Origin of the sequence: Bordetella bronchialis (assembly GCF_001676705.1) — a bacterium.
Taxonomy (GTDB): Bacteria; Pseudomonadota; Gammaproteobacteria; order Burkholderiales; family Burkholderiaceae_B; genus Bordetella_C; species Bordetella_C bronchialis.
In genome coordinates this window covers 5419237-5474921 of sequence record NZ_CP016170.1, presented here as the reverse complement: position 1 = coordinate 5474921, position 55685 = coordinate 5419237, and the positions used below count along the sequence as shown (strand labels likewise).

The window sequence follows — 55685 nt, the reverse complement described above, 5'->3', positions numbered from 1 at the left end:
TGATCGAGCTGAACTCCTCGGTTCACGAGCACCCCATGGGGCTGCTCGCGGAAATGCGCGAAATGCGTTCCGCCCTGTGCGAGGCGGCGGACGCCGTCGGCGTGTCCGTCGCTGGCGGCGGGGCCCACCCCTTCATGCGGTGGCAGGAGCGCTCGATCTCCGACACGCCGCGCTTCCAGTACCTGGCCGAGATGTACGGCTACCTGGCCAGGCAGTTCACCGTCTTCGGCCAGCATATCCACGTGGGCGTCAAAAGCGGCGACCAGGCCATCGCGCTGACCCGCCAGCTGTCCGCCTACGTGCCCCATTTCATCGCCTTGTCGGCATCCTCGCCCTATTACGAAGGGGTGGATACCCTGTTTTCGTGCTGCCGGCTGAATGCCGTCAACAGTTTCCCGCTGGCCGGCCATATGCCGCCGGAGGTCTCGGACTGGTACCGCTTCGAGGCCCACCTCGCGCAGCTGCGTACTTTGGGGCTGGCCGAAAGCATCAAGGACCTGTACTGGGACATCCGGCCCAAGCCGGATTTCGGCACCGTCGAAATCCGTGTGTGCGATACCCCGCTGACGGTGGAACGCGCCTGCCAGCTGGCGGCGTTTGCCCAGGCGCTGGCCGTGCTGCTGCAGCGCGAACCGCAACCGGAAGGCGGACTCTGGCTGGCTTACCGCAGCAACCACTTCCAGGCTTGCCGTTTCGGCCTGCAAGGCAGCTACGTCACCGCGGAAGGACAACGCCTGCGGCTGATCGATCACCTGCGGGGCCTGTTCGGCCGCCTGATGCCGGTTGCCGATGAACTGGGCACCACCGATATGCTGGCGGCCCTGCGCGATGACGCCCTGCGGGCGGGCAACGACGCTCGCTGGCTGCGGGCCCAGTTCCACCGCCTGCGCGACCTGCCTTCCGTGGTCGAGTCCATGACCGGCGCTTTCCGGGGCGAAAGCGGCCTGGTGGGCATGGCCGGCACGGATCCGACGTCCGTCTTGCGGCGACGGGTACGGGCCAACTCCGAACCGGTCGGCGGCGTGGCCGTCCAGACCCTGGCGGAATCCGGCACGGGGCCCCGCCGGCTGCACTGACTAGCGCGGCTGCCGCCCGCCTATCGCGCTGATCGACAGGCGGGTTTCGCCCGGTGCGGTACGCCGGGCGGCCGCGCGCCACGCATGGCCGTAGGCGACTTCGATGGTCAACGCGATGGTGCCGTCCGCCCGGCGCTGGGCTTCGAGCGCCTGGCATAGCCGGTCGCGCCATGCCCGCGTGGCCAAAGAGGCCTTGCGCCGCGCGGCCGGATTGCCGCCCAGCGCGCGCACGTCTTCCAGCAGGCGGTCCGGGGTCTGATAGGTCAAGGTCAGGATCTCCTGGTCCATGACCGGGTCGGCGAAGCCATTTTCAACCAGCAAATCGCCGAAATCGTGCATGTCGACGAAGGAGGGCGTCGCCGTCCGCAGCCCCGCGTCCTCCACCGCCTGCCGCAGTTCCTTCAGGGTGCCGGGCCCCATGCAGGAGAACATCGCCAGGCCGTCCACCTTGAGAATGCGGCGCCATTCCGCCAGGGCGGCATGGGGCCGGGGGTGCCAGTGCAGCGCCAGGTTGGACCACACCAGATCCAGGGATTCCGGCGGCAGGCCGCTGTCCGCCATGTCCGCCTGGATGAAACGCGGTGGGGCGCCCTTGTCGCCCCTGTCGCCGCCCCGCACCAGCCCGGCCAGGCGCCCAAGCCCCAGTATGCCGCCGCGGTTCCTGGGCGCATGGCGCTCCCGCGCGATATCGAGCAGGGGTCCGCAGGCATCCAGCCCGATGTAGGCGGCCTCCGGATAACGCTCGCGCAGCAGGGGCAGGTTGGCGCCTGCGCCGCAGCCGGCATCCAGCAACTGGGCCGGCTGCACCCGGATATAGCGCAGGCGTTCCAGCATGCGCCCGGCGATCTCGCCATACAGGAACTGGGCCTCTTGCAGGTCGCCCCGGCGGGCGAACTGGCGCGTCACGTGGGCGCTGACGATGGGCAGATCGGGAATAGCGTGGGACATTTCGGTCGCGCCCCGGCATGGCGTCGGGGGCGGATATGGTGAGATAGGCCTTTCATTATTGCGCATGGCGGCGCCCGGCCCCGTGGTGGACCCTGCCGCCGTGCGGGATTTCGTCAGGGAGATACCCATGCAGGCGTGGCGCGCAGCGGGATACCGGCTGCTTTCCATGATCCCCACGGATTGTCCGCTGTGTGGCGGCCCGTCCGCCGGCGGACGCCCCTGCGCGGGTTGCCTGCGCGACGTGGCGGCGACCATGCATGCCGGCCAGCCGCGCTGCCCCCGCTGCGCACTGCGGCTGCGCGCCGAGCTCAGTCCCTGCCCGGATTGCGCCCGGCGATCCCTGCCCTTGGCCGGTACCTCCGCCGGTTTCGACTACGAGGCGCCTGGCGATATGCTGATCAGCCGCTACAAGGTCGAAAAGCGCCTGGTGCTGGCGGGGCCGCTGGCCGACTTCATCCTGCGCGCGCCGGGCTTTCCGCCGGACGGCGGCGGTGCCCGCGATCTGGCACCCGGCACCGTGCTGGTACCCATTCCGTCGTCGCGCGCGTCGCTGCGGCGGCGCGGGTTCAATCCCGCGGCGGAACTGGCGCGCGCGCTGGCGCGGCGCACGGGCCTGCCTGTCCGCCTGGGCTGGCTGGCGCGCAGCCGGGAAGGCCCCAAGCAAAGCGGCCTTTCCCGCGAAGCCCGGCTGCGCATGGCGCCGGGCGGCTATGCGTGTCCGGCGCAGATTCCCCCATGCCCCATCGCCCTGGTCGACGACGTCATGACCACGGGCAGTACCTTGCATGCGGCCGCGCTCGCGCTGCGGGCCGCCGGAGCAGGGCGCATCGTCGCGCTGGTGGCGGCGCGGGCGCCGGCGGACGCGGCCGGCACGCTGGCACAATATCGCCTGCCGTAGGCCGCGGGGCCGCATGGACCCCCCGTATGGATGCCCGTATGGACGCCCGTACGGGCCCGCGTATGGCGGGCCCGCGCCCGTTCCTGCCGTCATTCCTTCCCGTTCCGCGCCCCGGCGCGCTGCCCAGCCATGTTCCACGTCGTTCTCGTCGAACCCGAAATCCCGCCCAACACCGGCAATGCGATACGCCTGTGCGCCAATACCGGTTCGCAGCTGCATCTCGTGGAACCGCTGGGCTTCGAGCTGGACGACGCCCGCCTGCGCCGCGCCGGCCTGGACTACCACGAATGGCAGCCGGTGCGCGTGCATGCCACCCTGGCCGAGGCCCTGGCCGCCATCGCCGCGCCACCCGGCCGCGTTTTCGCGCTGACCACGCGCACCCGGCACTCCATCGCCGGCACGTCGTTCCAGGCGGGGGATGTGTTCGTTTTCGGACGCGAGACCGCGGGCCTGTCGGAAGCGCAATTGGCCTTGTTCGAGCCCGGCCAGCGCCTGCGTCTACCCATGCGGCCAGGACAGCGCAGTCTCAATCTATCCAATGCCGTGGCGGTGGTCGTGTTCGAGGCGTGGCGGCAGGCCGGCTATTCCGGCGGCGTGTAGCGGGCTTTCCGCGGCCAGTGCCGGCGGTTTCACGCACAGTTCGCGCCGCGCTATCTCCCAGGCTGTAATCGTCGATATCGATTCGCGACCTGCGCGGGCGGTGGGGGCGGGTTCGTGTCCCATTTTCGGGGTGCGTCGAAACCGCGCGCTCCCCCGAGGAACCGGCTGTGCGCCCGGTGTACCCAGTGGATGACCATTGCGATACAGAAGTCCATGGCCACGACCGGTACAGACCGGCCGGAGCTGTCGGCGACCCGCGGTGGCGGCTTTACCTGAATCTCTCTCGCGCACTCCCGATGCGGCCCAGCGCCGGTCAGGGCAGGGGATATTCATACCGCAGCAGAAGGATTCCCTATGAACATTCCTCCAGCCACCTCTTGCACAGGCCTTACCCCGGCCGGGCCGGGTCCGAGCCATGCAGCCGGCCATTCGGCGCAATACGACGCCTCGGCTACCCAGGCGGATTCGCCCACCCTCGTCAAGGCCAGGGCGTCCACGCCGCATCGCCGCGGGGTGCGGGACGTTTGCCGGGCCACCCGCACCGTCGCCAACCGCTGCGTCGCCGTGGTGCGGGGCGCCCAGGGCAGACTCTCCCGCAAGGTCGACAGGGCAACGGTCCGTATGGAACAGGCCTGCATGGACACGGCCGTGCGCGCCATGCACACCATGCGGCCGGTACTCAAGCGGGTGCCCGCGCTGGGCTCCGCCGGCTCGGCGGCGGACAAGGCTCGCGCGCAGACCAAGCAGCGGCTGGATACCGACATCGCCGATGTGCGGCGCTATAAAAAGGCTTTCAAGAAGGGCTTGCCCAGGATCAAGGCCGCGGAACAAAAGTTCGAACGCATGCACGCCGCCGCCCTCCGGTGCCGCAAGGATGCGCGCGACCATCTGGAAAAGCACGGCACGCGGCTCTGCCAGGCGCTGCCGCCGCTGGCGCTGGGGCAGGCCCGCCAGGCACAGGGCGCGGGCCCCAATGTGCTGCAGGCCGCCATCCAGAAAGGCAGGGAGGCCGTCAGGCTGGGCGCCGATGCCACGCCGGACGATGCGGCGAAATCCGTCGACCGGCTCTGGGCCTATGCACGGGAAGAAGCCCTGGCCGCATCCATCGACCGCGCCGTGCAGGCGCTGCAAGCCAGCGCGGCCCGCCGCCCGGCGCTGGAAGAGGCCATCGGCGCATGCCGCACGCTGGTGGAGCGCGGCCAGGCCTTGCGCCGCGAATGCGCCGTCGATTTTTCCGCCTGGGACGATGCGCTGCGCGCCTGCGCCAACGATCACGTCGAACCCTGCCTGGTCATGCTGGAGCAGAAGCACAAAGTGGATGGATTGCCGCATCCGGGTAAACCGGATTGGATGGCGACGCTGGCCGGCAAGCTGGACGTGGCCGAGCCATCCTCCGCGGACGTCAGGCGCTACATCAAGGCACATGCCGGCCGGTCCCTGCGCGCGCTGTCGGACAGCGCCTTCGACGATATGTACCGTACCGTGGCGCCCGGCGGGTATATGGGCACCATAGCCGCCCGCACCGATCGCCTCAGGTCGGCGGATGTCCTGGATGCCTGGCGCGATGCCGCCGACGAAGAGCGCGTACGCCGCTACGAGACCGAGCCGCTGCATGCGCTGGCGGACGTCACCCGGCTCATCGAAGACCGTGCCCTGCAGGGCATGAGCGACCGCGGCGCGGACGCCAGCCAGGTCGCGCTGCCGCAACAGCCCGAGTTCTATGGCCAGGCCCGGGACGCCGTGCACGCATTGCTGCGGGGCCTGTGCCTGTCCATGCGCAATGACGAAGGGCGCGCGGCGTACCTGTCCAAGCTGATTTTCGAACGCGCCGCGGAAGCCGATCGCGTCCAGCTCCTGCAGAACACCGCCTGGCGGGACCCGGCCGTCTTTGCCCGTTTCATTGACGGCGTGCTGCGGGTCACCAACAACGCGGACATCATTGGGCCGCAGTACACACGCCTGCTGCAGGAAGTGCAGGTCATTGTCCAGGGGACCGCGCTGGCCGCGGGCGATGCACGGGCGCAAGCGGGCTGGCGCAATCCGTCCGACTTCGATGGCCTGGACGGTGCGTTGCCCAGGAAGGCCCGCGGGGCGCTGCGCAAGGCGTGGGACAAGATCGCGTTCTGGGGCGGCTACCTGGTGGTCGGCAACAGCGTCAAGCTGGAGGCGGCGCGATTCTCCTATCACCAGGCTCATGTGGAAGAACGCCTGCACCGCTGGATCAAGGAAGCATCCCGCGACACACTCCGCCCCGCCGAAATGCGCCGCGCCTTCCAGGATTTCCTGGTCGTCGGCGACGACCTGCGCGCGGAATTCGACAACGCGGGATTTCGCGATACGGCCTGCGACGGATATCTGCGCATGGCCTTCTCCCTGGCTATCGCGCGCCTGGGGCCAAGACAGCTGAAGAGCCTGTACAGGAATCTGCAGCAGGCATGCCCCGATATGCGCGATCGCCGCGCCAAGCTGCCCGTGCTTTCCACGCTGCAGGCATGGTGGCGCAACAAATTCCTGGATGAAGAACGCGTCACGCCCCGCGATTCCGTGCAGTGGCAGCGTACGGCGCATCGCTGCTGGACGGGCTTGCGCGCGGCGGTGGAACAAGAGCCGGAGGCGCGCGGCTATGCCATGCAGCTCGCACGGCTGGCCAGCAAGTTCGATCGCGATAGCAGCAAGGACTACGAAGGCATCAAGGCCGCCCTGGACGGCATCATCCGGGTCGACGGCGGCACGTGGGCCAGGCCGGATGACGGCGCCTTCACCGCCTACGACGCCGGCTGGGCGCGGCAGGATCCGGGCTACATGGGCAGGCTGATCGGGCGGCTGGCGCGATATGAACACCGCATGGACGACTTCCTCAAGGCCGAGGCGCTCACCCGTACCATCGTCGAGGAAAACCGGTTCATCTACCGCTACTTCCAGCAAGGCTTGCTCTATTCCGGCAGGCGCTTCTTCGACAACAATCCCATGAACCGCTATGCCAGTCGCTTCGAGGACGCTGCCGGTCTGGAAGACGCTGAACCGGATGTGCCACCGCCGTCGGCGGCCGGCCCGTCCGGCGCGCAGCCCGGCGCGCAGGCCTCGACCGCCTCGGCGCAACCGTTGGCCGACTCGGCACAACGGTCGACCCCAACGGCGCAACCGTCCACCAGCATGGCCTAGCAGCATGGGGATGGCCACGATCCGGCCGAAGCCCATGGCGTGGCTCGCCCGGGGCCAGGCGTGAACGGGGGATCGCGGGCATACGCCCGCGATTTCAATCCAGCGACAGGTTCAGCTTTTGGATCACGGCGTCCCAGCGGGCTTTCTCGTCCCGCATGCGCGCCGTCAACTGCTCTGGGGACGACGGTGCGGGGGTGAAGTACTGCACGGCCATTTGCTCGCGGACTTTATCGCTGCTGATGATGCGCGCCAGCTCGCTGTTGAGCCGTTCGACGATGCCGCTGGGCGTGCCCGCCGGCACCAGGATGGCATCCCAGGAGATCGCCTCGAAACCGGGATAACCCTGTTCCGCCATGGTCGGAGTGTCGGGCAAGGTATCCGCCCGTTCCAGGCTGGTGACGGCCAGCACCGTGGCCTTGCCATTGCGCGCCTGCGGCATGGCGATCGCCGGCACCATGAAGGACGACTGGATGTCGCCGGAAATAATGGCGCTGATCACCTGCGGGAAGCCCGGATAGGGGATATGCGCGATATCCAGCCCGGCCTGCTCCTTGAACATCTCCATGGCCAGTTGCGACGCGCTGCCCGGCCCCACCGAGCCATAGTTCAGCGCGCCCGGCTTGTCCTTGGCCAGCTTGACGAACTGTGCCACGGTCTTGATGTTCAGGTTACTGGGCACCACCAGCACATTGGGGCTGGTCGCCACCAGGGTGACCGGCGCCAGGTCGGTGAAGGGATCGTAGCCCAGCGTCTTGCGATATAGCGTGGGCGCTGTCGTCAGCGGGCCGTTGATGGTGAACAGCATGGTGTAGCCGTCCGGCTTGGCCTCGGCCGCCAGGCGGGTGCCGATGTTGCCGCCGGCGCCCGGCTTGTTCTGCACGATGATGGGCTTGCCCAGGGCCTGGGAAAGCGGTTCCGAGACGATGCGCGCCAGCAGGTCCGGGGACGACCCGGCGGGGAAGGGCACGATCAGGTCTATGGGACGCTCGGGCCATTCCGCGCGGGCGGGGCCGCCCACCGCCATGGCGGCGACAAGACTGGCCAGGGCCAGCCACAACCGGGGCGCGCGGGCGCCGCGACGGCCGGGGGTGGATAGAAACATCGATTTCTCCTTTGGCTGGATGCATGGGCCGCGCCGGGCGGCCGCTGTGTTTTGGGGATCGATAGAAGCCTAATCGGGTACGCGCAGGTCGCCGCTCTCCGGGCGGGCATCGCGCGCCAGCAAGGTGGAGACGGCCGTCATGGGGGAGACGCCGTCGAACAGAACGGCGCACACGGCGGCGGTGATGGGCAAATCGACGTCCAGCGCGCGGGCACGGGCCAGCGCGGACCGCGCCGCGCGCACGCCCTCCGCCGTCATGCCGCCGGCCAGGATTTCATCCAGCTTGCGCCCAGCGCCGATTTCCAGGCCCACGCGGCGATTGCGGGAAAGTTCGCCGGTCGCGCTCAACACCAGGTCGCCCAGGCCGGTCAGCCCGGAAAAGGTCTCCGCCCGCCCGCCCAGCGCCACGCCCAGCCGCGTCATTTCGGCCAGGCCGCGGGTAATGAGCGCGGCGCGCGCATTGGTGCCCAGCATCAAGCCGTCGGAAACGCCGCAGGCGATGGATATGATGTTCTTCATTGCCCCGCCGACTTCCACGCCGACGACATCGGCGCCCGCATATACGCGCACGGCGCCGCCGTGCAGGGCCGCCGTGGTGGCCGCGCACAAGCCGGCGTCGCTGCTGGCGACCGTCAGGCCGACCGGCAGGCCTTGCGCGACTTCGCGCGCGAAGCTGGGGCCCGAGAGCACGCCCAGGCTGATGCCAGGCACTTTGCCCAGCGAATCCCGCGCGACTTCGTGCGGCAGGCGTCCCTGCTGTTCGTCGAAGCCTTTGCAGGTCCACACCACATGCCAGCCGGCGGCGCCCAGCGCGGGCAACCGCCGCGCCAGCGCGCCGCACATCGCCTCCAGCCCGGCCACGGGCACGCCCAGGATCAGCAGGGGGATGCCGCCGCCCTCTGCCGTGCGCGACAGAACCTGGTCCAGGTTGTCGCCGATTCCTAGCGCGGCGGGCAAAGAAACGCCCGGAAGATACCGGGCGTTTTCGTGAGTGGCGCGCATGGCCTCGGCCTGGGCCGCCTGCCGCGCCCACAGCAAAGTGGGGCGCCGCCGGGCGGCCACGGCCGCCAGCGCGGTGCCCCAGCTGCCGGCGCCCAGCACGGCGACCCGGGGGGCCGCCTGCGCGGCGTCCTGGCCGGGCGCGTTTCCGGTGCTCTTATTGGCGCGTGGCATTGGGCGGCAGGATGATGCCGGACTCATTGCCCGATTGCTGCGACTGCTGCTGCTGCAATTCGGCGATGCGCTGTTCGTACAAGGCCTGGAAGTTGACCTCCGCCAGGTGCAGGGCCGGCAGCGATGTACGCGTGATGGCGTCGGCCACGTTGGCGCGCAGATACGGGTACACCATGGTGGGGCAGACGATGCCCAGCAGCGGATCCAGCTGTTCCTGCGGGATATTGGCCAGTTCGAAAATCCCGGCCTGCGTGCCTTCCACCAGATAGAGCACCTTGTCGCCGATGCGGGTGGTCACGGTGACGGTGACGGTGGATTCGAACAGCGTTTCGGTCAGCCGCTGGCCGCCCACGTTGATGCTGACCTCGACCTGGGGCGTCTCCTGTTCCAGGAAGATGTGCGGCGCATTGGGCATTTCCAGCGACATGTCCTTCAGGTAAACGCGCTGGAGATTGAACGACGGCGTGTCGTCGCCCGCTTGCTGGTTGTTTTGATCAGCCATGAGAAATTCCGGGTTGGTAAGGGTGGGCCTGGGTCAGGCAAGGGTTGGGCCGTCCACGGGACGGCCCGCCGGGTTCAGCCCAGCATGGGGACCAGCTTCTCCGCGCGGTCGAGCGCGGCAAGATCGTCGTAGCCGCCCACGTGGGTATCGCCGATATAGATTTGCGGCACGGTGCGCCGGCCGGTGCGTTGCATCATCGCGTCGCGCTGGGACGGATCGAGGTCGATGCGGATCTTTTCGATCTCGGTCACGCCGCGCTGTTTCAGCAGGGCTTCGGCGCGCACGCAATACGGACAGACGGCGGTGCTGTACATCAGGACTTTTTTCATCGTGACGATTCTCTGGTCGAAGTGGGGCGAAGGGATATGCGCGGCGGACAGGCGCCGGTACGCCGCGGCGCTCAGGCCTTCTGCGTGACCGGCAGGCCGGCCTGGCTCCAGGCCTTCATGCCGCCTTCCAGCGCGACGACCTCTCCGAAGCCCTGGGCTTTCAGCCGGGCGACGGCGCGGCTGGCGTCGCGTCCTTGCTCGCATACCACCACCAGCGGCTTGTTCTTGGGCAGGCTGGCGGATTTCTTGTCGATATCCGCGGCAGGCACGCTGCGTGCCTGGGCGATGTGCCCCGCCTGGTACTGTTCAGCAGGCCGCACGTCCACCAGGACGGCTTGCCGCTGGTTGACCATCTGGATGGCTTCCGCCGTTCCGACACCGCCGCCCCTGCCGCCCTTGCGCAACGCCGGCAGGGCCAGCATGATGCCGGACACGACGGCGGCGGCGACGATAAAAACGTTGTTCTGGCTAAGCAGAAAATGCAGAAAATCCACGGAACGTCCTGAAATATGACGGTTAACGGAGCGGTAAACCGCCCACCAGGCGCCGCCGGTCCGGGCGCTGGCTTGCCATGGGCCGGAAGGGGCATAACCGTGCAATTATAAAATGATGCCAATCCGGCATCTTTCACCTCCGTTTCAAGCGATCCGCACTATGCACAAACTCGTTCTCATGCGTCATGGCGAAAGCCAGTGGAATCTGGAAAACCGCTTCACGGGCTGGACCGACGTGGACCTGACCGACACGGGCCGGGAACAGGCGCGCGCCGCCGGCGAGCTGCTCAAGCGCGAGGGCTATGCCTTCGACCTGGCCTATACCTCGGTGCTCAAGCGCGCCATCCGCACCCTGTGGATCGCCCTGGACGCCATGGACGCCATGTACACGCCCATCGGCAATAGCTGGCGCCTGAACGAACGCCATTACGGCGACCTCCAGGGCCTGAACAAGGCCGAGACCGCCGCCAAGTTCGGCGAGGAGCAAGTGCTGATCTGGCGCCGGGCCTATGCCATCGCGCCGGACCCCATTCCCCAGGACGACCCGCGCCATCCGCGCTTCGACAGCCGCTATGCGCGCATCCCGGCGGACCAGCTGCCGGCCACCGAATGCCTGAAAGACACCGTGGCGCGCGTGCTGCCGTTCTGGAACGAGTCCATCGCGCCCGCCATCCGGTCCGGCCGCCGCGTGCTGATCTCGGCGCACGGCAATAGCCTGCGCGCCCTGATCAAGCATCTGGACAATATCTCCGACGACGACATCGTCGGCCTGAATATTCCCACCGGGCAGCCGCTGGTGTACGAACTGGACGACGATCTGCGCCCGCTGCGCCACTACTATCTGGGCGATCCCGCCGAGATCGAGGCGGCCATGGCGGCCGTGGCCGCCCAGGGCAAGGCGAAAAAGGCCTGATCGATGCGGCTTGCGGCGAGGGGATGGACGGCGGCCACGCTGGTGCTGGCCTTGGCCGCCGGCGGCGTGCGTGCGGCGCCGCCGGATCTTGCTGAAAAGCAATCCGAAGCGCAGCGCCAGCAGTCGGCGCTGCGCGAGCGCATCCAGTCGCTGCAGAAGACCATCGACGAACGCGAGTCGGCGCGCAAGGAAGCCGCCGACGCGTTGCGCCAGTCCGAGACCGCCATCTCGCAGATCAACCGCCGGCTGGCGGAACTGGCCGCCCAGAGCAAACAGGCGGAGGCCGACCTGGCCGGGCTGGAACGCCAGATGACGGCGCAGCAGGCCGTGCTGGCCCAGCGGCGCGAGGAACTTGCCCGGCAACTGCGGGCGCAATACACCAGCGGCCTGTCGCCCTGGACCGCCTTGCTTTCCGGCGACGATCCCCAGCAGCTGGGACGCAATCTGGCCTATCTGGGCTATGTGTCCCAGGCGCGCGCCGAAGCCGTGCAGGCGCTGCGCCGCGACCTGGACGAACTGGCCCGCCTGCAAGGCCGGGCCGATGCGCGGCGCCAGGAAATCGCCCAGGTCGTCAAGGACACCGCCGACCAGAAATCGCAGCTGCTGGCGCAACAGAAAGAGCGGGCCAGCGTATTGGCGCGCCTGGAAGGGCAGATCACGGCCCAGCGCGAGGAAGCCGTCAAGCTCGGTCGCGACGACCAGCGCATGTCGCGCCTGATCGACGATCTGCAGGCGGCCATCGAAAAGCAGGCCGAGGAAGCGCGCAAGGCCGAGGAAGCGCGCCGCAAGGCCGAAGAGGCTCGCCGCAAGGCGGAAGCGGAAGCGGCGCGCAAGGCCGAGGAAGCCAGGCGCCAGGCGCTGGAAGAGGCCCGGCGCAAGGCGGAAGAAGCGCGCAAGCGGGCCGACGATGCCCGCAAGGCGGCGGACGCCGCGCGCCGTGCCCAGGAGGCTCGCGAAGCCACGCAGGCGCGCGAGCAAGTGGAAGCCGCCGCCCGTCGCGATGCCGAGGCTGCCGCCGCCGCGGACAGGCAGGCCGCCGCCGCCGCCAAGCAGGCCGAGGACGCCGAGGCCGAGGCCCGCCGCGCCGCGCAGGCGGGGCTGCCCGTCGCGCGCGGCAGCATAGACGGCTTAAAACCGGCTGAACCGGCGCCGGCCACCCAGGCGCCGCCGGCGCGGCCGCAGCCCGCCGTCGGGCGCGGCTTGCGGCCAGGACTCCCCATGCCGGTGCAGGGTGCAACCATGCAGGGCCGTTTCGGTCTAAGCCGTCCAGACGGCGGCGTGTGGCGCGGCATCGTCCTGCGCGTGCCGGAAGGCACGCCGGTGCACGCCGTCGCTCCCGGTACCGTGGTTTACGCCAATTGGCTGCGGGGCTTCGGCAACCTCATCATCGTGGATCACGGCCAGCAGTACATGACGGTGTATGCCTACAACCAGGCACTGCTCAAGCAGGTGGGCGATCGGGTCGCGGCGGGGGACACCATCGCCTCGGCCGGCGCGACGGGCGGGCAGGTGGAATCGGGCCTATACTTTGAAATTCGTCATGGTGGCGCGCCGGTGGACCCAGCCCAGTGGTTGGCCCAGTAGAAGCGTTTGGCTAAACCAATTCAGGAAGTGTGCATGAGCACTCGCAAGTTTCGTAGTTTCGGCCTGGTGTCGCTGGGCGTGGTCGCCGGGGTCATGCTCAGTGTCGGCGTAAGCGCGGTGGCGCAGCGCGGCGGCAGCCCCTTGCCCCTGGAGGAACTGCGCCAGTTCACCAACGTCTTCGGCGCCATCAAGAATAACTACGTCGAGCCCGTCGACGACAAGACGCTGATCGACAATGCGATTTCCGGCATGGTGTCGGGCCTGGATCCGCACTCCGCCTATCTGGACGCCGATGCCTACCGCGACATGCAGACCGCCACGCAGGGCGAGTTCGGCGGGTTGGGTATCGAAGTCGGCGCGGAAGACGGCTACGTCAAGGTCATCTCGCCCATCGAAGACACGCCTGCCGCGCGCGCTGGCGTCATGGCGGGCGACCTGATCACCAAGATCAACGACACGCCCACCAAGGGCATGTCCTTGAACGATGCCGTCAAGCTGATGCGCGGCGCGCCCAAGACGCCCATCACGCTGACCATCATGCGCGCCGACCATCCGCAGCCCATCGTGCTGCGCATCGTGCGCGACGTCATCAAGGTGCGCAGCGTGCGCAGCAAGATGCTCGATGGCAACGTCGCCTATGTGCGCATCGCCCAGTTCCAGGAAAAGACCGGCGCCGACATGGCGCGCCAGCTGGCCGAACTCGGCGCAAAGCAAGCGCCGCGCGCTTTGATCCTGGACCTGCGCAACGACCCGGGCGGGCTGCTGACCAGCGCCATCGGCGTGGCCTCGGCCTTCCTGCCGCCGGATTCGCTGGTGGTGTCCACCGATGGCCGCACGCCCGACTCGCGTCATAAGTACCTTGCCACGCCGGCGGAATACGCCCGCGGCGAAGGCAATTACCTGTCCGGCCTGCCGGGCTGGGTCAAGACCGTGCCCATGGTCGTGCTGGTCAACGTGGGCTCGGCGTCCGCCTCCGAGATCGTCGCCGGCGCCCTGCAGGATCACAAGCGCGCCAAGGTGATGGGCAACCGGACCTTCGGCAAGGGCTCGGTGCAGGTCATCCTGCCGCTCAGCGAAGACACCGCCATCAAGCTGACCACGTCACGGTATTTCACGCCCAGCGGCCGTTCCATCCAGGCCACCGGCATCGAACCCGATTACGTCGTGGCGGATACGGCCACGGGCGACCTGTTCCGCCTGCCGCGCGAAGCCGACCTGCAGCGTCACCTGGCCAACCAGCAAGCGCCCAACGGCGAAATCAGGTCCAGCAACGACCCGGCCAATATCGAACTGCCCAAGACGTTCGAGTTCGGCGGCAAGGACGATTTCCAGCTGAAGCAGGCGCTGAATCTGCTGGATAACAAACCCATCCAGAAGGCGGTGCCGAAGACGGCCGCGACCGACAAGGCCGGTGGCCAGCAAGCCGCCGGCGCGTCCGCCCCGCCGACCGAACGCATGATCATCACGCCGTCCGGAGTCGAGCCCGCCAAGGCAAAATGAACGACCGGCAGTTGCTGCGCTACGCCCGCCACATCCTGCTCGACGAACTGGGTATCGAAGGGCAGGAGAAATTCCTGGCGGCGCGTGCGCTGATCATCGGCGCGGGGGGGTTGGGCTCCCCAGCCGCCATGTATTTGGCCAGCGCCGGCGTGGGCCACATCACGCTGGTGGACGACGATGTGGTCGAACTCAGCAATCTGCAGCGGCAGCTGCTGCACACCACCGAAAGCCTGGGCCAGCCCAAGGTCGAGTCAGGCCGCCGCGCCTTGCATGCCTTCAATCCCGAGATCGTTGTCGAAACCATTGCACAACGCCTGCAGGGCCAGGCGCTGGAAGCCGCGGTCGCGCGCGCGGATGTGGTGCTGGATTGCTCGGACAACTTCACGACGCGGCACCAGATCAATCGCGCCTGCGTCCATCACCGCAAGCCGCTGATATCCGGCGCGGCCATCCGCTTCGACGGTCAGGTCAGTGTGTTCGACCTGCGCGGCCAGGCATCGCCGTGCTACCACTGCCTGTTTCCCGAGGCCGACGATGTGGAAGAGGCCAACTGCGCCACCATGGGCGTGCTGGCGCCGCTGGTCGGCATCATCGGCAGCGTGCAGGCGGCGGAAACCCTGAAGCTGCTGGCCGGCATAGGGGAAACGCTCTCCGGGCGCCTGCTATGCCTGGATGGGCTGTCCATGCAGTGGCGCAGCCTGAACGTGCCGCGCGACCATGAATGCGCCGTGTGCGCCCATCGCTGAGCGCGTCGGTCCGGCCATCACCCCAAGGCAAGCCGCAATTGTTCGTCCAGGTGGGCCGTGGGCGCTACCCGCCAGCCGCTTTGCGCATAGCGCAGCCAGCGTCCCAGCACGAAATGCGTCAACAGGCTGGCATGCGCGCTGACGTCGGCGTTGTTGGGCAGGCCGCCATCGTGGACGGCCGTGCGCAGCGCCTGGCGGAACGAAGCCTCGATGCGATCGTTGATGTGGTTGATGCGTTCCTGCAGGCGGTTGTCTTCGGTGACCAGCGCGTCGCCGGTCAGCACGCGCGTCATGCCCTTGTTGCGCTCCGAGAAGGTCAGCAGCATGTTGACCATGCGCCGCGCCTGTCCGATGCCCTGGGGTTCCGCTGACGCGATCTGGTTGACCAGCGTGAATATGGTCTGTTCGATGAATTCGATCAGGCCTTCGAACATCTGCGCCTTGCTGGCGAAGTGCCGGTACAGCGCGGCTTCGGAAACCTGCATGCGTGCCGCCAGGGCCGCCGTGGTGATTCTTGCCGCGTGAGGCTGCTCCAGCATTTCCGCCAGGGTCTGCAGGATCTGCGTTTTCTTTTCGCCGGGTCTGCTTGCCATGGGTAAGGCCGTCCGCGTAGCGTCCGGTAGTGGAAAGTCCAGGAATAAAAACTGAAGGAAGATTTCTAGCGCCGCAGGGGCCGCCGTTGCAGGAGCAGCTCGCTGACCGAGTTTACCCGCAAGTCCACGTAGCCCGGCCGGTTGCGGCCCCCCTTGCTGAAGGGTGTGCCGGGGTGGTTGATGTGGACCGTGCGCAGCCCCACGCGCCGCGCGCCGCGCAGGTTTTCCAGCGTGTCCTCGACCAGCACCGTATGGGCGGCCGCCACGCCTTCGCGTGCCAGGACGCGCCGCAGCAGGGTGGCCGAGGGCTTGGGCCGGAAGCTGCCGTGCCAGTTCATATGCTCGATGGCCCACAGGCTGTCGAATTGGCCCAGCAGCCCCAGGTGGCGCAGTACCGCGCGGGCGTAGTGCAGCGGCGCGTTGGTCAGCAGCACCTTGCGCCCGGGCAGGCGGCGCAGCTTGGCGGGCAGGCCTGTTTCCGCCTTGATCAGCGGGCGGACGTCGAAGTCGTGGCTCATGCGCAGGAAGGTCTCGGCATTGACGCCATGATGGCGCACCATGCCGATCACGGTGGCGCCGTAGCGCTTCCAGTAGGTCCTGCGCAGGGTATTGGCGGTGTCCAGGTCCACGCCCAGGGTCTCGGCCACCGCGCGCGTCATGCCGGCATCGATGCGCGGGAAGATGGCGTGCGAGGTGTTGTGCAGCGTGTTGTCCAGGTCGAACAGCCACAGCCGGGCGGGAACCGCGCTGGCGATCCGGCGGGAGCGGCGCAGCCGCGCCGCGGGCCGCAACAGATGCCGATGGATATGCATTACCGCGACGTGATCATGGTGCCCACGCCCTGGTCCGTCAGCAGTTCAAGCAGCAGGCAGTGCGGTACGCGGCCATCGATGATGTGCACGGAATTGACGCCGCTGCGGGCCGCGTCCAGCGAAGACGAAATCTTGGGCAGCATGCCGCCGGAGATGGTGCCGTCGGCGAACAGTTCGTCGATGGCGCGCGCGGACAGGCTGCGCAGCAACTGGCCGTTCTTGTCCAGCACGCCCGGCGTGTTCGTCATCATGAGCAGCTTTTCGGCGCCCAGTACTTCGGCCATCTTGCCGGCGACCACATCGGCGTTGATGTTGTAGGCCTTGCCATCCTGGCCATAGCCGATGGGCGAGATCACCGGAATGAACTGGTCGTCCTGCAGCGCCTTGACGACCGCCGGATCCACCTGCGTGATGTCGCCCACGAAACCGATGTCCAGCGGCTGGCCGGGGTTTTCCTTGTTGTCCATCAGCTTCTTGCGGGCGCGGATCAGGCCACCGTCCTTGCCCGTCAGGCCGACCGCCTTGCCGCCGGCCTCGTTGATCATCATGACGATGTCCTGCTGGACCTGGCCGCCCAGCACCCATTCCACGACTTCCATGGTTTCCGCGTCGGTGACGCGCATGCCCTGCACGAACGTGCCGCTTTTGCCCACGCGCCGCAGGGCATCGTCGATCTGCGGGCCGCCGCCGTGCACCACGACGGGATTCAGGCCCACCAGCTTGAGCAGGACGACGTCGTGGGCGAAGCTTTGCTGCAGGCGCTCTTCCGTCATGGCGTTGCCGCCGTACTTCACGACGATGGTCTTGCCGTGGAAGCGCCGCAGATAGGGCAGTGCCTCGGAAAGCACGCTGGCCTTCAGCGCGGGGGACAGGGCGGCGGTCTGGGAGGTATCGGTCATGGCGGTGCAACGCGATGATGATGGACAAAGGGCGCGGCACCCGGTGCCGCTGACCGGCATTGTATTACCCGTTGAGGCTTATGCCAGCGCGTAATAAAGAGATGGAGTACAAAAAAGCCCCGTTCATGTAGATTTGATCCCTTTCGTTTTAAACGGTCCATGCGGGAACCCCCATGAGGAGGAACAAAATGACTCGATCGATACGGCGCGCGGGCGCCGCGGGCGCGCCGGCGCCTTCCGAAGCAACCCACGCGCCCGCCGGTTTCGGCCGGCGCTTGCTGGCCGCCTGGGCGGCCGTTGCCGCGCTCGCGGCGCTGCTGTGGGCCGCCCCGTCCGGCGCGGCGGACAAACTCGTCGTGGCGGCCACGCAGGTCCCGCACGCCGAGATCCTGGCCTTCGTGAAGCCGGCCCTGGCCAAGGAAGGCGTGGACCTGGAGGTGAAAGTCTTCAGCGACTATGTCCAGCCCAATCTGCAGCTCGTGGACAAGCAGGTCGACCTGAACTTCTTCCAGCACCAGCCTTACCTGGATACCTTCAACCAGGACCGCAAGGCGAATCTGGTGGCGATCGCCAAGGTGCACGTCGAGCCTTTCGGCGCGTACTCGCGCAAGATCAAGAACGTGTCCGAATTGAAGAGCGGCGCCACGGTGGCGATCCCCAACGACCCGACCAATGGCGGTCGCGCGCTGCTGCTGTTGCAGAAGCAGGGCTTGATCAAGCTGAAGGACGCCAGGAACATCCGCGCGACGCCGCTGGACGTGGTCGAAAACCCGAAGAAGCTGAAGTTCCAGGAGCTGGAGGCCGCGATGCTGCCCCGTTCGCTGGATGACGTCGACCTGGCGCTGATCAACACCAACTACGCCCTGGAGGCGGGACTGGTGCCCACCAAGGATGCGCTGTTCATCGAGGGTTCGGATTCGCCGTATGCCAACGTGCTGGTGGCGCGGCCGGACAACCGCGACCAGCCGGCGGTGCAGAAGCTGGTCGCGGCCCTGCACACGCCCGAAGTCAAGCAGTTCATCCTGGAGAAGTACAAGGGCGCCGTCGTGCCGGCGTTCTGATATTCAGCGGCCCATCGGCGGCAGGCGGCGGCGCAGGGATTCGAAGAACAAGGTGGACTGCAGCCGCTCGCCCTGCACCTGTACGGCCACATGCCGCGCCACGGCCTCGGAGACCGGTTCCAGCGCCTGGCCGGTGGACAAGGCCAGCACTTCGGCCTGGCAGGCCCGTTCCAGGAAATACAGGTCGTCGTAGGCGTAGTCGATCCGTTCGCCGCAGACGACCACCCCATGGTTGCCCAGGAACAGCACATCGGCCCTGCCCATGGCGCGCGCGATGCGTTCGCCTTCGGCGGTATCCAGGGCCAGGCCGTCATAGCGCGCATCGATGGCGACCCGGCCGTGGAAACGCATCGCGTTCTGCGACAGCCGCGTGTCCAGGCCGCGGCGCGCGGTCAGCGTCAGCGCCGTCGCATAAGGCATATGCGTATGCAGCACGCATGCCTTGCGCGCGATGCGGTGGATCGCCGCGTGGATGAACATGGCCGTGGCTTCCACGTCGTGGGGGCCGGCCAGCTTGATGCCGCGGGCATCCACCAGAACGATGTCCTCGGCATCGACCTCGCTCCAGTGCAGGCCGCGGGGATTGATCAGGAAGCGGTCGCTGCCGTCGGGCAGGGCGACGCTGAAGTGATTGCAGACGCCTTCTTCAAACCCATGATGCGCCGCCGCCCGCAGGGCCAGGGCCAGGTCGACCCGCAGGGCCAGGGTATCGCGGGAATGGGAAAGGCTATCGGGGTGCGCGGACATGGTGGCGGGGAAACAGGGGAGGGCCCGTGGCCGGAACGCCGATTTAACCCGAAACGCGCCGTGCCGCCCAGGGGGATTCCGTCCGGGTTGACCCGCGTTCAGTGCGGTGTCAGTGCCGTGGGCCATATAATAACGTACGTTATCAGTTTCGCCGGTATGCGATGTCCCAGTCTTCCTTCGAGCCCTTCGAGCAGGCCATGTCCGACCTGGCGATGCGTCTTTCGTCTCGGCTGCAATTGCGCGAGTCCGTGCTCAGCCGCCTGTTCACGCACGTCGCCACGCGGCTGGGCGAACACATGGACGCCCCCCTGCGCGAGCACGGGCTGAATTCTACTTTGTGGACGTCCCTGGTCGTGATCTATGCCAGCGAACAGCATCGCCTGAAGCCGTCGGAGCTCAGCGTTTTCATGAATTCCTCGCGCACCAACAGCACGCGCGTGGCGCGCGAGCTGGAACGCCAGGGCTATGTGGATCGCCAGGCCGGCGAAAGCGATCGCCGCCAGGTCTTCCTGCAGCTCACGCCCAAGGCCTTGGCCTTTGTGCGGCAATACCTGCCCAAGCGGCGGGCGCAACTGAAATCCCTGTTTTCCAACTTCGAGGCATCGGAAATCGACGAGCTGGAGCGACTGCTGCGCAAGCTGCTGCCGCACGTCGAGTAGGGCGCGGCGCCGCGGCGCCCCCTTTTTTTGCGCAGATAGTAACGTAGGTTATTAAATCCATGTCACCAGCCGGCCATCCGGGCGCGGTCCCGCACAAGTCCATGATCACGGTCTCCATCATGTTGGCGACCATCATGCAGACCCTGGACAGCACCATCGCCAACGTCGCCCTACCGCACATGGCGGGCGGCTTGTCGGCATCCCAGGACCAGATCACCTGGGTGCTGACTTCCTATATCGTCGCCGCCGCCATTGCGACCCCGGTCACGGGATGGCTGACGGGGCGCTACGGCCTCAAGTCGGTGTTCCTCGTGTCCATCGCCGGTTTCACCGTCATGTCGCTGGCCTGCGGCGCCGCCGCGAACCTGGCGCAGATCGTCCTGGCTCGCTTGCTGCAGGGCGCCTTTGGCGCCGCCCTGGTGCCCTTGTCGCAGGCGGTGATGCTGGACGTGAACGAACCCAAGGATCACGCCAAGGCCATGGCGGTGTGGGGGATGGGGGTGATGCTCGGGCCTATCCTGGGGCCGACGCTGGGGGGATGGCTGACGGAAAACATGAACTGGCGCTGGGTGTTCCTGATCAACCTGCCGGTCGGCATATTGTCCTTCTATGGCGTGGGCCGATACATCCGCGACGACGGCACGCGCCGGGATTCGCGCTTCGACGTGTTCGGCTTCGCAACGCTGGCGCTGGCCCTCGGCCTGTTGCAGCTACTGCTGGATCGCGGCGAGCAGGCGGACTGGTTCGACTCGAGAGAAATCCGTATCTATGCCGTGTGCGCATTCATATCGTTCACGTTCTTCCTGCTGCACACGGCCACCAGCGGCGAGCACTCCTTCTTCAAGGTGGCCCTGCTGCGGGACCGCAATTTCGCCATGGGCCTGGCTTTCTACTTCCTGCTGGGCCTGCTGCTTTATGCGACGCGGGCCCTGCTGCCGCCGCTGCTCCAGACGATATTGGGCTATCCCGTGGTGACCACGGGCGTGGTTACCGCCCCCAGCGGCCTTGGCACCATGCTGTCCATGCTGGTGGCCGGGCGCATGGTGGGCAAGATGGACGGCCGCCTGATCATCGCCCTGGGTTTTGGCCTGACGACATTGTCGCTGTGGCAGATGTCGGGCTACACCCCGCAGATTACCGAGTGGGATGTGGTGGTGCCCGGCTTCATCCAGGGGCTGGGGCTGGGCTTTACCTCGGTGCCGCTGACCACGATGACCTTTTCCACGCTGGACCGCTCGCTGCGTTCCGATGGCACCGCGATCTACAGCCTGTCGCGCAACATCGGCAGCAGTATCGGGATCTCGGCGATGCAGACGCTGCTGGTGCGCAATAGCGCCATCCTGCACGCGTCCCTGGGCAGCTATGTGTCGGCGGCCTCGCTGGCGATGCATCCGGACGCGCTGTCGCGCATGTTCGACATGAGCACGCCCGGCGGGCTTGCCGGCATGAACCAGGTCCTGACCAACCAGGCTTCCTTCATCGCCTATCTGGACGACTTCCGCTTCATGATGTGGCTGACCCTGGCGGCCATTCCCTGCCTGGTCTTCATGCGTACGCGGCGAACGGCGCCGGCCGATCGGCGGCCTGAGGAAACCGACTTGCCCCATGTCGCGGCGGACTAGCTGCCTTGCGAGGCCCCTGGATCGCCTGTCCGGACCGTGGGTGTGACGCCGGCGGCCGCCGCGGACTGCTCCGGCGATGCGACGGTGTCGCGCGCGGCGACGCGATCCGCCGATGCCGGTTCGCCGTGCGGCGCGTTGCCGTGATGGGCATCCGGTCCGTTCCCGGCACCCGAGCCGTTATGCGCGCCGGAGCCGTTATGGGGGGCCGCGCTGCGCGAACGTTGCCGCGCCGGACCCTGGGCCTGCAGCAGGTTGTAGGCGCTATTGATCAGCCCGATGTGGGAAAAGGCCTGCGGGAAGTTGCCCACCATCCGCTGGCGGACCGGATCGTATTCTTCGGCCAGCAGGCCCAGGTCGTTGCGCAGCGACAGCAGCCTTTCGAACAGCGCGGCCGCGTCGTCCAGCCGGCCCTGCATGACATAGGCGTCCACCAGCCAGAAGCTGCATGCCAGGAAGACGCCTTCGTCCTGCGCCAGGCCATCGTCCGACTCCTCGGGCACGTAGCGCATGACCAGCCCGTCGCGCAGGAGGCCCCGCTCGATGGCGTGCACGGTGCCGGTCACGCGCGGATCGTCGATCGGCAGGAAGCCGACCTGCGGAATCAGCAGCAGGCTGGCATCCAGGGACTTGCCCCCGTAGTACTGCACGAAGCTGTTCATGCCGGGGTCGAAGCCGTGGCTGAGGATGTCGGCGCGTATGGCGTCGCGCGCGCGGCGCCAGCGGTCCACCGGTCCCTGCAGGTGGAACCGTTCCGCCGATTTGACGGCCCGGTCGAAGCCCACCCAGCACATCAGGCGGGAATGCGTGAAGGCGCGGCGCGCGCCGCGCACTTCCCAGATGCCGTGGTCCTCGGTGTTCCAGCCCTGCTCCAGCGGCGCGAGCAATATGCGCTGCAGCCGCCAGGCCTGTTCCAGCGGGGCCAGTTCGGCCTCGCGCGCGGCATGCAGGGTGTCGATGAGCTCCCCGTAGATGTCCATCTGGACCTGCGCCGAGGCGGCATTGCCGATGCGGACCGGCGCGCTGTTCTCATACCCCGGCAGCCACGGGATTTCCATCTCGGGCAGGCTGCGCTCGCCGGCGATGCCGTACATGATCTGCAGCTGGTTGGGATGTCCCGCCGACGCGCGCATCAGCCACATGCGCCAGGCTTCGGCTTCTTCGCGATACCCGGCGTTCAGCAGGGCGTACAGGGTCAGCGCGGAATCGCGCAGCCAGCAATAGCGGTAGTCCCAGTTGCGCGAGCCGCCCAGGTTCTCCGGCAAGGAAGTGGTCGGCGCGGCGACGATGCCGCCCGTGGGGCGGAAGGTCAGCAGCTTCAGCGTAATCAGGGAGCGGACGATGGCTTCGTGCCATTCGGGAAAGCGGCGGTCCGTGCGGCAGCGCTTGGACCATTCCTTCCACCATGCCACCGTGCGGTCCAGGCTTTCCAGCCGGTCCGGCACGAAGTGCGGCACCTTGTGCGAGGGGTGGTAGGAGAGCGTGAAGGGCACGTGCTCGCCGGCCCGCACGGTAAAGCGCGACACGGTGCGCAGGTCCTTGCCCTCCAGCGGAGCCTGGGTGTGCAGCTCGACGGCGTCCGGCCCCGCGATGGCGCTGATGCCGTAGTCGCGCCGGCGCACCCAGGGAACGGCCTGGCCGTAGTTGAATCGCAGTACCAGGTCCATGTCGAAGTCGACCTGGCCGCGCTCGCCGCGCACGATGCGCACGACGTCCACGCGCTCTTCGTCGTCGCTCAGGGGCATGAAGTCGAACAGCGTGGCCGTGCCGCCGGGCGTCTCGAAATGGGTTTCCAGCACGGCCGTGCCGCTGATGTAGCGGCGCCGCGTCTTGAAGGCGCCGCGCGGCCGCAGGTGCCAGCAGCCGTGCTCTTCATTGCCCAGCAGGGCCGCGAAGCAGGCCGCCGAATTGAAGTGCGGCAGGCACAGCCAATCGATGGAGCCGTCGCGCGACACGAGCGCGGTTGACAGCATGTTGCCGATGATTCCGTAGTCTTCGAGCGGTTTGGACATGAAGCGTGTCTTCCTGGCGATTGCCGGACCGGCACAGGCCTGCGCGCGGCGGCAGGGCCGGCCGTGTGGCACGGCACGAAGCCCGTCATGGATGAGGCCAAGCCTATCATGGCCGGCGCGGGCGGGCCGCCCCCGCCATCGGCGGCCTGAGAAAATATCGCGCACCCGCTGCAACACGGAGTAACAACGCCGCGCGCGTCCAAGCTGCTGTAATGGGCTCTCACGGCAAACAGGGAGGCCCGGTGGACAAGGCCACGCACGTATTGATTCTGGCGCCGCACGGCGACGACGCACAGGTCATACGAAATGTGCTCGGGGCGACAAGCGAACAGGCGATAGCCTGCGACGACGCGGCGCAACTGCGGGCCGCGCTGCAGCGCGGCGCGGGGTGCGCCATCCTGTCGGCAGAAGCCATCGATCCCGCGGCGCTGGCCGGCTTGGCGGACTGGGTGCGCCTGCAGGAGTCATGGTCGGATTTTCCTTTCCTGGTGATCGAGCCCCCCGAGCAGGACGGCGCGGAAGCGCGCCCCGCCGATGCCTACGATCCGCTGGGGAATGTGATCCTGTTGCCGCGTCCCTTGCGCGAGGACATTGTGCGCCGCGCCATCGCCACCGCCTTGCGGGCGCGGTCCCGGCAATACGACGCGCGCGCGGTGCTGCAGCGCCAGGCGGAAACCGGCGAGACGCTGCGCACATTCAACGAGACGCTGGAGACCCGCATCTCCGAACGCACCCATGCGCTGGCACGGGCCAACGACCGGCTGATGAAGGAGATCCGCGAGCGCGAGCGGACGCAGAGCGCGCTGGTGCAATCGCAGAAGATGGAAGCGATCGGCCAACTGACCGGCGGGCTGGCCCATGATTTCAATAATCTGCTGAACGTGATCATGGGTAGCGTGGACCTGATCCACCGCATCTCCTCCGATGAACGCATGCGGCGGCTGGCCCTGAACGCCCGGCACGCGGTGGAGCGCGGCGCCAAGCTGACGTCGCAGTTGCTGGCGTTCTCGCGCAGCCAGAACCTGGATCTGCGCCCGACCGACGTCAACGCCCTGTTGGCCGCCATGCGCGAGCTGCTGGGCCTGTCGCTGGGCCCCACGGTACGCGTCCTGACCGAATTCGCGCCCGATCTGCCGCTGGCCACGGCGGACGCCAACCAGCTGGAGCTGGCGGTCCTGAATCTGTGCTTGAACGCGCGCGACGCCATGCCGGCGGGCGGCGAGGTTACGCTGTCGACGGCCTTGCGGCAAAGCGGCGAGGGGGACCTGCCCGCTGGACGTTATGTCGTCATATCCGTGAGGGACACCGGTACGGGCATTCCCGCGCAGACCTTGAGCAAGGTCTTCGATCCGTTCTTCACCACCAAGCCCGTGGGCAAGGGTACGGGGCTGGGCTTGAGCCAGGTCTACGGCATCGCCCGCCAGTCGGGCGGCACCGCGCACATCGCCAGCGAAGAAGGCCGCGGCACGGTGGTGGAGATCTGGCTGGCGCCCGCCGATCCGGCCGCGCTGGACGATCTGGCGGCCCAGGGTCCCGACGACGTCGGCCAGGCGCGCGCCGCGAACGTGCTGGTGATCGACGACGACGCATCCGTACGCCACCTGATCGTCGAATGCCTGGAGATCCTCGGCTACGAGGTCCGGCAGGCCGCCGACGGCGAGGAAGGCCTGGCGCTGCTGCGCGAGGAGCCGCCAGACCTTTTGATGGTGGACTTCATCATGCCCAAGCTCAATGGGGCGGAAGTCATCGAACAGGCCCGCAAGCTGGTGCCGGATTTGCCGGTCATTTTGGCCACGGGCTATGCCGACGCGCAGGTCAGCGGCACCGTGCTCGAGCACGAAAGGGTGTTACAAAAACCGTTCAACCTGGACCAGCTCGCGGCCATGGTGACCGAAGCGCTGCAGCACTGACCGTACGGAATGCAGCCCCGGACCCGCTTCGCATTGCCGCGTGGCGCCGTGTCACGCGGCGCTGTCCGCCACGTTGCGCTTGATGGCGTCGTGGCGCCGCTGCATTTCCTGGCGCAGGGCGCGGCGCTGGTCCGCGGCCTCGAAGCGCTGGCGCTCTTCTTCGTTGCGCGGCTGCAGCGGGGGCACGGGCGTGGGGTTGCCCAGCTCATCCACGGCCACCATGGTGAAGTAGCAGCTATTGGTATGGCGCACCAGCTTCTGGCGGATGTCCTCGGTGATCACCTTGATGCCGATCTCCATGGACGTGCGGCCGGTGTAGTTGACGGACGCCAGGAAGGTCACCAGTTCTCCCACATGGATGGGCTCGCGGAAAACCACCTGGTCCACCGAAAGCGTGACCACATACTGGCCGGCATAGCGGCTGGCGCAGGCATAGGCGACCTGGTCCAGGTACTTGAGAATATGTCCGCCATGCACATTGCCGGAAAAATTGGCCATGTCCGGCGTCATCAGGATGGTCATCGACAACTGGTGGCTGAAAGCTTCATCCATGGCGGGGGCGTCCTGTGTGGGTGTCCTCGAATAAGCGTCGGGCGCGGGGCATGGGCCACGGCATGTGGCTCCGGCATGGCGCGATCTTAGCAACGCGCGCCACGGTGGAAAGGGACGATGAATACCGTCGAAGGGGGCCTATTCGCCCCGGACGGCCCGGTCGGGCGCGCCCGTGCGCGGGGCGGCGGCCTGTCCGGCTTCAGGCGATCAGGCGGGCCAGTTCCGCCCCGGGATCCGCGGCGCGCATGAAGGCCTCGCCAACCAGGAAGGCATCCACCTTGTTGGCGCGCATCATGCGTACGTCTTCCGGGCGCAGGATGCCGCTTTCCGTCACGATGCGACGGCCGGCGGGGACGCGCGGCAGCAGGTCCAGGGTGGTCTGCAGGGTGGTTTCGAAGGTGCGCAGATTGCGGTTGTTGATGCCGATCAGCGGCGTGCGCAATTGCGACGCCACTTCCAGTTCGGCGGCATCGTGGACTTCCACCAGCACGTCCATGCCCAGGTCCATGGCGCAGGCTTCCAGCTCCTTCAGCTGCGCCGGCGACAGGGCCGCCGCGATCAGCAGGACGCAGTCGGCGCCCAGCGCGCGCGAGAACACCACCTGGTAAGGATCGATGATGAAGTCCTTGCGCAGCACGGGCAGCGGGCAGGCGGCGCGCGCCTGGCGCAGGTGGTCGTGCGAGCCCTGGAAGAACTGCACGTCAGTCAGCACCGAAAGGCAGGCCGCGCCATGCACCGCATACGAGGCGGCGATCTCGGCGGGGCTGAAGTTCTCGCGCAGCACGCCGCGCGAGGGCGACGCTTTCTTGATCTCGGCGATGACGCCGGGCTTGCCGGCGGCGATCTTGTCCTCGATGGCCTGGGCGAAGCCGCGTACGTCCTGCCGGGCTTGTGCCTCGCGCAGCAGTTCGGCCTCGCTGCGCATCTGGCGGGCGGTGGCGACTTCCTCGGCCTTGACGGCAAGGATCTTCGCAAGAATGTCGTTCATCTCAAAACTTCCGGGTGTAAGCGCAAAATTCTTCAAGCTTGCCGCGAGCGGCACCTGAGGCAATCGTATCAGCCGCCAGTTTCAGGCCGGCTTCTATCGTTGGGGCGACGTTACCCGCATAGATGGCCAGTCCGGCATTCAGGGCGACGATATCGCGTGCCGGGCCCGGCTTGTCGTTCAGCGCTTCCAGGATGAGGTCGCGCGATTCCTCCCGATTGGACACCTTGATGCCGCGGTTGGACATCATGGATAGCCCGTAGTCCTCCGGGTGGATTTCATATTCCCGGATTTCGCCATCCTTGAGTTCGCCGATCATGGTGGCCGCGCCCAGCGAGGCCTCGTCCATGCCGTCGCGCCCATGCACGACCAGGACGTGGTTGGAGCCGAGCCGCTCCAGGACGCGTACCTGGATACCCACCAGGTCCGGATGGAATACGCCCATGAGCTGGTTGCGCGCGCCCGCGGGATTGGTCAGCGGGCCCAGGATGTTGAAAATCGTGCGCACGCCCATTTCCTTGCGCACGGCGGCCACGTTCTTCATGGCCCCGTGGTGGGCCGGCGCGAACATGAAGCCGATGCCGCATTGGGCGATGCATTCGGCCACCTGCTCGGGGTTCAGCTGCAGATTGGCGCCCAGGGCTTCCAATACGTCGGCACTGCCCGAGGACGACGACGCGCTGCGCCCGCCGTGCTTGGCGACCTTGGCGCCCGCGGCGGCGGCGACGAACATCGCGGCGGTGGAGATATTGAACGTGCGGCTGCCGTCGCCGCCCGTGCCGCACATATCCAGCAGTTGCTCGGGGTAGGGCGTCGTCACGGGCGTGGCGAACTCGCGCATGACCTGCGCGGCCGCGGTGATCTCGCCTATGGTTTCCTTTTTGACGCGCAGGCCCATCAGCAGGGCCGTGGCGATTTGCGGCGACATCTCGCCGCTCATCAGCATGCGCATCAGGTGCAGCATCTCGTCGTGGAAGATTTCTCGGTGTTCGATGCAGCGCGTCAGCGCCTCGGTCGCCGTGATGGTCATGATGGAGTCCCTCTCGATTTGGTTTTTTATCCGATGTTCAGGAAGTTGCGCATCAAGGCATGGCCGTGTTCGCTCAACACCGATTCGGGGTGGAACTGTACCCCGTATATGGGCAGCGTTTTATGACGCACGCCCATGATGTCCCCGTCTTCCGCGGTGGCGGTCGCTTCCAGGCAGTCGGGCAGGGTGGCCGGGTCGATGGTCAGCGAGTTGTAGCGGATGACGGTGTGGGGCGTGGGCAGGCCGGCGAAGATGTCGGTGCCCGTATGCGAAATGCGCACGGTCTTGCCATGCATGATGCGCGGCGCGCGCACGATATCGCCGCCGAAGGCGGTGCCGATGGCCTGGTGGCCCAGGCAAACGCCCAGGATGGGAACCTTGCCAGCGAATTCCTGTATCAGCGCGACGGAAATCCCTGCTTCGGTGGGCGAGCAGGGGCCCGGCGACACGCAAATGCGGTCCGGCTTCATGGCGGCGATTTCTTCCAGCGTGATCTGGTCGTTGCGCGCCACGCGCACGTCTTCGCCGAGTTCGCCGAAATACTGCACCAGGTTGTAGGTGAAGGAATCGTAGTTGTCGATCATCAAGAGGCTCATGGATGCCACCCTTGGTTTCTGTTCGGGGAAATGTCCGGACGCCTATCGTCGTGTCCGCCCGTCGGGGCGCGGCGCCGGAGCCGTATGCGGGAACGGAGCCGGCATCAGATAGGCTGGTCCAGCCCGTTCTGCACCTGCTCCGCGGCCCGCAGGACCGCGCGCGCCTTGGCCTCGGTTTCGGCCCATTCCGCTTCCGGATTGGAGTCGGCGACGATACCGGCGGCTGCCTGCACGTATAGCGTGCCGTCCTTGATGACGCCGGTACGGATCGCGATGGCCACGTCCATTTCGCCGCCATAGCTCAGGTAGCCCGCCGCGCCGCCATAGATGCCGCGCCGCACGGGTTCCAGTTCGTCGATGATCTCCATGGCGCGCACCTTGGGGGCGCCCGTCAGCGTGCCGGCCGGGAAGGCCGCCCGCAGTACGTCCATGCTGGTCATCCGGGGATCCAGGTCGCCCGTCACATTGGACACCAGGTGCATGACATGGGAATAGCGTTCGATCGCCATGGTGTCGGTGACCTTCACCGACCCCGTCTCCGCGACGCGGCCCACGTCGTTGCGCGCCAGGTCGATCAGCATGACGTGCTCGGCGATTTCCTTGGGATCGGCCTGCAGCTCGCGGGCCAGCGCGGCGTCTTCCTCCGGCGTGCCGCCGCGCTTGCGCGTGCCCGCCAGCGGGCGGATGGTGACGCGGGACTTGGGCTGGCCGTCCTCGGCGACGATGCGTTCCTGCCGCACCAGGATCTCGGGCGAGGACCCGACGACGTGGAAATCGCCGAAGTTCCAGAAGTACATGTACGGCGAAGGGTTCAGCGAGCGCAGCGACCGGTACAGCGACAGCGGCGAGTCGCGGAAGGGCTTGGTGATCACCTGGCCCACCTGCACCTGCATCAGGTCGCCCGCGGCGATGTATTCCTTGGCGCGCAGGACCGCGGCCAGGTAGTCCTCTTTCTTGAAGTCGCGCCGTTCTTCGGTCTGCATGCTGGCGTGGCTGTAGGGGATCTCCACGGGTTTGCGCAGTTTCTGGCGCAGTTCGCGCAAGCGTTGCTGGGCGCGGGCGTAGGCTTCGGGTTGCGCCGGGTCGGCGTAGACCATCAGGTATATGCGGCCCGCCAGGTTGTCGACGATGACCAGCTCGTCGACATGCAGCAGCATGATGTCCGGCGTGCCTTCGTCCATGCCGGCCGGGAAGGGCTTGACCGCCGGGCCCAGCCGGGGCTCGATGTGGCGCACGGTGTCATAGCCGAAGTAGCCGGCCAGGCCGCCGGCGAAGCGCGGCATGCCGGGGCGCAGGGCCACTTTGAAGCGCGCCTGGTACGACTCGATGAATTCCAGCGGATCGCCGCGATGCGTTTCCACCACCTTGCCGTCGCGGACCACTTCGGTGACGGTGCCGCGCGACCGAATCAGGGTGTGCGCCGGCAGGCCGATGAAGGAATAGCGGCCGAAGCGCTCGCCCCCGACCACGGACTCCAGCAGGCAGGTCATGCGGCCGTTCTCCGGCCCCGAATGCGCCAGTTTCAGGTAGATGCCCAAGGGCGTGTCCAGGTCTGCATACGTATCGGCGACCAGCGGGATGCGGTTGTAGCCTTGGTTGGCCAGTGCTTTGAATTCCAGTTCGGTCATGGCGGTCTCGTGAGGTTTTTTTTGCGATCGAGCCGGGCGAAAAGCAAAAAGCCCGGCCAGTGTTCTGGTTCCGGGCTAGTGATTTTTGCTGAATGCGGCGCCTGCTCAGGTGAACGTCGACGCCGGGAAGTGCTTTATCGCCACCCGGAAGACAAACGCCACCAGCGCCACGAGGCGCCAGGCATTTGCGTCAGGATGGATGCGATCATTTTGCGGTTTGCGTACGGGACACGGTGGGTCACTGTGCCGCGCTGGCGGGAAGAAGGCTGTCGCCCCGGGAGCTACCCTGGGCAATCCACTGCGCGGCTTCGACAAGCGACGACACTATACCATCGACGTCCAGCGAGCGCACATCCACCCCTTCGTTGTAGCCGTAGGGGACCACCAGCACATACGTGCCGGCGTCGCGCCCCGCCTGGGCGTCGTTGATGGAATCGCCGATGGTCACGGTGCGGGCCGGCTGCACGCCGAGCAAGGTGCAGGCGTGCAGCACCGGCTGGGGATCGGGCTTTTTGCGCGCGCAGGTATCGCCGCACACCACGGCCGCGAAAAAGCCCGCCAGGCCCGTACGTTCCAGCAGCGGCATCGTGAATTCCGTGGGCTTGTTGGTGACGACGGCCAGCTTCAGGCCCTGGTCGCGCATGGCCTTGAGCCCGTCCAGCACGCCGTCGAATATCACCGCCTTGTCGCCGTTCACCAGGTGATAGTGCCGGTAGAACGACGCGCGCGCGCGGGCGTATAGCGCCGGGTCCAGCTCGCCGTGCTCCTGCGCGCCGGCCAGCGTGCGCTGCACCAGCCGGTCCACCCCCTTGCCCACGAAAGTGGCGATCACCGCTTCGCGCAGGGGTGGCATGCCGAGTTCCATGCGCATGGCGTTCGCGGCGGTGGCCAGGTCGGGCACGGAATCCAGCAGGGTGCCGTCCAGGTCCAGCAGCGCGGCGTGAAAGGGCTTCATGAGGGTTCCTTCAGGCCGACAGCGTGCCGGCCCGGGCGATCTGTTCGCGCATCGCGCCGATGATGGCGGCATAGTCGGGATGGCCGAAGATCGCCGAGCCCGCCACGAAAGTGTCGGCGCCGGCCGCACGGATTTCCCCGATATTGTCCACCTTGACGCCCCCGTCGACCTCCAGGGCGATGTGCTGGCCGCCTTCGAGCGTCCAGCGGTCGATGCGCGCGCGCGCATCGCGCAGCTTGCGCAGGGCGGAGTGCAGGAAGCTCTGGCCGCCGAAGCCGGGGTTGACCGACATGACCAGGACGACGTCCAGCTTGTCCATCACATAGTCCATGTAGTCCAAGGGCGTGGCCGGATTGAACACCAGCCCGGCCTTGCAGCCGTGGTCGCGGATCAGCCCGAGCGTGCGGTCGACGTGCCGCGTCGCTTCCGGATGGAAAGAGATGATGTTGGCGCCGGCCTTGGCGAACTGCGGGACGAGTTCGTCCACCGGCTCGACCATCAGGTGCACATCGATGGGCACGTCCACGTGCGGCCGGATGGCCGCGCAGACCATGGGACCGATCGTCAGGTTCGGGACGTAATGGTTGTCCATGACGTCGAAGTGGATCCAGTCGGCACCGGCCGCGACGACATTGCGGACTTCCTCGCCCAGGCGGGCGAAGTCGGCGGAAAGGATGCTGGGCGCGATGCGGGTGGCCGGGGAGAAGGAGGACATGGTCGGCGGCATTCAAGGGATAATGTGCCAATATTGTAGTTTGCCGGGACGCGGCGCACGGCGCCCGCTGCGCGTCCGCTTCCGGCAGCGACCCATCCTGAAAGGCCGGATAGCCAGTGAAACCGTATGACCTTACCGTTGCCGTCGAGCCGCGCTACGTGCCTGAACAGTCCAATCCCGGAGAGCAGGAATACGTGTTCGCCTACACGGTGCGTATTACCAATACCGGAGAGCATCCCGCGCAGGTAATCAGCCGGCATTGGATCATCACCGACGGCAACCAGCGCGTACGCGAAGTCCGCGGACTGGGCGTGGTCGGCCAGCAGCCGCTGCTCGCGCCCGGCGAGACCTTCGAATACACGAGCGGCTGCCCGCTCCCCACCCCGGTGGGCACGATGCGCGGCAGTTACCACTGTGTGGGTGAAAACGGCATCCCTTTCGAAGTGCAGATCGCCGAGTTCCTGCTGGCCATGCCCCGGACCCTCCATTGATTCACGCCCGCCCCGGGCGTCCGCCAAATTCCGTCCCTATTTTTAGATGATGCGTTCATTGTTCCGCCTGGCGCCTTGCGCGTTGCTGGGCCTTGCCCTGGCTGCTTGTTCCACCGTGGAAACCGGGATCCCGCCGGACGAGACCGCCGGTACGCCGGCCGCTGGCCCCGGCCCGGCCACGGCGGCGGAGACCCCGCTGGTGGTCCCGCCGCTGTCCAGCCTGCCCGATACGCCGGCCCGCCCGCTGGCGGGCCGCTTCCAGAAGGTGGGCTACGCCGACATTCCGGCCTGGCGGGATGACGATCTGGCGCAGTTCTGGCAGGTATTCCTGCGCAACTGCAAGGGCTTGATGCGGCCTACCTCCGGCAATCTGGCCATGCCGGCCCGCGCCACCCCGCGCGTCTGGCAGCCGGTGTGCGCGGCCGCCGTCGATCCCGCGCGGCGCCCGGTCGCCACCGACGCGGAAAGCGTGCGGCGCTTCCTGCAGACCTATCTGCAGCCGTGGCGCCTGGTGGCGGCGGATGGCAAGCCGGCATCCAATCTGGTCACCGGTTATTACGAGCCCCTGGTGCGCGGGTCGCGCGTGCAGGGCGGGCTGGCGCAATGGCCGCTGTATACGCCGCCCAGGGACCTGCTGACCGTCGACCTGGGCGCGATCTATCCCGAACTTGCCGGCAAGCGCGTGCGCGGCAAGCTGGACGGCAAGCGCGTGGTCCCGTACGACACCCGGGCCGACCTCGACAACAACCCCGCGCGACGCCCTCCCGTGCTCGTCTATGTCGACGACCCGGTCGATAACTTCTTCCTGCAGGTGCAGGGATCCGGCCGCGTGCTGCTGACTGACGGGCCGGACGCCGGCAAGACCATACGCGTGGCCTATGCCGACCATAACGGCCAGCCTTACGTTTCCATCGGCCGCTGGCTGGTGGACCGGGGCGAGCTGACGTCCGACCAGGCGTCCATGCAGAATATCCGCGCCTGGGCGCAGCGCAATCCGCAACGGGTGCGGGAAATGCTGGATGCCAATCCGGCGGTGGTGTTCTTCAAGGAAGAGCCCGTTACCGATCCGGAGACCGGTCCCCGCGGGGCCTACGGCGTGAGCCTGACGGCGCGCCGCTCCATCGCGGTCGATACGTCCTTCGTTCCGCTGGGGACCCCGGTTTTCCTGGGAACGACCTGGCCCGGATCGGATCGTCCCCTGGACCGGCTGGTTTTCGCGCAGGACACCGGGACCGCCATACGGGGCGCGGCGCGCGCAGACTTCTATTGGGGCTACGGCGATGCGGCCGGGCAGATGGCCGGGCGCATGAAGCAGCGTGGCCAGATGTGGGTGTTGTGGCCGAAGCAGGCCGGGGAGCCCAGTGCACGATGAGCCACGGAATTCTCGTTTGCGGCGCCGGCATCGTCGGCCTGGCGACCGCGCTGGCATTGGCCCGGCAAAAGCAGCGCGTCACCGTCCTGGCGCCGGCCGTGGCGGTGCCCGCGGCGCAGCCTGACCGCTACCATCCCCGGGTGTATGCCCTGTCGCCGGCCAGCCAGCGCTTTCTGGCGCATCTGGGCATCTGGGATGCCTTGCCGGCCGCGCGCATCGCCGCCGTCGACGCCATGGAAATCCATGGCGACGCGGACGGGTCGGTGACGCTGAATGCCTGGCAGGCGGCCAAGCCGCACCTGGCCTGGATTGTCGAGGCTGCCGAGGTCGAACGCGTGCTGGCGCAGGCGGTGCGCCTGTCGGGCATCCCGTGGATTGCCGACCGCTGCGTCGGTTTCGAGCACGGCGTCGTACTGACCGAAAACGGCGCCCAGTTGCGTACCGACCTGGCCGTGGGCGCGGATGGCGCGGGATCGCCGCTGCGCGCCGCGGCGGGGTTGGTGCAGCGTTCCGCTCCCTACGACGCGGTGGGGCTGGTTACCCACCTGGACGCCGCCTTGCCGCATCGGGGTACCGCGATGCAGTGGTTCCACGACGAAGGCGTGCTGGCACTGCTGCCCCTGCCGGACACGTCGCGCGGACCGCAGGTCTCCATGGTGTGGTCGGCGCCGGCCCGCCGCGCCCAGGCCGTGCAGGCGCTGCCCGCCGATGCCCAGGCGGAGGCCGTGCGGGCCCACCTGGCCGCGGTGACACAGGGCCGCCTGGGCGACCTGCGCATGAATATCGGCCTGCATGGCTTCCCGCTGTTCCTGGAACAGGCGCAAATGGTGGCGGCTGGCGTGGCCCTGGCTGGGGACGCGGCGCACCGGGTCCATCCGCTGGCGGGCCAGGGCTTGAACCTGGGGCTGGGCGATGCGGAAACCCTCGCTACAATCGTCGCGCGGCGCGAACCCTACCGCGGCGCGGGGGATTTGCGGGTGCTGCGGCGCTACCAGCGTGCCCGTGCCGAGCCGCTGCTGGCCATGCGGCTGGCCACCGACGGATTGCACCGCCTGTTCGCCAGCCATGCCGCGCCGGCGGCCTGGCTGCGCAACGCCGGCATGCGGTGGATGGACGCCCTGCCTCTTTTCAAAAGGTTGCTGATCGAGCAAGCTTCCGGCGGGTGAACCCGCGCGCCGCGCCGCGGTCCAAGCCCGGGCCCGGCCGCGGTGGCGTATCGTCCGGGTGGGCAAGTTCCAAGGAGATGTTCATGAATATCCGCGCCTGGCTTTCCGTCCCCGGCGCCGCCGGGGCGACCCTAGCCGCGGCGGCGGCCCTGGCCATCGGGATGGCGGTATGCGCCATGCCCGGATCCGCTCGCGCCGCGGACACGGTGATTTCCAGCCAATCGGCGGGCCAGCCCGTCCCGGGCCAGACCGTGACCAGCACCTCCGGCGCCGGCCCCTCGGCCAAGGTGACCAGCACCAGCGGGCCCAATCCCGGCGAGAAAGTCATCAGCAGCGCGCCGGCCCAGGGGCCCGCCGCCGATACCGGACGCGTCGCGGCGCTGTTCCAGCAGCGCTTTCCCGATCTGGCGGTCAGCGCCGTGCGGCTCACCCCCTATGGCCTGTACGAAGTGCAGGTGGGCATGGACCTGATCTATACCGACGCCAATGTGGGCTGGGTGATGGAAGGTCCCCTGATCGACGCGGCGACGCGGCGCGACGTCACACGCGAACGCCAGGAACAGATCGGGGCGGTGTCCTTCAATGAACTGCCCCTGAACCTGGCCGTGAAGCGCGTGACCGGCGACGGCTCCCGCGTGGTGGCGATCTTCGAGGATCCCAATTGCGGCTATTGCAAGCAGCTGCGCCACACCCTGGAAGACATCCCCAACTTGACGGTCTATACCTTCATCTATCCCATCCTGGCCCCCGATTCGCGGACCAAGGCGCGCGATATCTGGTGCGCCAAGCAGCCCGGGATGGCCTGGGACGACTGGATGGTGCGCGGCAAACTGCCGCCCGCGGGCAATTGCGACGCGCCCATCGACCAGGTGCTGGCCCTGGGGCAGCGCCTGATGGTGCGCGGCACGCCCACGCTGTTCTTCCCCGATGGCCGCCGCGTCAGCGGCGCGCTGCCGCGCGAAGAGCTGATGGCATACCTGAATCAAACCCCGCAGAAGGGCGGCTGAGCGGGCACGCTGCCTTGGAACCCCCCATCCATTCCACCAGGAGAAGGCATGAAGATTGCCATTCTTGACGACTACCACGGCGTGGCCAAGGATTACGCCGATTGGGCTTCGCTAGGGCCGCAGGCCAGCGTGCAAGTGTTCCGCGAGTATCTGCCCGAAGGCCCGCAGCGGGTGTCCGCGCTGCAGCCTTTCGATGTCATCGTAATCATGCGCGAGCGCACGCCGTTTCCGGCCGAGCTGGTCAACGCCCTGCCCAACCTGCGCCTGCTGGTCACCACGGGACTGCGCAACAACTCCGTGGACCTGGCGGCCTGCAAGGCGCGCGGCGTCGTCGTCTGCGGCGCGCCCGGCTCCGATAACGGCCTGAACGCCACGGCCGAACTCAGCTGGACGCTGATCCTGGCGCTGTTCAAGAATCTTTGCAGTGAAGACGCCAATATGCGCCAGGGCCTGTGGCAGACCGCCATGCCGGTGTCGCTCAAGGGCAAGCGCCTGGGCGTGGTGGGGCTGGGCAAGCTGGGCAGCGCGCTGGCCCGCGTCGGCCGGGCGTTCGACATGGATGTGGTCGCATGGAGCCCCAACCTGACGCCGGAAAGGGCCGAGCAGGGCGGCGCCCGTTACGTCGGCAAGCACGAGCTGTTCTCCACCGCGGATGTCATCAGCGTGCACTTGATTCTGTCCGCCTCCACGCGCGGCGTCGTCGACGCCGCCAGTATCGCGGCCATGAAGCCGACCGCCTTCCTGGTGAATACCTCGCGTGCCGGCCTGGTCGACCAGGATGCCCTCATGGACGCGCTGCGCAACCAGCGCATTGGCGGCGCGGGGCTGGACGTCTATCCCGTCGAGCCGCTGCCTGCGGACGATCCGGTGCGCAGGCTGAAGAACGTCGTGCTGACGCCGCACCTGGGATATGTCAGCGCGGACAACTTCAAGGCCTTCTACGAGAACGCCCTGGAAGCCGTCAAGGCCTGGGCCGCCGGGTCGCCGATACGGACGCTGTGATGCCGGCCGTGGGATGAAGCGGCTGTGAAACAAAATCGCCCGGCTGCTGGCCGGGCGATTTTTTGGGTGCTTCCGCGCCATGGTTGGGGCGCAAGGCTGGCGGCGGGCAAAGGCCCTCGCACCGGGTATTACAAGGCCGCGGCAGCGGCCTCGGCGGACGCCAGCGTGGCGGTCGCTTCTTCGCGCGGCGCGGTGCGCTGGCGCAACTGCACGGCGTGCTCTTCCCGGCTGCGCCACATCGCGCCATGGACGTGACTGAGCACGACGGGATCGTCCAGCAGCTTGATCTTCTGCGGTTCGGACAGCGCATCCACGCCGTATTCCATGACACGCTCGACCTGCTCGCGCCGATACGCCTCGTTCAGCGCATTGGGCTTGTGCCGGCCGGTGGCCATGGCGCATGCCAGCGCGTTCACGCCCGGATCCACCACGGCGTCCTCGAAATCGGGAATGTGGGGCACGGCGCGATGCTGCGCGGTATAGCGGCGGGTGGCCTGCAGCTCCGTCGGCGGCTGGGTTTCCTCCGGAATACGGAAAAGCCGCGCCAGGTAGGCGCGCCGGCCCAGGTCGACGCGGCTGGAGTACACCGAAAGCGGAATGATCAGCAGCAGCGCCGCCAGGATGGGCGCCATCCAGAACAGGAAGACCGGGTTCAGCCAGGCCACCAGCCCCGCCCAGCACAGGCCCAGCAGGGTCTGCGAGCCGTGCCGCCTGAAGGCATCGCCCCAGGTGGTCTGGTCGTTGTCGCGCGCCGGCGATATCCACTTCGCCGACAGGCCCAGGAAGGCGGCAACCACGAAACGCGTGTGGAACAGCATGCGCACCGGTGCGAGCAGCATGGAGAACAGCACTTCCATCAGCATGCTGGACAGGGCCTTCTGGCGGCCGCCGAACAGGCGCGCGCCGCGCGCCCACACCAGCAGCACGCCCAGCACCTTGGGCAGAAACAGCAGTACGGCCGTGGTGGAGAACAGCGCGATGGCTTTGTCCGGGTGCCATTGCGGCCAGATCGGGAACAACTGGCGCGGCTCGACGAAGTACTGCGGCTCGGTCAGCGTATGCACCGCCAGCAGCGCGGTCGACAGCAGCAGGAACAGGAACCACAGCGGCGCGGACAAATACGACATCACGCCGGTCAGGAAGACGGCCCGGTGCACCGGATGAAAGCCCTGTATGAAGAACAGCCGGAAGTTCATCAGGTTGCCATGGCACCATCGCTGGTCCCGCTGTAACTCCTCCAGCAGGTTGGGCGGCAGTTCTTCATAACTGCCCGGCAGGTCGTAGGCGATCCACACGCCCCAGCCCGCGCGCCGCATCAACGCCGCCTCGACGAAATCGTGCGACAGGATGGCGCCGGCGAAGGCGCCCTTGCCGGGCAGCGGCGCCAGCACGCAGTGCCGCATGAAGGGGGCCAGCCGGATGATGGCATTGTGGCCCCAGTAGTGCGATTCCCCCAGCTGCCAATAATGCATGCCGGCGGTAAACAAGGGGCCGTACACGCGCGTGGCGAACTGCTGGATGCGTGCGTACAGGCTGTCCATGCCGCTGGCCTGGGGCGCGCTCTGGATGATGCCGGCGTCCGGGCTGGCTTCCATCAGCTGTACCAGCCGCTTCAGGCACTCGCCGGTCATCACGCTGTCCGCGTCCAGCACGATCATGTAGCGGTAATTGCCGCCCCAGCGGCGGCAGAAGTCATCGATGTTGCCGCTCTTGCGCTTCACGCGGCGGCGGCGGCGGCGGTAGAAGATACGGCCGAAGCCCTTGACCGCCTTGCACAGGTCCACCCACGCACGTTGCTCGGCCACGCAGATATCCGCCTTGTAGCTGTCGCTCAGGACGAAAATATCGAAGCGGTCCAGGGCGTCCGTCTGCGCCAGCGACTCGTAGGTGGCCCGCAGTCCCGCGAATACCCGCGATACGTCCTCGTTGCAGATCGGCATGACGATGGCCGTGCGCGCCGCGGCATCGATGGGCGCGTCTTCCATGCCGCGGGCCGAGATACTGTAGCGGTCGCGGCCGATCAGCAACTGCAGGAAGCCCATCATGGCGGTCCAGAACCCGGCCGACACCCAACAGAACAGCAGGGCGAACAGGAACAGGATGCCGACCTCCAGGATCTGCTTGCCCTGGTACGGCAGCACGCCCTTCATATAGTAGGTGGCCACGATGGTCTGCAGCGCCACCATGAACACCAGGCACATGCGGCGCCGGCTGCCGGCCTGGCGCCAGCGTGGATCCATGCGCGGCGCCGTGGCCATATAGTCGTCGGACATGTGCGGACCCTGTCCGCGCAGGCGCCGCCAGAAACGCACCAAGGGATTGGGCACCCAGGGCTCCGGCGACATCGGCGTGCGGTTCAGCGGGGGCGCCGACGGCAGGCAAACGCCGGAATCGGGCGTCTGCCGTGCCATGCCCTTGATGTCCGGGTCGTCATGCTCGGCGGCGCGCAGCCTTTCCAGGCCGGAAGCCAGGACGGCATCGCCGCCCAGCGTATCGTCCCCCGCCAGGCTGCGATGGACGGCATCCAGGGCGGATCGTCCCTCCCGCGCTGCTTGCGCGGCGCGTTCGGCGGCCGCGGAGCGGGCTTCGGGCGGCAGCGCCAGGCGTTCCAGGTAGTCTTCGACCGCGTCGGCGCCGGCGGGATTATTTGGCTTCAGGTTCATTCGGAATGCGATAAGTCCAGGTTTCCGACAAAGGCGTCTGGCCATTGGTCAGGAAAGCCCGCATTTCCACCGGCTTGGTGGGATCCTTCACGTTGACGCGCAGCATCAGGCGCCGTCCGCCCGTCACGGGGTTGGGACGTACGCTGTTTTCCACGATCTGGCCATTGCCGTCGACCCAGGTGTCGGCCGTGATGGTGGCATCGGCCGGCAGGGACTTCAGGGACGGACCCACGAAATCGATGATATACGCGATGCTGCCGTCGCTGCGGCGTATCAGGTCGGGCCCTTTGACTTCCTCGCGCGAGCGCCGGGTCTGCATGACCCAGGCCAGCGGGGTGTCGTGGATCTTGTTTTCGTTCAAGGTCCACGTCATGCGGTAATCGGCATCCAACGGTTCGCCCTTGGCCGGCTGCTTGTCCGGAACCCAGAAGGCGACGATGTTGTCGTTGGTTTCATCTTTCGTGGGAATTTCCACGAGCTGCACGCTGCCCTTGCCCCAATCGCCTTGCGGTTCGATCCACAGGCTGGGCCGCTTTTCATAGCGATCGTCCAGGTCTTCGTAGCGGCTGAATTCGCGTCCGCGCTGCAGCAACCCGAACCCACGGGGGTTTTCCACGCTGAACGCGCTGACGGCCAGGCGGCGCGGATTGACCAGCGGCCGCCAGAGCCATTCATTGCCGCCCGTATGGATCGCCAAACCGTCGGAATCATGCATTTCCGGCCGGTAATTGACCACCGGCGAAGGCTGGTTGGAACCGTACAGGAACATACTGGTCAACGGCGCGATACCCAGGCGGCCGACCTGGTCGCGCAGGAAAATTCGCGCCTTGACGTCGATGACGGTATTGTCATCGGTCGGCTTCAGGACAAAGCGATAGGCGCCCGTGGCACGCGGCGAATCGAGCAGCGCGTAAATGGTCAGCGTCGTGTCTTCGGGCGCCGGGCGGGCGACCCAGAATTCGCGGAAGCGCGGGAATTCCTCGCCGGAGGGCAGCGCCGTATCGATGGCCAGCCCACGGGCGGACAGCCCGTAGGTCTGGCCCTTGCCGATCACGCGGAAATAGCTGGCGCCCAGGAACGAGGCCAGTTCGTCGTCCTTCTTATCCTTGTTATTGACCGGGTACAGCACGCGGAATCCGGCGAAACCCAGGTTCTTCAATGCGCCGGCATCGAGCTTCAGATTGCCGTAATCGAAGTCGTCCGGGTTGAACTTGATTTCATGGACCCCCGCCGCGTCGATCTCGTTGATTTTGACCGGGGTATTGAAATGCATGCCTTCGTGATAGAAGCCAAGGCTGAATTTGGTGCCGGCGTTACCCCAGTACAAATGGTCGTTCTTGAACCGTACCTGCTGGTAGCCGGCGAATTTCAATTCCTGCAACGAGTCCGGAAGATTCGGTTCCGGCGCCTTGTAGCTCTGGTCCGCCAGGTCGCGGGCCTGCTTCATGACATCGAAGAAAGAAAATGCGTGGGCGGATTGACCGATGCCCATGCCGACAAAGGCGGCCATCGACAGGCAAAGGACGGACAATGCGCCGGAAAGCCGGCGGGAAGAATGCGCAGACACGTGGGATTGCCTCAAGCTCCAGGGTGAGCGGAATGCGGTGTGACAGCGCGATTTTTGCACAATGTCCTAGTTGATTGGGCTCGCTTCCTGTCAAACCTGAAATAATTTTTTGCGGACGGCAGGACCCCCGATGACGGGTATTGTCCATAATCCGGCCGCGATAAAGCATGCCGCGGATGGTCCATTATCGGAGGAGTGCCGGGGCCGGATGCCGGCGATGGCGCGGTGTCACGCCCCTGCGCGCAAGCCTGCCGCGGTCCCGGCTGGCGGGCGCGGCAGGGAGGGTCAGTCGTCGAAGTCGCCGGTGCCCAGGGCGGTCACACCGTCGGTGGGAGTGTTGAATGCGGCTTCGGCTGCCTTCTGGATTTTTTCGCAGCCGCGTTCGAAGGCGCGCAGCAGCGCGCTGCCGGAATTGTCCTCGGCGCCGAAATACTCGCGCAAAGCGTCGCCGGAGATTTCAAACTGCCGCTCTTCTCCATTCAGGGAAAGCGAGAAAACAACCACATCGTTCTCGACCCGCGCGTGGGTCTTGTTCGCAAACGTCCCCATGCTTGCCTCTCCATGCGCGAAGCGCGACGCTGCCGGGATGCCGCCTGACGAGGCGGTCCGGACGGTCGCGGGAATGAAATACCGGCCGGCGGTTGCCGGCCGGACGGGCTGTTTTACTTGCCGGAGCCGGTCGCGGGGACCGACTTGGACGGCTGGGCGGAGCCGGAGGTAGACGTATCGCCCATGTTGCCCGAGTTGCGGGTGCCGGAGCGGTGTGTGCTGTCACTCTTGCTGTGAGAGCCGTTGTGCCGCATGCCATTCTTCTGCGTCGTGGTGCCCTTGCCCGTATTGGATTGGGGGGTGACCGTGGAATTCGGCGTCGGCGAGGCCGTACCCGGAGGAACCTTGGGATTGTTCGGCGGGGTCGCGGTGGAGTCGTTGGGGGTGGTCGAGGGCGTCGTGGGCGCCGACGATTGCGCATAGGCGCCACCCGCGGCGAGCAGCGCGGCCAAGGTCAGGGCGGGCGTAAGACGGCGTAGCTTCATGTGGATCTCCTTGCCGGTTGAAGGGAATCCAGCAAGTCGCAAGCGCCGTGCCGCCCGGATGGGGACGAAGGAGGGATGCGCCCGCTGGTGCGCGGCCTTGCGGGCCGGCGCATGGCCGCTTTCTCTTCCTTCCGCGCCTATCGGTTTGGCCCGCGACTTATTTGGTCTGCGAGGCCAGGCGCTGTCCCGCAGGGTGGCGGGCCGCGGTGGCCGGCGCGCTCCTGGGGGCGGTGGCGTGGCGCCAGGCGGTCAGCAGCTCGGCCCAGCGGCGGGGCAGCAGGGGGACGTCACGGCGAATGGCGGCGCGGCGGTCGAGATGCGCCTGCATCTGCGCGCCAATCGGTGCGGAAAGGTAGTGCTGTAGGGGTGAAGTCGTGTTGCTCATGGTTAATACTGATTGCTTATTGCGTACGGACATTATAAGGCGGTGCGCCTGTTGGCTCAAGGGCAAAAGGCCGATTTGCCGCCCAATATGGCTGATTTCGTATGCAGTATCCGAGCGCCGCCACCTCAGCATCGCGGGCGCAGGGCCGTTCAAGGGGTGGCCCGGCAAGATAAGCGTTTCCCCTAGGCGCTCATTCTGACAAACGGTATACAATGTTCAGTATTGCGCGGCCAATCGGGCCGGCGCCGTCCCAAACCTATCAGGAGCCCGCCATGGCCGAAATCATGAGTCGAGACGAATTCCGTACCGCCCTGGAGAACGCCATCAAGGGCAAGAGCGCGAACGCCTCGCCCTTCAGTATTGCCTGGGCCAGCGGAAAGCTGAGCCGCGAACACCTCTGCCGCTGGGCCGAGAACCACTACCACTACGTGGGCCCGTTCGCGGACTATCTCGGCTATCTGTACGCCCGCACGCCCGATGCCTATACCGAGGCCAAGGACTTCCTGCTGGCCAATATGTACGAAGAGGAAATCGGCGGCGACCGGCACACCGACCTGTTGATCCGCTTTGCCGAGGCGTGCGGCACAACGCGCGAGCGCGTCACGGATCCGGACAACATGTCGCCCACCACGCGTGCGCTGCAAAGCTGGTGCTACGCGGTCGCCATGCGCGAGGATCCCATCGTCGCCGTCGCCGGCCTGGTGGTGGGCCTGGAGTCCCAGGTGCCGTCCATCTACCGCAAGCAAACGCCCACCCTGCGGGAGAAGTACGGCTTTACCGACGAAGAAGTCGAGTTCTTCGATCTGCATATCGTTTCCGACGAGATCCATGGCGAGCGCGGCTACCAGATCGTGCTGGAGCATGCCAATACGCCGGAATTGCAGCGGCGCTGCCTGAAGATCTGCGAGATCGGCGCCCAGATGCGGCTGCTGTATACCACGGCGCTGTACACGGACTACGTCCAGAAAGACCTGCCTCTGCCCGAACTGCAGATGGCGGCCTGAGGCCGCGGTTCCGCCATGCCGACTGTCGTATTCCACAAGGGCGGGCAGATCTATACGGATGTCGTCCAGGACAATGCCAATCTGGTCGTCCGGGCGGGTATCAAGCGCTTTCCCTATCCGCACCTGCGCTACGAATGCGGCATGGGAAAGTGCGCCAAGTGCGCCTGCCGCGTCCTGGCGGGCGCCGAGCACCTGCCGCCGGTCAACTGGAAAGAAAAGAAACAGCTGGGCGACCGTATCGCCCAAGGGTATCGGCTGGCCTGCCAGCTGTGGCTGACGGCCGATATCGAGCTGGCCCAGGACCCGGACGACGGGCCGGCATGATGGCAACGCCGACGCGCTTCGCCGGCTATGTGGTCTTGACCAGCAAGCCTGGCCTGTATCGCACCGAGGCGTCCGCCGGCGTCGAGATCATGGAAACCTACGACTACGTCTTCTACGGCAAGACCAAGGCGGTCTTCCAGATAGCCGGCGTGGCGGAAGACGCCAAGGTCCGCATCGTCGAGGACGCGCCGCCGCATACCGCGAATCGGGTGCCCACGCGTGTGATGGAGCGCTTCGGCACGCTGGACGAGGCCCGCCGGGCGATCGAACAGCTGGCGAACTTCGGCACCCTGGACGCGACGCTGGTCCGGCGGTGATCGCCGCGGCCCTTTACCGAATTCTGCATCATGGTCGAAATCACCTTCATCACCAACGGCGGCAAAGTGGTCTCCGCGCCCCCCAACAGCAACCTACTGCGGGTTTCGTTGAAGGAAAAAGGCGGCATTCCGTTCAAATGCGGCGGCGGCCTGTGCGGCACCTGCAAGTGCCTGATCGAGCAGGGCCTGGAGAACACCGACGCCGTCAAACCCAAGGAACGCCGGCACCTGCGGCCCGAGGACTTCGAAAAAGGCTACCGGATGGCTTGCCAGACCTTCGTCAATGGCGACATCAAGGTGTCCTGGCAAAGCCCCGGAACCAAGCTGCCCTGAGCCGGGGAATAGGGCCGCCCCAGGCCACGCCGGCTTGGGTCCTGATGGGCGCGCTGGCGGCGCCATGGTTGCGGACGGCGCCGGGCCGGTGGCGCGGCGGCGGGTGGATGCGTTGTGAGAGCGTCAGCCGGCGGCGGACTTGGGGTGCTGCGCTTCGACGTAGGCCTTGGCCGCGTTGTGTACGTGCTGGCTGGCCAGCAGGGCGGCCAGGTCGCCGTTGCCCGCGATCACCGCATTCAGGATTTGCGCGTGTTCGTCCCAGTTTTGCTTGGCACGCCGCATATTGCTGGGGGCGAAGAGCAGCGCGGTGCGGTCACGCAGCGATCGCATCAGGTCGGTCAGCACCACGTTGCCCGCGATAGTGGCCAGCATTTCATGGAACTCGGAGTTCAGCGCCAGGAAGCGCTCCAGGCTGTCCGCCCGTGCCGCCGTATTGCCTTCCTCCAGAAAGGCCTGCAGGCGGGCGACCGTGGCCTGGTCGCGGCGCTGCGCCGCCAGCTTGGCATTCAGTCCTTCCAGCGTGGCGCGGACTTCTATCATGTCGTTCGCCACGTCGTCCGACAGGACCGACACCGAGGCGCCGCGCCGCGGCTCGATGGTGACCAGGCCTTCGGCCGCCAGCGCGCGCAGCGCTTCCCGAACGGGAATGCGCGAAACCCCCATCTCATCGGAGAGGCGGCCTTCGACCAGGCGATCGCCGGGCGTGAATTCGCCGCTCAGGATGCGTTCCCTGAGCTTGTCGCGGACGACCGCGAACAGTTGCGGGTGCTGCTCGCCTATCTTCAGCGGCCGTGCCGCGGCGTAGGAGCTTACTGCCGGTGGGGAAGGGTTCGATATGGACATGGCGGCGGCCGTGCGAGCGGTTATCTCCGGTGTCATTGATTGTATTACTCCACTCTGGCGCAGCCGGCCGCGCGTCCGCGCCGGGCTGCTCCCGAAAGTATACGGTATCCCTTAGGAGGCGGCCCTTTTCCAGCCTTGTCAGGAGGGCCCGCGCCGGGCGCCGCTTATCGTATTCCCTAGGGCTGGGCAAATGCCGTTGGCGTGGCACTGGATGCCATATAGTATACCGTCCATCTCGACAATGAACCGCCGAGCGGCGGCAAGGGGAAGTCCATGCATACGGACGTCGTGCTCAATGCATCGCATTGGGTGTATTTGCTCAGCGTGGCCGCGATCATCGTCACGATGGTCCTGCGCGCCAATGTAGTGGTGCCGTCCGTCATCGGCACTTTCCTGGTGGTGCTGGCGATTACCGGCAGCCCCATCAGCGCCCTGATCGGCATCTTCTCGGCCAGTTTCGTCGCGGCAAAAGAGCTGTTCAACATATTCCTGGTCATTACCTTCATGACCGCGTTGCTGAACGCCTTGAAGTCCATCCAGGCCGACGTGCGTATGGTGCAGCCGATGCGGCGCATCATGCGGGGTGGGCACCTGTCCTACTTCATCATCGCCGCCTGTACCTATGTAATTTCCCTGTTCTTCTGGCCCACGCCGGCCGTGCCCCTGGTTTCGGCCATCCTGCTGCCGGCCGCCATCGCGGCGGGGCTGCCGCCCCTGGCGGGTGCCATGGCCATCGCCATCGCCGGACAGGGGATGGCCCTGTCTTCCGACTATGTCATAGGGGTGGCGCCCGGCATCAGCGCCAAGGCCGCCGGGGCGGCCGTCAGCGCCGCAACGGTGGCGGACCGGGCGCTGGTGCTGTCGTTGATCACCGGCGGGATCGCGCTGCTTGTCACCTACTTCCTGATCCGCCGCCATATCGTGCCTGGCAGCCCCGCCTTGCTCAGCGCGTGGCAGGCGCGCGCCCAGGACGGCACGCTGGCGCAGATCGAATCCGAGGGCAGCTTCGACAAGGCGGAGATCGCGCGCGGCACCAGCTACGAAGAGCCCCCCGGCACGCCGCCGCGCCGCGCCGAGACCCCGGAGCAAGCACGCCGCATCAAGTGGTCGCGCGCCTTCGCGGTCATCACGCCGCTGGCCTTCCTGGGCGTGATCGCCATTATGGTGCTGCCCCGTATCGTGCCCGGCTTGCCCGCCTTGCGGGGCGGCGACGCCGCGGCCCTGGTCGGGGGCGTGGCCGTCGCCCTGATGATGCTCGTGACCCTGGCGGCGGAGGGGCCGCGCCGCATGCTGGACGTCTGCCCCGACCACATCACCGACGGCTTCGTCTTCGCGTTCAAGGCCATGGGCTCCGTGCTGCCTATCGCCGGCTTCTTTTTTATCGGCGCCCACGATACGGCGGCCCAGATCCTGGGCATGGAGCCGGCCCGGGCGCCGGGCCTGCTGTTCGAGATCATTGCCTCCGCGCAGCAATTGATTCCCTCCAACCATTTCCTGGTGGCATTCGGCGTCCTGATCGTCGGCATGGTGACCGGTATCGACGGGTCCGGTTTCGCGGGCTTGCCGCTCACCGGCACCTTGTCCGGCGCGCTGGGCCCCGTGGTAGGAATCGACCCCGCCACCTTGGCCGCCGTGGGCCAGATGGGCGCCGTGTGGACGGGCGGCGGCACGCTCATCGCCTGGTCCTCGTTGATCGCGGTCGCGGGCTTCGCGCGCGTGCATGTCCTGGATATGGTGCGTGCCCTGCTGTTGCCCGTGGTGCTGGCGCTGTTCGTTTCCACGGCCTGCGCCATCCTGATCTGGCAATAGCCGGCCGCGCGGACCGGGCGACGCGCTCGGCCTGCGCCGCGGGGCTGCGCCCATACAGCCGCCTCGTCCCGCGGGCCATACGCGGACATGCAAAGAGGGAGTCCGCGTAATCCCTAGGCGCAAGAACCGTCTGCATCTCGGATTACAGTATACAATGTGCAATCTAGGTCGGGCGATCGCTGCATGCGCGTTCCGGCCAGCCAACCGAGGGTGCAGGCCGTGGAAGACTTGAGCAATTCCGAATTCACCAACTACATCGGCGGCAAGTGGGTGCCATGTGCCAGCGGCAGGACGGCGCCCAATATCAACCCGGCCAATACCGATGACATCGTCGGCCGCTTCCCGGTGTCGTCGGCGGAAGACGGCCAGGCCGCCGTGGCCGCGGCGCAGTCGGCGTTCGAGCGATGGAAGGCCACGCCCATTACCAAGCGCGCCCAGGTGCTGTTCCGCGCGGCCGACTACCTGGAGGCGCACGCGGCCCGCTTCGCCGAGGAACTGACGCGCGAAGAAGGCAAGGCGCTGGCGCTCAGCCGCGACGAGATTCTGAGGTCCGCGCAGACCCTGCGTTTCTACGCGGCGGAAGGCATGTCCTTCACCGGCGAGACCTTTCCCAATGACGACCCGGATATGGTGGTCTACAGCCAGCTGGAGCCCCTGGGCGTGGTTACCGTGATCTCGCCATGGAACTTCCCGGTGTCCATCCCCGCGCGCAAGATCGCTCCCGCGCTCATCATGGGCAATACGGTGGTGTTCAAGCCTTCGTCCGACGCGCCGCTCAGCGGATACCGGCTGACGCAGGCCTTGGTTGAAGCAGGCATCCCGGATGGCGTGCTGAACCTGGTGACCGGTCCCGCGGCGGCCGTGGGGCCGGCCATCACGCAGGCACCACAGGTTCGGGCGATTTCCTTTACGGGATCCACCGCGGCCGGGGAGCAGATCCATCGCTCGGTCGGCATGACGACCCGGACGCAAATGGAGCTGGGCGGCAAGAATCCGCTGATCGTCCTGGCCGACGCCGACCTGGACAAGGCCGTCGATCTGACGGTGAAGGGCGGGTTCTCGCTGACCGGACAGGCTTGTACGGGAACCAGCCGCGTCCTGGTGGACCGTCGCGTGAAAGCCGCCTATACGGAAAAACTGCTCGAAAAAGTCAGGACGATGAAGATAGGCAGCGGCCTGGAGGCCGGTTGCGACCTTGGGCCGCTGGCCACCGCGCGCCAGCTCGACAACGTGCTGTCCTATATCGCCATCGGCAAGAGCGAGGCCACGCATCTGTACGGAGGCGAACGCCTGCGGGAAGGCGCGTTCGCCAAAGGCTACTACGTGACGCCCGCCATATTCACGGATGTCACGCAGGACATGCGCATCGCCCGCGAAGAAATTTTCGGCCCGGTCATCGCCATCATCGAGGTCGACGGCTACGAGGACGCCATCGCCAAGGCCAACGATACGGAATACGGCCTGTCCGCCGCCATCGCCACCACCAACGCGGCGTACGCACATCGCTTCGCCAAGGATATACAGGCGGGCACGGTCAAGATCAACCGTACTACCACGGGCAATCTGATCAACGCGCCCTTCGGCGGCCTGAAGCGATCCAGCACGTCCACCTTCCGCGAGTCGGGCAGGGTGGGGCTGGAGTTCTATACCCAGATCAAGACGGTGTATCGCGCGGGCTAGGGCCGGCGGCGGCGCACCCGTACATCCCCAACCATAGGCAGGACTGCGGCATGAAACAGGTATACAGGCTGGAACTGGAAGAAGCGCGCGCGATGGTGGCGGCAGCCATCGCGCGATCCCAAGAAATCGGCGTGCTCGAAACGGTTTGCGTTGTCGACGACGGCGGCTATCCCATCGCCATGGAGCGCATGGATGGCGCCCGCATTACCGGGCCGCAGATTGCCTGGAACAAGGCCTTTACCGCGGCCGGCCACAAGCGATCCACCCATCTGTTCAACACGCCGCCCAACGGGCCCGCCTTGCCGGGCAATGAAGCCTTCGGGATCCAGTGGAGCTTCGACGGCAAGTTCGCCGTCTTCGTCGGGGGGTTCCCGGTGGTGGTCAATGGCGAGGTGATAGGCGGGGTGGGCCTGAGCGGCGGCAACGGCGAGCAGGACACCGCCGCCGGCCTGGCGGCCTTGCAGGCCCTGTCGGATCTGTTGGCGGAAAAGGGCTTGAAGGTGACGGTCGCCGCCGACATCAAGAAATGACGAGGACTTGCGTCATGGCTGATCGCGTCACCCTGCTGGAATCCGCGCGGCAGTTCACCGTGGAAGCGGAGGAGTCCATTCTGGACGCGGCCGTGCGTGCCGGCGTGGCGATGCCGCACGAGTGTACGTTCGGCGGCTGCGGCACCTGCCGCGTCAAGGTGGTGGAAGGCGCGGTCAGGTATGAGGAGTTCCCCATGGCGCTGACGGAAGCGGAACACGCCCAGGGATATGCGCTGGCGTGCCAGGCCAGGCCGGTGGGCGATGTGATCCTGAGCATTCCCGCGCGCGGTCCCGCCCTGGCGGATCCAGTGCGGCTTACGGCAAGCTTGGCACAGGTCCGCCAGGCGTGCGGCGATGTCCTGCATCTGACGCTGACCTTGCCCCAAGGTGGCCTGCCGGAATACCGGCCCGGGCAGTATATGAACATCCTGCTGCCGGACGGTAGCGTGCGGAGCTTTTCCATGGCATCGCCGCCCTGCGCTGATGGCACGCAGATCGACTTCCATATCCGGCGGATTCCCGGCGGGCGCTTCACGGACAGCGTGCTGGCGTGCGCCGCGCCCGGCATGCCGCTGCAGATCGAGGCGCCGCTGGGCTCGTTCTGCTATCACGAAGAAGACTATCGCCCGCTGCTGATGGTGGCCACCGGTACCGGGCTGGCGCCCATCAAGGCGATCCTGGAATCGCTGCTGGACAATCCCGATTGTCCGCCGGTCAAACTGTACTGGGGCATGCGTACCGAGGCCGACCTTTACATGCGGGACGTGATCGAGAGCTGGAAGGACCGCCTGTACGAGTTCGAGTTCGTGCCCGTGCTATCGCGCGCCGACTCGTCCTGGACGGGCCGGCGTGGGCACGTCCAGGACGCCGTGGCGGAGGACTACGAAGACCTGTCCGAACATGCGATCTATCTATGCGGGTCTCCCGCCATGGTGGCCGAGGCCAAGGCGGTGTTTGCCCAGCTGGGCGCCAGCATGGACCATCTGTACGCGGACAGCTTTACCTTCCAGCAACCGGTGCCGGCCGATTGACCACGCGTGCCTGGCATGCGAGGCATGCGCGGTATGCCCGGAATGGCCGGTACGGCCGGTACGGCGGGTATGCCCGGTACGGCCGGGGATCCCGGCTATGCCTGCCGGTGCGCGGCGCGCCATAGCAGCCGAAGCTGGGTCTGGCGGAACTGCAGCCAGGCCGGTGGCGCGTAGCTGAGGACGTCCGCGATGCCGCGCATGTGGCGTTGAACGTCGTCGCGTCCCCGCAGGCGCTTGCACGCCGCGGCGCGGGTCGGTTCGCCCAGGCGGTCCAGGGCGTCTTCGTAGAAGTCCTGTTCGCTTTGGTGCGCCAGCGCCTGGCATTGCGCATCGGCCAGGACATCGAGCGCATCCAGCAGTTTTTCCGGTTTGTCGGTGCGGGACAGCGCCGCGACGACCTGGCCCAGGGCCGCCGCGCCCCGGCGGATGCCAGCTTCCCTTTCCAACTGGCCCTGCACCATGTCGTAGAAGGCTTCCAGGGTGGCGTCCGGCTGTGCCGCGGCACGCAGTTGGCCGCGCGCTTGGGCCAGGTTGACGTCAAGCTGGGCCAGGTGCCCCGGATCGAGCTTGAGCAGGCGATCCCGTATCAGCTGCCGCTGCAAGGAAGCGCTCGCGGGCGGCGCGGGTTTCCGGACTGGCTGTCTGCCCGCCTGTGCGCCCGGACGTATGCCGTCCTGCCGGGCCGCGGGTTGCAGTGCGCTCAACTGGTCGCTGCCAAGGCGATCGCCGGCGATCAGGGCGAGTACGGCCTGCTTGATCTGCGCCTTGGCGGCTTCCTGCGTGGTGGGTGTGCGACGGAACCTGGCGGCGATGCTGGCCCGGAATTCGCGGAACGACGTGCCCAGCGTCTTGCCGGGCGTAATGACCGGTGGATAGGCGCCGGGCGCGACCGCCAGCGCGGGCTGGTGCAAGGCAGGCTGGTGCAAGGCAGGCGGGTTGGCCACGCTTATACCCGCGCCCGCGTTGGCCGGCTGCCGGCGCGTGTCCGTGTCGACGGGGGCGTCGCGCCGGGATACCGTGCGGCAGGCCGCGCGCAAATCCTGCACGAAGCGGATCATCTGGTCGCGCACGGCCTTATCGGGCTCGAAGTCGGCGATACGGATTTCCATGAATTCGTCGAAGGTGTCCGTCGTGGCGTCGCGGCGGTCCAGGGCGCCGGCCATCGTGGCCATGGCTTCTTGCTGGGGCCAGCCCAGGCGACCGATCATGTCCGCCAGGCGGCTTGCGCGGGATCGCTCCATATCGCCGATCAACTGGTCGCCGTGGCACATCTCGCGCAATGCGGCGTCCAGCTGCTGGAACTGCCCGTTGCGCGCGGCTTCCAGCGCCGCGGAAGCGGGCCGGTCCCCGGACGCGGCGCGCAGCTGTTCGCGCGAGGTCTCGGCCAGCACGCCCAGCAGGACCGATGCGACCGCGTGTTCCCGGGCAGCGTGTTCCGCCTTGGCGGTGCGGCGCCGTTGACCGGCGCCCAGCAGTTTCCCGGCTTGCCGCAGGATCTGCTTGCCGGTTTCGTCGTCGCGGTCGTTCAGGTGGGCCAGGTCGCCCAGGGTGGACAAGGGCAGGCTGTGCAGCAAGGGGGTCAGGATGCGCTTGAAGAAGTGCTGGTCCACGGCGGCATAGCCTTCCGCCGTGGCGCGCTGCGACAGCGCGGCCAATGTGACCGCCGCTTGCCGCACGGCGGTCTTGTCCTGCCTGATGGATAGCGCGGTCGCCGCCTTGTAGAAATCCAGCGCCCGGTGGTGCAGCGCGTCCGGAGACCGCTGTTGCGCGCGAGCGATTTTGCGCAGGACCGCCGCCCCGGTGAACCGTGGCGTGCGTGGCGCCGATGCCGCGGTCGGCGCCTGGGCCGCGGCCGCGTCCAGGGCGTGTTTGAGTGCATCGAGGGCGGCGCCGACATCGGGGTGCTGTTCCGGGCGCGTGATCACCGCGGCCGGCGGCGCCCTGAAGGCGCGAGGAGCGAATCCGTCTGTATGCGCGGCATAAGCGCCCGGCTGTGCGCCCGGTTCGGCACGAGGGGGCTTGGCGGGCGCCGTGGCGGGGGCGCGAGGGGTGTCCGTGATGGTTGACTCGGCCACGCCGTGCGAAGAGGACGGCGCGGCTTCTTCGTCCGGGTACAGGGAAGATGAGTCGTCGAACGGGTTCGTCCCCCGGACAAGCACGAAAGGCCTGGGCGCCCCGGGACTGTCCAGGCGCATGGAGGACGTGCTGGTGGGCGAAGACGGCACCAGGGAGCCGCCAGGAAAGGAAGCGGTCGGGCTGTCGAGCGCGGCGTCGGCACTGCCGGCCGGCGAGCCGGACGCGGTCGACACGGCGGAGGAAGCGGAGGAAGCGGATAAAGCGGATGAGGTGGGCGAGGTGGATGAGGTGGGCGAGGCGGAGGAAGCGGAAGAGGCGGACATGGCGGACACGCTTTCCTGGGATCCGCCATGCACGCCGGAATCCGGCGCGCTGGAGACCGATCCGGCCGTACGGCGCGGGCTGTCGGGCGCCTTGTACACGCCTTGGACCAGTACCAGCTTGCGTTCGGCGGGACGCGGCTTGGGCGCCTTGTTGCAGGCGCGATTGCCGCCGCCGACGGTTCCGGCCTCGAAGGACCGGTCCCTGAGCTTGCCCATGGGCGGTGGCGTGGCGGGACTGTAGTTGTGGTCGCTCTTGGCTTGGGCGGATGAGATATGCGTCATAGTGGGCTGCTCAGATTGCGATGGAGATCCGGAACCGCGGAGCCATGGTGCCGGGGTGCCGCCGTGATCGCGGTCACCGGAAGGTCGGTTACGCCCTGCCTGCGGGCGGTTCTCGCCACCAGGTCTCGGATACGGATGATTTATCCCGGCCGGATGCAACGTGCAGTGGCATGGAGCCCACTGGCCGCCTCGCGCTATGCTTTGCGTCTCGCCTTCAGGCCATCCCTGCGTCCCTCGCGCCATGGAATTCATTCGCGTCTCCGCCCTGTTCGCCGTCACCGCGCTGGCGGAGATCGTGGGCTGCTACCTTCCGTGGCTGGTGCTGCGCCAGGGCAGAAGCCCGCTGCTGCTGTTGCCCGGTGCGCTGAGCCTGGCCCTGTTCGCCTGGCTGCTGACCTTTCATCCCGCGGCCGCCGGCCGCACGTATGCCGCGTATGGCGGCATGTACATTGCCGTGGCGTTGGCCTGGCTGCGATTCGTGGAAGGCGTGCCGTTGACGCGCTGGGACCTGTCGGGCGCCGCCATCGCACTGGCCGGCATGGCCCTCATCGCATTACAGCCGGCGCACGCTTGACCGCGGTATCGTACGCACGTCCTTCCAACCGCGAGGTTCCGATGCCGCACATTGATTCCCGCCCCGGCGACGCGGGGCATGACCATTCCGGCCCTGGCCACGGCCATGGTAGCCATGGGCACGGCTCCCACGGCCATGCCGGACACAGCCATTCGGCCGGCAACACCGACGAGCGCCGATTGCTGTGGGCGCTGGTGGTCATCGTGGTGTTCATGGTCGTCGAAGTGGTCGGCGGTGTGATGTCGGGTTCACTGGCGCTATTGGCGGATGCGGGCCACATGGTGAGCGATGGCGCCGCGCTGGCGTTCAGCCTGGCCGCCCTGCGCGTCGGCCGGCGCTCGGCGACACCGCGCATGTCCTATGGCTACCGGCGGCTGGAAATCCTGGCGGCCTTCATCAACGGTCTTGCGCTGTTCGCCATCGCGATCTGGATCACGGTGGAAGCTGTCCAGCGCTTCTGGGAGCCGGTCGGCGTCATGGCCGGCACCATGCTGGCCGTCGCCATCGCGGGACTGGTCGCCAACATCGTGGCTTTCCTGATCCTGACCGGCGGCAGCCGGGGCAACCTGAATATGCGCAGCGCCCTGCTGCACGTGCTGGGCGATCTGTTGGGGTCGGTGGCGGCCATCGTGGCGGCGGTTGTCATCATCCTGACCGGCTGGACGCCCATCGATCCGCTGCTGTCCATCTTCGTGGCATTGATCGTATTGAAAAGCGCCTGGCAACTGGTGCGGTCCACCGGCCACATCCTGCTGGAGGGCACGCCGCCGGGCTTGGAGCCTGATGCAATCAAGGCCGATCTGGAGCAGAATGTCGCGGTGGTGCGCATGGCGCACCATATCCATGCCTGGTCGATCACGTCGGAGCAGCATATGCTGACCTTGCATGTCGTTCCCCATGAAGGCGTCGCGCCCAGCGATGTGATCCGTGCGGTGCGGCAGCGGGTCGCCGAGCGCTTCAGTATCTCGCACGTGACGGTACAGGTCGAGGATCCCGGCCACAACGACGGGGATGCGGCGCACGGCAACGACTGCAATGGCGCCACGTCCGGACAAGGATGTTCATGAGCGGACTACGTATCGGTATCGCAGGCTTCGGCGCCATCGGGGAATCGGTGGCCAAATCGCTGGACTCGGGCGCGGTGCCCGGCATGACGCTGGCCGCCATCGCGGTACGCGATCCTTCCCGCCATGCCGCCACGGCATGGCGCGGCAAGCCGCCGGTATTCACCACGCTGGATGGCCTGGAGCCGCTGTGCGACGTGGTCGTCGAATGCGCGCCGGCCGCGGTCATCGAGCAAGCCATCGGCCCCGTACTGCGTGCCGGAAAGAAAGCCGTGGTGCTCAGCTCCGGCGCCTTGTTGTCGCATCCCGGCCTGATCGACGCCGCGCGCGACAGCGGTGGTCAGATCGTGATTCCCTCCGGCGCCATCCTGGGCCTGGACGCCCTGACCGCCGCGGCCGAGGGCAAGATCCATTCGGTCACCATGATTACCCGCAAGCCGGTGCGCGGCCTGCTGGGCGCGCCTTATCTGGAAGCCAACAATATCGATATCGCCGGCATCACCGAACCCACGCTGATCTTCCGCGGTTCGCCCCGCGAGGCCGCCGTCGGTTTTCCGGCCAACCTGAACGTCGCGGCCAGCGTCTCGCTGGCCGGTATCGGTCCGGACCGCACCACGCTGGAGATCTGGGCCGATCCAACGCTGTCGCGCAACGTCCATCGCGTCGAAGTCGATTCCGATGCGGCGGCGTTTTCGATGGAGATCCAGAATATCCCGTCGGAGAATCCCAAGACCGGGCGCATCACCGCACAAAGCGTGCTGGCGGCCCTGCGCAAGCTGAACGGGCCCCTGCGCGTGGGTACCTGATAAGGCCGACCCACCGCGGCGCCGCAGCTGCCCAGACGCCAAGCTGGTCAGCTCGGCCGTACCCGCGGCCAGATGCCCGAACAGCCTCGACGGTGACTGCCCACCAGATGGGTGTCGATGATACCCGTCGCCTCCATCAGGGCATGCATAGTGGTCGGCCCGACAAAGGCGAAGCCCAGTTGGCGCAAGGCCTTGCTCAGCG

At 67.1% G+C, this 55685-nt stretch carries 53 protein-coding genes and 1 pseudogene (2 of these 54 only partly in view); 28 read left to right on the top strand and 26 right to left on the bottom strand.

The genetic code is table 11. The features are described from left to right. Positions 1-1076 carry the 3' portion of a YbdK family carboxylate-amine ligase gene (locus BAU06_RS24035; RefSeq protein ID WP_066356561.1) on the top strand. It extends 172 nt beyond the left edge of the window, so only the last 1076 of its 1248 coding nucleotides appear in the window; the start codon falls outside the window, past its left edge; its stop codon occupies positions 1074-1076. On the opposite strand, the gene BAU06_RS24030 is transcribed toward BAU06_RS24035, so the two are convergent. Then, positions 1077-2024: a methyltransferase domain-containing protein gene (locus BAU06_RS24030; RefSeq protein ID WP_066356559.1), complete on the bottom strand. Its 948-nt coding sequence runs from the start codon at positions 2022-2024 to the stop codon at positions 1077-1079. 64 nt (positions 2025-2088) lie between these two features. On the opposite strand from BAU06_RS24030, the gene BAU06_RS24025 reads away from it, so the two are divergent. The 3 genes from BAU06_RS24025 (at position 2089) to BAU06_RS24015 (ending at position 6684) form a co-directional block, all read left to right on the top strand. Further along, a complete protein-coding gene (locus BAU06_RS24025; protein WP_231933954.1) occupies positions 2089-2922 on the top strand; it encodes a ComF family protein in 834 nt (277 codons plus the stop codon). A 129-nt stretch (positions 2923-3051) separates the two neighbouring features. Then, positions 3052-3522, top strand: a complete 471-nt coding sequence (locus tag BAU06_RS24020; protein WP_066356548.1) for a tRNA (cytidine(34)-2'-O)-methyltransferase — start codon at positions 3052-3054, stop codon at positions 3520-3522. A gap of 354 nt (positions 3523-3876) precedes the next feature. Then, a complete protein-coding gene (locus BAU06_RS24015; protein ID WP_156770321.1) occupies positions 3877-6684 on the top strand; it encodes a hypothetical protein in 2808 nt (935 codons plus the stop codon). A gap of 94 nt (positions 6685-6778) precedes the next feature. On the opposite strand, the gene BAU06_RS24010 is transcribed toward BAU06_RS24015, so the two are convergent. The 5 genes from BAU06_RS24010 to BAU06_RS23990 all read right to left on the bottom strand — a co-directional run bounded on the left by BAU06_RS24010 (position 6779) and on the right by BAU06_RS23990 (position 10284). After that, the gene (locus BAU06_RS24010; RefSeq protein WP_066356545.1) at positions 6779-7786 is read right to left on the bottom strand and encodes a Bug family tripartite tricarboxylate transporter substrate binding protein; all 1008 of its coding nucleotides are present in this window, start codon (positions 7784-7786) and stop codon (positions 6779-6781) included. A gap of 69 nt (positions 7787-7855) precedes the next feature. Then, on the bottom strand, positions 7856-8959 hold the full coding sequence (locus BAU06_RS24005) for an NAD(P)H-dependent glycerol-3-phosphate dehydrogenase (protein WP_066356543.1): 1104 nt from the start codon (positions 8957-8959) through the stop codon (positions 7856-7858). After that, the gene (gene secB, locus BAU06_RS24000) at positions 8943-9461 is read right to left on the bottom strand and encodes a protein-export chaperone SecB (protein WP_066356536.1); all 519 of its coding nucleotides are present in this window, start codon (positions 9459-9461) and stop codon (positions 8943-8945) included. Before secB ends, BAU06_RS24005 begins: the two co-directional genes overlap by 17 nt. A gap of 74 nt (positions 9462-9535) precedes the next feature. Continuing rightward, positions 9536-9790: a glutaredoxin 3 gene (grxC, locus tag BAU06_RS23995; protein ID WP_066356534.1), complete on the bottom strand. Its 255-nt coding sequence runs from the start codon at positions 9788-9790 to the stop codon at positions 9536-9538. Positions 9791-9861: 71 nt separating this feature from the next. Beyond that, the gene (locus BAU06_RS23990; RefSeq protein WP_066356532.1) at positions 9862-10284 is read right to left on the bottom strand and encodes a rhodanese-like domain-containing protein; all 423 of its coding nucleotides are present in this window, start codon (positions 10282-10284) and stop codon (positions 9862-9864) included. A 160-nt stretch (positions 10285-10444) separates the two neighbouring features. On the opposite strand from BAU06_RS23990, the gene gpmA reads away from it, so the two are divergent. From gpmA to BAU06_RS23970, 4 genes are read left to right on the top strand one after another with little or no spacing between them, the layout of a single operon-like run. Next, positions 10445-11197: a 2,3-diphosphoglycerate-dependent phosphoglycerate mutase gene (gene gpmA, locus BAU06_RS23985; protein WP_066356530.1), complete on the top strand. Its 753-nt coding sequence runs from the start codon at positions 10445-10447 to the stop codon at positions 11195-11197. Between the two features lie 3 nt (positions 11198-11200). Further along, positions 11201-12781 carry a murein hydrolase activator EnvC family protein gene (locus tag BAU06_RS23980; protein WP_066356527.1) on the top strand — a complete coding sequence of 527 codons (1581 nt, stop codon included), beginning with the start codon at positions 11201-11203 and terminating at the stop codon, positions 12779-12781. Positions 12782-12814: 33 nt separating this feature from the next. After that, positions 12815-14281 carry a S41 family peptidase gene (locus BAU06_RS23975; RefSeq protein WP_066356523.1) on the top strand — a complete coding sequence of 489 codons (1467 nt, stop codon included), beginning with the start codon at positions 12815-12817 and terminating at the stop codon, positions 14279-14281. After that, entirely contained in the window at positions 14278-15027 is a 750-nt protein-coding gene (locus BAU06_RS23970; protein ID WP_066356521.1) for a HesA/MoeB/ThiF family protein, read from the top strand. Before BAU06_RS23975 ends, BAU06_RS23970 begins: the two co-directional genes overlap by 4 nt. A 17-nt stretch (positions 15028-15044) precedes the next feature. On the opposite strand, the gene slmA is transcribed toward BAU06_RS23970, so the two are convergent. From slmA to argB, 3 genes are all read right to left on the bottom strand, one after another. Continuing rightward, positions 15045-15620 (bottom strand): nucleoid occlusion factor SlmA, encoded by a 576-nt coding sequence (slmA, locus tag BAU06_RS23965; RefSeq protein WP_066356518.1) that lies wholly within the window; start codon positions 15618-15620, stop codon positions 15045-15047. Positions 15621-15685: 65 nt separating this feature from the next. Then, a complete protein-coding gene (locus BAU06_RS23960) occupies positions 15686-16432 on the bottom strand; it encodes a pyrimidine 5'-nucleotidase (RefSeq protein WP_066356513.1) in 747 nt (248 codons plus the stop codon). Then, on the bottom strand, positions 16432-17331 hold the full coding sequence (argB, locus tag BAU06_RS23955) for an acetylglutamate kinase (RefSeq protein ID WP_066356509.1): 900 nt from the start codon (positions 17329-17331) through the stop codon (positions 16432-16434). Before argB ends, BAU06_RS23960 begins: the two co-directional genes overlap by 1 nt. Before the next feature lie 188 nt (positions 17332-17519). Between argB and BAU06_RS23950 the strand changes: the two genes are divergently transcribed. After that, positions 17520-18392, top strand: a complete 873-nt coding sequence (locus BAU06_RS23950) for a MetQ/NlpA family ABC transporter substrate-binding protein (RefSeq protein WP_082988447.1) — start codon at positions 17520-17522, stop codon at positions 18390-18392. 3 nt (positions 18393-18395) lie between these two features. Here BAU06_RS23950 and BAU06_RS23945 read toward each other — a convergent pair whose 3' ends face one another. Beyond that, positions 18396-19139, bottom strand: a complete 744-nt coding sequence (locus tag BAU06_RS23945; protein WP_066356506.1) for an aldolase — start codon at positions 19137-19139, stop codon at positions 18396-18398. A gap of 161 nt (positions 19140-19300) precedes the next feature. Here BAU06_RS23945 and BAU06_RS23940 point away from each other — a divergent pair, with 161 nt between their 5' ends. Beyond that, positions 19301-19798 carry a MarR family transcriptional regulator gene (locus BAU06_RS23940; RefSeq protein ID WP_066356503.1) on the top strand — a complete coding sequence of 166 codons (498 nt, stop codon included), beginning with the start codon at positions 19301-19303 and terminating at the stop codon, positions 19796-19798. Between the two features lie 59 nt (positions 19799-19857). Beyond that, the gene (locus BAU06_RS23935; protein ID WP_066356501.1) at positions 19858-21420 is read left to right on the top strand and encodes a DHA2 family efflux MFS transporter permease subunit; all 1563 of its coding nucleotides are present in this window, start codon (positions 19858-19860) and stop codon (positions 21418-21420) included. Between the two features lie 179 nt (positions 21421-21599). Here the strand turns inward: BAU06_RS23935 and BAU06_RS23930 are convergent. Beyond that, positions 21600-23429: pseudogene (locus BAU06_RS23930) on the bottom strand (glycoside hydrolase family 15 protein); the annotation flags it as partial. 242 nt (positions 23430-23671) lie between these two features. Between BAU06_RS23930 and BAU06_RS23925 the strand changes: the two are divergent. Further along, entirely contained in the window at positions 23672-25339 is a 1668-nt protein-coding gene (locus BAU06_RS23925) for a response regulator (RefSeq protein ID WP_231933953.1), read from the top strand. Between the two features lie 51 nt (positions 25340-25390). On the opposite strand, the gene BAU06_RS23920 is transcribed toward BAU06_RS23925, so the two are convergent. The 7 genes from BAU06_RS23920 to rpe form a co-directional block, all read right to left on the bottom strand. Further along, positions 25391-25891 (bottom strand): acyl-CoA thioesterase, encoded by a 501-nt coding sequence (locus tag BAU06_RS23920; protein ID WP_066356495.1) that lies wholly within the window; start codon positions 25889-25891, stop codon positions 25391-25393. Between the two features lie 199 nt (positions 25892-26090). Continuing rightward, positions 26091-26879, bottom strand: coding sequence for an indole-3-glycerol phosphate synthase TrpC (gene trpC, locus BAU06_RS23915; protein ID WP_066356492.1), 789 nt, complete (start codon positions 26877-26879; stop codon positions 26091-26093). Between the two features lies 1 nt (position 26880). After that, complete coding sequence (gene trpD / locus BAU06_RS23910; RefSeq protein WP_066356491.1) at positions 26881-27906, bottom strand: anthranilate phosphoribosyltransferase; 1026 nt, start codon at positions 27904-27906, stop codon at positions 26881-26883. 26 nt (positions 27907-27932) lie between these two features. Continuing rightward, positions 27933-28502, bottom strand: a complete 570-nt coding sequence (locus BAU06_RS23905; protein ID WP_082993804.1) for an anthranilate synthase component II — start codon at positions 28500-28502, stop codon at positions 27933-27935. A 104-nt stretch (positions 28503-28606) separates the two neighbouring features. Further along, on the bottom strand, positions 28607-30130 hold the full coding sequence (gene trpE, locus BAU06_RS23900) for an anthranilate synthase component I (protein WP_066356484.1): 1524 nt from the start codon (positions 30128-30130) through the stop codon (positions 28607-28609). A 238-nt stretch (positions 30131-30368) separates the two neighbouring features. Further along, positions 30369-31085: a phosphoglycolate phosphatase gene (locus BAU06_RS23895; protein ID WP_066356482.1), complete on the bottom strand. Its 717-nt coding sequence runs from the start codon at positions 31083-31085 to the stop codon at positions 30369-30371. A gap of 10 nt (positions 31086-31095) precedes the next feature. Next, positions 31096-31812, bottom strand: coding sequence for a ribulose-phosphate 3-epimerase (rpe, locus tag BAU06_RS23890; RefSeq protein ID WP_066356478.1), 717 nt, complete (start codon positions 31810-31812; stop codon positions 31096-31098). Between the two features lie 104 nt (positions 31813-31916). Here rpe and apaG point away from each other — a divergent pair, with 104 nt between their 5' ends. The 5 genes from apaG (at position 31917) to BAU06_RS23865 (ending at position 36838) form a co-directional block, all read left to right on the top strand. Next, positions 31917-32291, top strand: coding sequence for a Co2+/Mg2+ efflux protein ApaG (apaG, locus tag BAU06_RS23885; RefSeq protein ID WP_066356476.1), 375 nt, complete (start codon positions 31917-31919; stop codon positions 32289-32291). A gap of 49 nt (positions 32292-32340) precedes the next feature. Further along, entirely contained in the window at positions 32341-33663 is a 1323-nt protein-coding gene (gene mltA, locus BAU06_RS23880) for a murein transglycosylase A (protein WP_156770435.1), read from the top strand. Continuing rightward, positions 33660-34829, top strand: coding sequence for a UbiH/UbiF family hydroxylase (locus tag BAU06_RS23875; RefSeq protein ID WP_066356474.1), 1170 nt, complete (start codon positions 33660-33662; stop codon positions 34827-34829). The genes mltA and BAU06_RS23875 overlap by 4 nt, the downstream gene beginning before the upstream one ends. A gap of 161 nt (positions 34830-34990) precedes the next feature. Next, complete coding sequence (locus tag BAU06_RS23870; RefSeq protein ID WP_066359682.1) at positions 34991-35836, top strand: DsbC family protein; 846 nt, start codon at positions 34991-34993, stop codon at positions 35834-35836. Positions 35837-35884: 48 nt separating this feature from the next. Next, positions 35885-36838, top strand: a complete 954-nt coding sequence (locus BAU06_RS23865) for a D-2-hydroxyacid dehydrogenase family protein (protein ID WP_066356472.1) — start codon at positions 35885-35887, stop codon at positions 36836-36838. Between the two features lie 128 nt (positions 36839-36966). Here BAU06_RS23865 and mdoH read toward each other — a convergent pair whose 3' ends face one another. From mdoH to BAU06_RS26790, 5 genes are all read right to left on the bottom strand, one after another. Then, positions 36967-39501 carry a glucans biosynthesis glucosyltransferase MdoH gene (gene mdoH / locus BAU06_RS23860; protein WP_066356469.1) on the bottom strand — a complete coding sequence of 845 codons (2535 nt, stop codon included), beginning with the start codon at positions 39499-39501 and terminating at the stop codon, positions 36967-36969. After that, positions 39482-41011 carry a glucan biosynthesis protein G gene (locus tag BAU06_RS23855; RefSeq protein WP_066359681.1) on the bottom strand — a complete coding sequence of 510 codons (1530 nt, stop codon included), beginning with the start codon at positions 41009-41011 and terminating at the stop codon, positions 39482-39484. The genes mdoH and BAU06_RS23855 overlap by 20 nt, the downstream gene beginning before the upstream one ends. Positions 41012-41353: 342 nt before the next feature. Next, complete coding sequence (locus BAU06_RS23850; protein WP_066356467.1) at positions 41354-41617, bottom strand: DUF1488 family protein; 264 nt, start codon at positions 41615-41617, stop codon at positions 41354-41356. Between the two features lie 113 nt (positions 41618-41730). Further along, entirely contained in the window at positions 41731-42102 is a 372-nt protein-coding gene (locus BAU06_RS23845) for a hypothetical protein (RefSeq protein ID WP_066356465.1), read from the bottom strand. Positions 42103-42259: 157 nt separating this feature from the next. Beyond that, positions 42260-42487 (bottom strand): hypothetical protein, encoded by a 228-nt coding sequence (locus BAU06_RS26790; protein WP_156770320.1) that lies wholly within the window; start codon positions 42485-42487, stop codon positions 42260-42262. A gap of 272 nt (positions 42488-42759) precedes the next feature. Between BAU06_RS26790 and BAU06_RS23840 the strand changes: the two genes are divergently transcribed. Genes BAU06_RS23840 through BAU06_RS23825 form a run of 4 tightly spaced genes read left to right on the top strand, consistent with a single transcriptional unit; the run spans position 42760 to position 44465 of the window. Beyond that, entirely contained in the window at positions 42760-43491 is a 732-nt protein-coding gene (locus tag BAU06_RS23840) for a TenA family transcriptional regulator (protein WP_066356460.1), read from the top strand. Between the two features lie 15 nt (positions 43492-43506). Further along, entirely contained in the window at positions 43507-43815 is a 309-nt protein-coding gene (locus BAU06_RS23835) for a 2Fe-2S iron-sulfur cluster-binding protein (protein ID WP_066356458.1), read from the top strand. Then, positions 43812-44132 carry a ferredoxin gene (locus tag BAU06_RS23830; RefSeq protein WP_231933951.1) on the top strand — a complete coding sequence of 107 codons (321 nt, stop codon included), beginning with the start codon at positions 43812-43814 and terminating at the stop codon, positions 44130-44132. The genes BAU06_RS23835 and BAU06_RS23830 overlap by 4 nt, the downstream gene beginning before the upstream one ends. Before the next feature lie 30 nt (positions 44133-44162). Then, positions 44163-44465: a 2Fe-2S iron-sulfur cluster-binding protein gene (locus BAU06_RS23825; RefSeq protein ID WP_066356456.1), complete on the top strand. Its 303-nt coding sequence runs from the start codon at positions 44163-44165 to the stop codon at positions 44463-44465. A gap of 123 nt (positions 44466-44588) precedes the next feature. Here the strand turns inward: BAU06_RS23825 and BAU06_RS23820 are convergent, their stop codons facing one another. Then, entirely contained in the window at positions 44589-45308 is a 720-nt protein-coding gene (locus BAU06_RS23820) for a GntR family transcriptional regulator (RefSeq protein ID WP_066356454.1), read from the bottom strand. 273 nt (positions 45309-45581) lie between these two features. Here BAU06_RS23820 and BAU06_RS23815 point away from each other — a divergent pair, with 273 nt between their 5' ends. From BAU06_RS23815 to BAU06_RS23800, 4 genes are all read left to right on the top strand, one after another. Next, complete coding sequence (locus tag BAU06_RS23815; RefSeq protein ID WP_066356452.1) at positions 45582-47117, top strand: hypothetical protein; 1536 nt, start codon at positions 45582-45584, stop codon at positions 47115-47117. A 219-nt stretch (positions 47118-47336) separates the two neighbouring features. Beyond that, entirely contained in the window at positions 47337-48797 is a 1461-nt protein-coding gene (locus BAU06_RS23810; RefSeq protein WP_066359676.1) for an aldehyde dehydrogenase family protein, read from the top strand. 50 nt (positions 48798-48847) lie between these two features. Beyond that, positions 48848-49327, top strand: coding sequence for a GlcG/HbpS family heme-binding protein (locus BAU06_RS23805; protein ID WP_066356450.1), 480 nt, complete (start codon positions 48848-48850; stop codon positions 49325-49327). A gap of 14 nt (positions 49328-49341) precedes the next feature. Next, on the top strand, positions 49342-50358 hold the full coding sequence (locus tag BAU06_RS23800; RefSeq protein ID WP_066356447.1) for a 2Fe-2S iron-sulfur cluster-binding protein: 1017 nt from the start codon (positions 49342-49344) through the stop codon (positions 50356-50358). Positions 50359-50453: 95 nt separating this feature from the next. On the opposite strand, the gene BAU06_RS27175 is transcribed toward BAU06_RS23800, so the two are convergent. Next, positions 50454-53039, bottom strand: coding sequence for a hypothetical protein (locus BAU06_RS27175; protein WP_156770319.1), 2586 nt, complete (start codon positions 53037-53039; stop codon positions 50454-50456). 241 nt (positions 53040-53280) lie between these two features. On the opposite strand from BAU06_RS27175, the gene BAU06_RS23785 reads away from it, so the two are divergent. The 3 genes from BAU06_RS23785 to BAU06_RS23775 are packed head-to-tail and all read left to right on the top strand — an operon-like array spanning position 53281 to position 55483. Further along, entirely contained in the window at positions 53281-53613 is a 333-nt protein-coding gene (locus BAU06_RS23785) for a YnfA family protein (RefSeq protein ID WP_066356439.1), read from the top strand. 41 nt (positions 53614-53654) lie between these two features. Further along, complete coding sequence (locus BAU06_RS23780; protein ID WP_082993803.1) at positions 53655-54680, top strand: cation diffusion facilitator family transporter; 1026 nt, start codon at positions 53655-53657, stop codon at positions 54678-54680. Further along, a complete protein-coding gene (locus BAU06_RS23775; RefSeq protein ID WP_066356433.1) occupies positions 54677-55483 on the top strand; it encodes an aspartate dehydrogenase in 807 nt (268 codons plus the stop codon). The genes BAU06_RS23780 and BAU06_RS23775 overlap by 4 nt, the downstream gene beginning before the upstream one ends. A 47-nt stretch (positions 55484-55530) precedes the next feature. Here the strand turns inward: BAU06_RS23775 and BAU06_RS23770 are convergent, their stop codons facing one another. Beyond that, on the bottom strand, positions 55531-55685 hold the 3' end of the coding sequence (locus BAU06_RS23770; RefSeq protein ID WP_066356432.1) for a DNA-3-methyladenine glycosylase I. It continues 511 nt past the right edge of the window; only the last 155 of its 666 coding nucleotides appear in the window; its start codon lies off the right edge, out of view; the stop codon is at positions 55531-55533.

What these genes read in the sequence shown, in the direction of transcription:
- BAU06_RS24030 (WP_066356559.1), bottom strand. Translation starts at nt 2,024, where the DNA reads ATGTCCCACGCTATTCCCGATCTGCCCATCGTCAGCGCCCACGTGACG.
- BAU06_RS24025 (WP_231933954.1), top strand. Translation starts at nt 2,089, where the DNA reads ATGGCGGCGCCCGGCCCCGTGGTGGACCCTGCCGCCGTGCGGGATTTC.
- BAU06_RS24020 (WP_066356548.1), top strand. Translation starts at nt 3,052, where the DNA reads ATGTTCCACGTCGTTCTCGTCGAACCCGAAATCCCGCCCAACACCGGC.
- BAU06_RS24015 (WP_156770321.1), top strand. Translation starts at nt 3,877, where the DNA reads ATGAACATTCCTCCAGCCACCTCTTGCACAGGCCTTACCCCGGCCGGG.
- BAU06_RS24010 (WP_066356545.1), bottom strand. Translation starts at nt 7,786, where the DNA reads ATGTTTCTATCCACCCCCGGCCGTCGCGGCGCCCGCGCGCCCCGGTTG.
- BAU06_RS24005 (WP_066356543.1), bottom strand. Translation starts at nt 8,959, where the DNA reads ATGCCACGCGCCAATAAGAGCACCGGAAACGCGCCCGGCCAGGACGCC.
- secB (WP_066356536.1), bottom strand. Translation starts at nt 9,461, where the DNA reads ATGGCTGATCAAAACAACCAGCAAGCGGGCGACGACACGCCGTCGTTC.
- grxC (WP_066356534.1), bottom strand. Translation starts at nt 9,790, where the DNA reads ATGAAAAAAGTCCTGATGTACAGCACCGCCGTCTGTCCGTATTGCGTG.
- gpmA (WP_066356530.1), top strand. Translation starts at nt 10,445, where the DNA reads ATGCACAAACTCGTTCTCATGCGTCATGGCGAAAGCCAGTGGAATCTG.
- BAU06_RS23980 (WP_066356527.1), top strand. Translation starts at nt 11,201, where the DNA reads ATGCGGCTTGCGGCGAGGGGATGGACGGCGGCCACGCTGGTGCTGGCC.
- BAU06_RS23975 (WP_066356523.1), top strand. Translation starts at nt 12,815, where the DNA reads ATGAGCACTCGCAAGTTTCGTAGTTTCGGCCTGGTGTCGCTGGGCGTG.
- BAU06_RS23970 (WP_066356521.1), top strand. Translation starts at nt 14,278, where the DNA reads ATGAACGACCGGCAGTTGCTGCGCTACGCCCGCCACATCCTGCTCGAC.
- slmA (WP_066356518.1), bottom strand. Translation starts at nt 15,620, where the DNA reads ATGGCAAGCAGACCCGGCGAAAAGAAAACGCAGATCCTGCAGACCCTG.
- BAU06_RS23960 (WP_066356513.1), bottom strand. Translation starts at nt 16,432, where the DNA reads ATGCATATCCATCGGCATCTGTTGCGGCCCGCGGCGCGGCTGCGCCGC.
- argB (WP_066356509.1), bottom strand. Translation starts at nt 17,331, where the DNA reads ATGACCGATACCTCCCAGACCGCCGCCCTGTCCCCCGCGCTGAAGGCC.
- BAU06_RS23950 (WP_082988447.1), top strand. Translation starts at nt 17,520, where the DNA reads ATGACTCGATCGATACGGCGCGCGGGCGCCGCGGGCGCGCCGGCGCCT.
- BAU06_RS23945 (WP_066356506.1), bottom strand. Translation starts at nt 19,139, where the DNA reads ATGTCCGCGCACCCCGATAGCCTTTCCCATTCCCGCGATACCCTGGCC.
- BAU06_RS23940 (WP_066356503.1), top strand. Translation starts at nt 19,301, where the DNA reads ATGTCCCAGTCTTCCTTCGAGCCCTTCGAGCAGGCCATGTCCGACCTG.
- BAU06_RS23935 (WP_066356501.1), top strand. Translation starts at nt 19,858, where the DNA reads ATGTCACCAGCCGGCCATCCGGGCGCGGTCCCGCACAAGTCCATGATC.
- BAU06_RS23920 (WP_066356495.1), bottom strand. Translation starts at nt 25,891, where the DNA reads ATGGATGAAGCTTTCAGCCACCAGTTGTCGATGACCATCCTGATGACG.
- trpC (WP_066356492.1), bottom strand. Translation starts at nt 26,879, where the DNA reads ATGAACGACATTCTTGCGAAGATCCTTGCCGTCAAGGCCGAGGAAGTC.
- trpD (WP_066356491.1), bottom strand. Translation starts at nt 27,906, where the DNA reads ATGACCATCACGGCGACCGAGGCGCTGACGCGCTGCATCGAACACCGA.
- BAU06_RS23905 (WP_082993804.1), bottom strand. Translation starts at nt 28,502, where the DNA reads ATGAGCCTCTTGATGATCGACAACTACGATTCCTTCACCTACAACCTG.
- trpE (WP_066356484.1), bottom strand. Translation starts at nt 30,130, where the DNA reads ATGACCGAACTGGAATTCAAAGCACTGGCCAACCAAGGCTACAACCGC.
- BAU06_RS23895 (WP_066356482.1), bottom strand. Translation starts at nt 31,085, where the DNA reads ATGAAGCCCTTTCACGCCGCGCTGCTGGACCTGGACGGCACCCTGCTG.
- rpe (WP_066356478.1), bottom strand. Translation starts at nt 31,812, where the DNA reads ATGCCGCCGACCATGTCCTCCTTCTCCCCGGCCACCCGCATCGCGCCC.
- mltA (WP_156770435.1), top strand. Translation starts at nt 32,341, where the DNA reads ATGCGTTCATTGTTCCGCCTGGCGCCTTGCGCGTTGCTGGGCCTTGCC.
- BAU06_RS23875 (WP_066356474.1), top strand. Translation starts at nt 33,660, where the DNA reads ATGAGCCACGGAATTCTCGTTTGCGGCGCCGGCATCGTCGGCCTGGCG.
- BAU06_RS23870 (WP_066359682.1), top strand. Translation starts at nt 34,991, where the DNA reads ATGGCGGTATGCGCCATGCCCGGATCCGCTCGCGCCGCGGACACGGTG.
- BAU06_RS23865 (WP_066356472.1), top strand. Translation starts at nt 35,885, where the DNA reads ATGAAGATTGCCATTCTTGACGACTACCACGGCGTGGCCAAGGATTAC.
- mdoH (WP_066356469.1), bottom strand. Translation starts at nt 39,501, where the DNA reads ATGAACCTGAAGCCAAATAATCCCGCCGGCGCCGACGCGGTCGAAGAC.
- BAU06_RS23855 (WP_066359681.1), bottom strand. Translation starts at nt 41,011, where the DNA reads ATGGCCGCCTTTGTCGGCATGGGCATCGGTCAATCCGCCCACGCATTT.
- BAU06_RS23850 (WP_066356467.1), bottom strand. Translation starts at nt 41,617, where the DNA reads ATGGGGACGTTTGCGAACAAGACCCACGCGCGGGTCGAGAACGATGTG.
- BAU06_RS23845 (WP_066356465.1), bottom strand. Translation starts at nt 42,102, where the DNA reads ATGAAGCTACGCCGTCTTACGCCCGCCCTGACCTTGGCCGCGCTGCTC.
- BAU06_RS26790 (WP_156770320.1), bottom strand. Translation starts at nt 42,487, where the DNA reads ATGAGCAACACGACTTCACCCCTACAGCACTACCTTTCCGCACCGATT.
- BAU06_RS23840 (WP_066356460.1), top strand. Translation starts at nt 42,760, where the DNA reads ATGGCCGAAATCATGAGTCGAGACGAATTCCGTACCGCCCTGGAGAAC.
- BAU06_RS23835 (WP_066356458.1), top strand. Translation starts at nt 43,507, where the DNA reads ATGCCGACTGTCGTATTCCACAAGGGCGGGCAGATCTATACGGATGTC.
- BAU06_RS23830 (WP_231933951.1), top strand. Translation starts at nt 43,812, where the DNA reads ATGATGGCAACGCCGACGCGCTTCGCCGGCTATGTGGTCTTGACCAGC.
- BAU06_RS23825 (WP_066356456.1), top strand. Translation starts at nt 44,163, where the DNA reads ATGGTCGAAATCACCTTCATCACCAACGGCGGCAAAGTGGTCTCCGCG.
- BAU06_RS23820 (WP_066356454.1), bottom strand. Translation starts at nt 45,308, where the DNA reads ATGTCCATATCGAACCCTTCCCCACCGGCAGTAAGCTCCTACGCCGCG.
- BAU06_RS23815 (WP_066356452.1), top strand. Translation starts at nt 45,582, where the DNA reads ATGCATACGGACGTCGTGCTCAATGCATCGCATTGGGTGTATTTGCTC.
- BAU06_RS23805 (WP_066356450.1), top strand. Translation starts at nt 48,848, where the DNA reads ATGAAACAGGTATACAGGCTGGAACTGGAAGAAGCGCGCGCGATGGTG.
- BAU06_RS23800 (WP_066356447.1), top strand. Translation starts at nt 49,342, where the DNA reads ATGGCTGATCGCGTCACCCTGCTGGAATCCGCGCGGCAGTTCACCGTG.
- BAU06_RS27175 (WP_156770319.1), bottom strand. Translation starts at nt 53,039, where the DNA reads ATGACGCATATCTCATCCGCCCAAGCCAAGAGCGACCACAACTACAGT.
- BAU06_RS23785 (WP_066356439.1), top strand. Translation starts at nt 53,281, where the DNA reads ATGGAATTCATTCGCGTCTCCGCCCTGTTCGCCGTCACCGCGCTGGCG.
- BAU06_RS23780 (WP_082993803.1), top strand. Translation starts at nt 53,655, where the DNA reads ATGCCGCACATTGATTCCCGCCCCGGCGACGCGGGGCATGACCATTCC.
- BAU06_RS23775 (WP_066356433.1), top strand. Translation starts at nt 54,677, where the DNA reads ATGAGCGGACTACGTATCGGTATCGCAGGCTTCGGCGCCATCGGGGAA.